General features: G+C 69.3%; 41 protein-coding genes and 3 pseudogenes. 18 read left to right on the forward strand and 26 right to left on the reverse strand.

The window, feature by feature from the left end; genetic code table 11:
• Positions 1–169 precede the first annotated feature (169 nt).
• Positions 170–553 carry a hypothetical protein gene (locus ACH4MY_RS36920; RefSeq protein ID WP_398009053.1) on the forward strand — a complete coding sequence of 128 codons (384 nt, stop codon included), beginning with the start codon at positions 170–172 and terminating at the stop codon, positions 551–553.
• Between the two features lie 289 nt (positions 554–842).
• Here ACH4MY_RS36920 and ACH4MY_RS36925 read toward each other — a convergent pair whose 3' ends face one another.
• A complete protein-coding gene (locus ACH4MY_RS36925; RefSeq protein WP_398009055.1) occupies positions 843–1115 on the reverse strand; it encodes a DUF6296 family protein in 273 nt (90 codons plus the stop codon).
• 204 nt (positions 1116–1319) lie between these two features.
• On the opposite strand from ACH4MY_RS36925, the gene ACH4MY_RS36930 reads away from it, so the two are divergent.
• Positions 1320–1898 carry an HPP family protein gene (locus ACH4MY_RS36930; protein ID WP_398009057.1) on the forward strand — a complete coding sequence of 193 codons (579 nt, stop codon included), beginning with the start codon at positions 1320–1322 and terminating at the stop codon, positions 1896–1898.
• A gap of 308 nt (positions 1899–2206) precedes the next feature.
• Here the strand turns inward: ACH4MY_RS36930 and ACH4MY_RS36935 are convergent, their stop codons facing one another.
• Positions 2207–3127, reverse strand: a complete 921-nt coding sequence (locus ACH4MY_RS36935; RefSeq protein WP_398009059.1) for an MBL fold metallo-hydrolase — start codon at positions 3125–3127, stop codon at positions 2207–2209.
• Positions 3128–3208: 81 nt separating this feature from the next.
• Between ACH4MY_RS36935 and ACH4MY_RS36940 the strand changes: the two genes are divergently transcribed.
• The 3 genes from ACH4MY_RS36940 to ACH4MY_RS36950 all read left to right on the forward strand — a co-directional run bounded on the left by ACH4MY_RS36940 (position 3209) and on the right by ACH4MY_RS36950 (position 6191).
• Positions 3209–4060, forward strand: coding sequence for a LysR substrate-binding domain-containing protein (locus ACH4MY_RS36940; protein WP_398009062.1), 852 nt, complete (start codon positions 3209–3211; stop codon positions 4058–4060).
• Positions 4061–4169: 109 nt separating this feature from the next.
• Complete coding sequence (locus tag ACH4MY_RS36945) at positions 4170–4829, forward strand: DUF6357 family protein (protein ID WP_398009064.1); 660 nt, start codon at positions 4170–4172, stop codon at positions 4827–4829.
• Positions 4830–4928: 99 nt separating this feature from the next.
• Positions 4929–6191: a DUF6357 family protein gene (locus tag ACH4MY_RS36950; protein WP_398009065.1), complete on the forward strand. Its 1263-nt coding sequence runs from the start codon at positions 4929–4931 to the stop codon at positions 6189–6191.
• Between the two features lie 119 nt (positions 6192–6310).
• Here the strand turns inward: ACH4MY_RS36950 and ACH4MY_RS36955 are convergent, their stop codons facing one another.
• A complete protein-coding gene (locus ACH4MY_RS36955) occupies positions 6311–7966 on the reverse strand; it encodes a multicopper oxidase family protein (protein ID WP_398009067.1) in 1656 nt (551 codons plus the stop codon).
• A gap of 452 nt (positions 7967–8418) precedes the next feature.
• On the opposite strand from ACH4MY_RS36955, the gene ACH4MY_RS36960 reads away from it, so the two are divergent.
• The 3 genes from ACH4MY_RS36960 (at position 8419) to ACH4MY_RS36970 (ending at position 12742) form a co-directional block, all read left to right on the forward strand.
• Positions 8419–9945 (forward strand): Re/Si-specific NAD(P)(+) transhydrogenase subunit alpha, encoded by a 1527-nt coding sequence (locus tag ACH4MY_RS36960; protein ID WP_398009069.1) that lies wholly within the window; start codon positions 8419–8421, stop codon positions 9943–9945.
• A gap of 1 nt (position 9946) precedes the next feature.
• Positions 9947–11365, forward strand: coding sequence for a Re/Si-specific NAD(P)(+) transhydrogenase subunit beta (gene pntB / locus ACH4MY_RS36965; RefSeq protein ID WP_398009071.1), 1419 nt, complete (start codon positions 9947–9949; stop codon positions 11363–11365).
• A gap of 675 nt (positions 11366–12040) precedes the next feature.
• Complete coding sequence (locus ACH4MY_RS36970; RefSeq protein WP_398009073.1) at positions 12041–12742, forward strand: LacI family DNA-binding transcriptional regulator; 702 nt, start codon at positions 12041–12043, stop codon at positions 12740–12742.
• 212 nt (positions 12743–12954) lie between these two features.
• Here ACH4MY_RS36970 and ACH4MY_RS36975 read toward each other — a convergent pair whose 3' ends face one another.
• From ACH4MY_RS36975 to ACH4MY_RS37010, 8 genes are all read right to left on the reverse strand, one after another.
• Entirely contained in the window at positions 12955–14496 is a 1542-nt protein-coding gene (locus ACH4MY_RS36975) for a M4 family metallopeptidase (protein ID WP_398009129.1), read from the reverse strand.
• A 327-nt stretch (positions 14497–14823) separates the two neighbouring features.
• Positions 14824–16086 carry an ABC transporter permease gene (locus tag ACH4MY_RS36980; protein ID WP_398009075.1) on the reverse strand — a complete coding sequence of 421 codons (1263 nt, stop codon included), beginning with the start codon at positions 16084–16086 and terminating at the stop codon, positions 14824–14826.
• Entirely contained in the window at positions 16080–16793 is a 714-nt protein-coding gene (locus ACH4MY_RS36985) for an ABC transporter ATP-binding protein (RefSeq protein WP_398009077.1), read from the reverse strand. The genes ACH4MY_RS36980 and ACH4MY_RS36985 overlap by 7 nt, the downstream gene beginning before the upstream one ends.
• 121 nt (positions 16794–16914) lie before the next feature.
• Complete coding sequence (locus ACH4MY_RS36990) at positions 16915–18168, reverse strand: peptidoglycan-binding protein (RefSeq protein WP_398009079.1); 1254 nt, start codon at positions 18166–18168, stop codon at positions 16915–16917.
• Positions 18169–18328: 160 nt separating this feature from the next.
• Positions 18329–19270 (reverse strand): hypothetical protein, encoded by a 942-nt coding sequence (locus ACH4MY_RS36995; RefSeq protein ID WP_398009081.1) that lies wholly within the window; start codon positions 19268–19270, stop codon positions 18329–18331.
• Between the two features lie 77 nt (positions 19271–19347).
• On the reverse strand, positions 19348–19626 hold the full coding sequence (locus ACH4MY_RS37000) for a hypothetical protein (RefSeq protein WP_398009083.1): 279 nt from the start codon (positions 19624–19626) through the stop codon (positions 19348–19350).
• 175 nt (positions 19627–19801) lie between these two features.
• On the reverse strand, positions 19802–20446 hold the full coding sequence (locus tag ACH4MY_RS37005) for a CDGSH iron-sulfur domain-containing protein (RefSeq protein WP_398009086.1): 645 nt from the start codon (positions 20444–20446) through the stop codon (positions 19802–19804).
• 259 nt (positions 20447–20705) lie between these two features.
• A complete protein-coding gene (locus ACH4MY_RS37010; protein ID WP_398009089.1) occupies positions 20706–21890 on the reverse strand; it encodes a zinc-dependent alcohol dehydrogenase in 1185 nt (394 codons plus the stop codon).
• Between the two features lie 517 nt (positions 21891–22407).
• Between ACH4MY_RS37010 and ACH4MY_RS37015 the strand changes: the two genes are divergently transcribed.
• The 5 genes from ACH4MY_RS37015 (at position 22408) to ACH4MY_RS37035 (ending at position 26456) form a co-directional block, all read left to right on the forward strand.
• Positions 22408–22722 carry a BatC protein gene (locus ACH4MY_RS37015; protein ID WP_398009091.1) on the forward strand — a complete coding sequence of 105 codons (315 nt, stop codon included), beginning with the start codon at positions 22408–22410 and terminating at the stop codon, positions 22720–22722.
• Positions 22719–23924: a cupin domain-containing protein gene (locus ACH4MY_RS37020; protein WP_398009093.1), complete on the forward strand. Its 1206-nt coding sequence runs from the start codon at positions 22719–22721 to the stop codon at positions 23922–23924. The genes ACH4MY_RS37015 and ACH4MY_RS37020 overlap by 4 nt, the downstream gene beginning before the upstream one ends.
• 10 nt (positions 23925–23934) lie before the next feature.
• Positions 23935–24831, forward strand: coding sequence for a sucrase ferredoxin (locus tag ACH4MY_RS37025; RefSeq protein ID WP_398009095.1), 897 nt, complete (start codon positions 23935–23937; stop codon positions 24829–24831).
• Positions 24832–25203: 372 nt separating this feature from the next.
• Positions 25204–25761: a hypothetical protein gene (locus ACH4MY_RS37030; protein ID WP_398009096.1), complete on the forward strand. Its 558-nt coding sequence runs from the start codon at positions 25204–25206 to the stop codon at positions 25759–25761.
• Complete coding sequence (locus tag ACH4MY_RS37035; RefSeq protein ID WP_398009098.1) at positions 25758–26456, forward strand: Sua5/YciO/YrdC/YwlC family protein; 699 nt, start codon at positions 25758–25760, stop codon at positions 26454–26456. The genes ACH4MY_RS37030 and ACH4MY_RS37035 overlap by 4 nt, the downstream gene beginning before the upstream one ends.
• Before the next feature lie 512 nt (positions 26457–26968).
• On the opposite strand, the gene ACH4MY_RS37040 is transcribed toward ACH4MY_RS37035, so the two are convergent.
• Positions 26969–27142 carry a hypothetical protein gene (locus ACH4MY_RS37040; protein WP_398009100.1) on the reverse strand — a complete coding sequence of 58 codons (174 nt, stop codon included), beginning with the start codon at positions 27140–27142 and terminating at the stop codon, positions 26969–26971.
• Between the two features lie 79 nt (positions 27143–27221).
• Positions 27222–27530, reverse strand: coding sequence for a hypothetical protein (locus ACH4MY_RS37045; RefSeq protein ID WP_398009102.1), 309 nt, complete (start codon positions 27528–27530; stop codon positions 27222–27224).
• A 661-nt stretch (positions 27531–28191) separates the two neighbouring features.
• Between ACH4MY_RS37045 and ACH4MY_RS37050 the strand changes: the two genes are divergently transcribed.
• Positions 28192–28989: an SGNH/GDSL hydrolase family protein gene (locus ACH4MY_RS37050; RefSeq protein WP_398009104.1), complete on the forward strand. Its 798-nt coding sequence runs from the start codon at positions 28192–28194 to the stop codon at positions 28987–28989.
• Between the two features lie 105 nt (positions 28990–29094).
• Here the strand turns inward: ACH4MY_RS37050 and ACH4MY_RS37055 are convergent.
• The 3 genes and pseudogenes from ACH4MY_RS37055 to ACH4MY_RS37065 form a co-directional block, all read right to left on the reverse strand.
• Positions 29095–29213, reverse strand: a pseudogene (locus ACH4MY_RS37055).
• 113 nt (positions 29214–29326) lie between these two features.
• Positions 29327–29761 (reverse strand): annotated as a pseudogene (locus ACH4MY_RS37060) (fasciclin domain-containing protein); the annotation flags it as partial.
• A 26-nt stretch (positions 29762–29787) separates the two neighbouring features.
• Positions 29788–30171: a DUF6479 family protein gene (locus ACH4MY_RS37065; RefSeq protein WP_398009106.1), complete on the reverse strand. Its 384-nt coding sequence runs from the start codon at positions 30169–30171 to the stop codon at positions 29788–29790.
• A gap of 299 nt (positions 30172–30470) precedes the next feature.
• Between ACH4MY_RS37065 and ACH4MY_RS37070 the strand changes: the two genes are divergently transcribed.
• Entirely contained in the window at positions 30471–31091 is a 621-nt protein-coding gene (locus ACH4MY_RS37070) for a DUF4383 domain-containing protein (RefSeq protein WP_398009109.1), read from the forward strand.
• A 34-nt stretch (positions 31092–31125) separates the two neighbouring features.
• Positions 31126–32043 carry an SDR family oxidoreductase gene (locus tag ACH4MY_RS37075; protein ID WP_398009111.1) on the forward strand — a complete coding sequence of 306 codons (918 nt, stop codon included), beginning with the start codon at positions 31126–31128 and terminating at the stop codon, positions 32041–32043.
• 418 nt (positions 32044–32461) lie between these two features.
• Here ACH4MY_RS37075 and ACH4MY_RS37080 read toward each other — a convergent pair whose 3' ends face one another.
• Positions 32462–33472, reverse strand: a complete 1011-nt coding sequence (locus ACH4MY_RS37080; protein WP_398009113.1) for a MerR family transcriptional regulator — start codon at positions 33470–33472, stop codon at positions 32462–32464.
• 1290 nt (positions 33473–34762) lie between these two features.
• Here ACH4MY_RS37080 and ACH4MY_RS37085 point away from each other — a divergent pair.
• The gene (locus tag ACH4MY_RS37085) at positions 34763–35635 is read left to right on the forward strand and encodes a MurR/RpiR family transcriptional regulator (protein WP_398009115.1); all 873 of its coding nucleotides are present in this window, start codon (positions 34763–34765) and stop codon (positions 35633–35635) included.
• 30 nt (positions 35636–35665) lie between these two features.
• Here the strand turns inward: ACH4MY_RS37085 and ACH4MY_RS37090 are convergent, their stop codons facing one another.
• The 6 genes from ACH4MY_RS37090 to ACH4MY_RS37115 form a co-directional block, all read right to left on the reverse strand.
• Entirely contained in the window at positions 35666–35851 is a 186-nt protein-coding gene (locus tag ACH4MY_RS37090; protein ID WP_398009117.1) for a hypothetical protein, read from the reverse strand.
• An 88-nt stretch (positions 35852–35939) separates the two neighbouring features.
• The gene (locus ACH4MY_RS37095) at positions 35940–36812 is read right to left on the reverse strand and encodes a cyanophycinase (RefSeq protein ID WP_398009119.1); all 873 of its coding nucleotides are present in this window, start codon (positions 36810–36812) and stop codon (positions 35940–35942) included.
• Between the two features lie 261 nt (positions 36813–37073).
• The gene (locus ACH4MY_RS37100) at positions 37074–38288 is read right to left on the reverse strand and encodes a M20 family metallopeptidase (RefSeq protein ID WP_398009121.1); all 1215 of its coding nucleotides are present in this window, start codon (positions 38286–38288) and stop codon (positions 37074–37076) included.
• A complete protein-coding gene (locus ACH4MY_RS37105; protein WP_398009130.1) occupies positions 38285–39037 on the reverse strand; it encodes an amino acid ABC transporter ATP-binding protein in 753 nt (250 codons plus the stop codon). Before ACH4MY_RS37105 ends, ACH4MY_RS37100 begins: the two co-directional genes overlap by 4 nt.
• An 8-nt stretch (positions 39038–39045) precedes the next feature.
• Positions 39046–40008 carry an amino acid ABC transporter permease gene (locus ACH4MY_RS37110; protein WP_398009124.1) on the reverse strand — a complete coding sequence of 321 codons (963 nt, stop codon included), beginning with the start codon at positions 40006–40008 and terminating at the stop codon, positions 39046–39048.
• A gap of 2 nt (positions 40009–40010) precedes the next feature.
• A complete protein-coding gene (locus ACH4MY_RS37115; RefSeq protein WP_398009125.1) occupies positions 40011–40955 on the reverse strand; it encodes an ABC transporter substrate-binding protein in 945 nt (314 codons plus the stop codon).
• 331 nt (positions 40956–41286) lie between these two features.
• Between ACH4MY_RS37115 and ACH4MY_RS37120 the strand changes: the two genes are divergently transcribed.
• Entirely contained in the window at positions 41287–42711 is a 1425-nt protein-coding gene (locus ACH4MY_RS37120; RefSeq protein ID WP_398009126.1) for a hypothetical protein, read from the forward strand.
• A gap of 91 nt (positions 42712–42802) precedes the next feature.
• Here the strand turns inward: ACH4MY_RS37120 and ACH4MY_RS37125 are convergent, their stop codons facing one another.
• From ACH4MY_RS37125 to ACH4MY_RS37135, 3 genes and pseudogenes are all read right to left on the reverse strand, one after another.
• On the reverse strand, positions 42803–44197 hold the full coding sequence (locus tag ACH4MY_RS37125) for an aspartate ammonia-lyase (protein WP_398009127.1): 1395 nt from the start codon (positions 44195–44197) through the stop codon (positions 42803–42805).
• Between the two features lie 19 nt (positions 44198–44216).
• Positions 44217–44906: a response regulator gene (locus tag ACH4MY_RS37130; protein ID WP_398009128.1), complete on the reverse strand. Its 690-nt coding sequence runs from the start codon at positions 44904–44906 to the stop codon at positions 44217–44219.
• Positions 44903–45156 (reverse strand): annotated as a pseudogene (locus ACH4MY_RS37135) (hypothetical protein); the annotation flags it as partial. The pseudogene ACH4MY_RS37135 and the gene ACH4MY_RS37130, both read right to left, overlap by 4 nt.

Genomic DNA, 45156 nt, shown 5'->3' on the forward strand with positions numbered 1-45156 from the left:
ACGATCAACGCCCCGTGCCACTCAAACTTCGATGACACAAACCTAATGATCATCAACCTTCGATGGCAATGATCAAGGTTCGATGGCAGGGGACACGAGTGACAGTTCCGCGAGTCGTGGCGTGTGCCAGTACCAGTACCAGTAAATCGAACATACGTATGATTCGAACGTGGCTGACACCCCTCTCTTCCCTGATGACCTGACCGCGATCCAGCAGCGCCTCCACCAGGCCCGCGCCGAGTACACGGCCCTGTGCCGTGCCCTCCCCTGGTCTGTGGAGCCGCTGCCCGGCTGGCCCGGCGCGGTACACCCGCACACCGGAAAGGTCGCGGGCGGCCGCGACGCGTCCCCCGGGTATACGCCGGAGCAGGAGGCCGAGGAGAAGCGCCTGTGGGACCTCGTCCGGGAGCTGTCGGTGGCCGTGGCTACACACCCGCACTGGGCCACCTTGGAGAAGGGCGCGGGGTTGGTGAAGGCCCGCACGGAGCTGAAGCTGCACCCGAAGGCCCAGCCGGACGCCGCCGGCGTCGCGGGCGGCGAGGGGCCTGAGTAGGGACTTCGCCATGGGGATCGCCGACAGCCGCTCGGTCGGAGAAGCATCGGACGATGCTGAGGTGTCTGCTGAAGTGGCTGCTGGAGTTCCAGGACGCCGAGGAGAACCGGCGCCGGGAGGTCGCGCGCGGGCGAGTCCCGGCATCGACCAGCACGCCGACCGGCCCGCGCGGCCGGTGGAGGGCGGCTTCCCCAGGTTGTTCGAATCTTCGTCCAGGGATTCCGAGCGGCCGGCCCCATACCTCGTCGCGGAGACCGCGGGCCGGCAGCTCTGCCGGGTCCCGTACCGGTCAAGCAGTGGAGGTGGAGGGGCCGGCGGGATCGTTCGGATCGGCGTCGGTGAGACGGCGGGCCAGGACATGCTGGGGCGGATCCTGGTGCCCGCCTGAGGCGAGGATGCGCACCTCGCCCAGGTCGCTGATCTCCGCCCGGATGATGCCGGTGGGGTCGGCGTAGACGGGATGGCCGCCGGGCCCCTTGGAAGAGGTGCGCTCGACGATCACGACGTCCTGGGCCGAACCCTTGTCATCGGAGAACACCAGCTCGTATCGGAGTGGGCTCATTGCGCCCATTTTACGCCGGAAGCCCGACTGCGCCCCCGGCCGACCACCCGAGAACCCGCTGGTTAGAGTGGTGCGAGGCCGCGCCGCCGCACCAGGGCCGGGCGCGAGACCGGGCAGGCTGTCGACCACGGCCTCCCGGGCGACCGACCGCCCCGCTCCGTCTCGTCCGGCCCACGGCCGCCTGCCCCGGAAACCCCGCATCACATGAGTACCGACATCGCTGCACATCCCGACCCCACCCCGGCTGTGACCGGCTCCGCCGCCGTCCCCCGCAGCCGGCGCCCGCGCCTGGCCCGCGTGGCCGGCCGCGCCCCGGCGCGACCGACGCCCGCTGCCGCCGCCCACAACGTCAGCTCGGCCACAGCGGCCCTCCTCGCGCTCGTCGCGATCGGCGCCGCCCTCCACGAGCCAGTGCTCATACCCCCGCTCGCCGCCAGCGCCGCACTGGTCCACTGCGCCCCCGCACTGCCGTTGGCCCAGCCGCGAAGCGTGGTCGTCGGCCACCTCCTCGGCGCCGCCGCCGGATATGCGGTGGCCCTCGCGGCGCACGGCAGCGCATGGGCCGCCGCCCTCGCCGCCGGTGTCACCCTCGCCCTGACGACACTGGCCCGGACCCCGCACTCGCCTGCCTGCGCCACCGCCGTCGTCATCGTCCTCCAGCAGCCCGCGCCGGGCAGGTTCGTCCCTCTGTTGTTCGGGTCCACGGTGCTGCTCGTACTGACCGCGTACGCCGCGTCCCGCGTCCGCCGCGCGGCACCGAGGTACCCCGCCTACTGGTGGTGAGCCGCTCCGGCCCAGCGCATCGCCGGAGTGCGCCCCGCGTGGACGCCGTACGCCCTCCTCCCGTGGGCGTGGGTTCCGGCTGGTCGGGCCTTCGGCGTACCGATGCGATCCCCGGGCGGTACGCCGACCCGGCCTGCCCTGCACCTTCCTCCGGCAGTACGACCCCGATACCGCCCGCTGCACCAGCCTCGACCCCCTGGGTCTCTCCCCCGCCCCCGACCCGGTGACCTACGTCGCCAACACCTGGGCTTCCGCCACCCCTTGGGGATCGCCCCCACGCGCTGCGGCTTCGACTCCTACGACGCGCCTCAGCCTGTCGGGGCCTGGTCCGCGACGGTGGGGTGTTCGGTGCACAGGCATCCGACGCCCGTGTCGATCCACTCCTGTCCGGCCCAGTCGGGGTGCCGTTCGATCAGCAGGGCCCGGACCTCGGCCACGATCTCGCTCTCGCCCATCGCGGAGTCGCGACGACGCCAGGTCTCGTCGCGCAGCTCGCACAGGTAGTCGCGGATGTCGGCGAGGATCTCCGGGCCGCCGACAGCGCCATGGCCGGGGACCACCATGCGGTGCCCGTCGGCCGACAGGCCTTCCATCACCGCCAGCCAGCCGGTGCCGGAGACGTCGGTGTCGTGCGGCGGGAACCAGGGGAAGATCGCGAACTGCCCGCTCTCGGCCAGGTCGCCGGTGAACAGCACGCCGGCGTCGGACACCTCGATCACCTGGTCACCCTTGGTGTGGCCCCGGCCGGTGGGCCGCAGCCGTACGGTGCGGCCGCCGAGGTCCAGGTCGTACGCACCGTCGTGGACCACATCGGGGACGGGGACGCGGACGCGGGTGTCGAGGCGGTCGGCGACCGGCGCGCCGAGGCCGCGAAACATCTCCAGGTAGCCCGCTCCCTTCACCGCCAGGTCCTCCGCCTGGGCACGGTTGGCGAGGTAGGTGGCGTGGCCTTCGAAGACGTGCGCGCCGAAGGCGTGCTCGGGGTGGAAGTGCGTGGTGGTCAGGTACAGGCGGCGCCCCTCGGCGACCTCGGAGGCCAGGGCGAGGACCTGTTCGGCGTTGCCGGTGCCCATGCCGGTGTCGACGACGAGGACGGCCTCGGTGCCGCCGACGATGCCGATGTTGGGGACCAGCGGGATGCCGCGGTCCGGGATCACCAGCAGGTCGGGGGCGATCTCCTGGGCGCCGGCCACGTGGACGGCGGGGTCGGGAAGCAGTACGTCGTTCATGCTGCGATTCCACCGCCGCGGTACCCCGGCCGTCCAAGACCGATTCGCTCGCGCCCGATGCCGTGCGGGTATCGTCGCAGCATGGAGCTGCGGACGTTGCGCTATTTCGTCGCGGTCGCCGAAGAACTCCACTTCGGCCGGGCCGCCGCCCGACTGCACATGAGCCAGCCCCCGCTCAGCCGGGCGATCAAGCAACTGGAGACCGACCTCGGCGCCACCTTGCTTCGCCGCTCGGCCCGGGGTGTCGCCCTCACCCCCGCCGGAACCGTACTGCTCGACGAAGCCCGCACCCTGCTCGACCACACCACCCGGATCCGCGCACGCATCGCCGCCGAAGCCGGCTCCACCGCCATCACCGTGGGTCTCCTCGGCGACGGCACCGACCTCGACGCCCTCCACCTGGCCAACGCCTACCGCACACGACACCCGCACATCCAGGTCCACATCCGCGAAACCGACCTCACCGACCCCACCTGCGGACTGCGCACCGGGCAGGTCGACATCGCCCTCACCCGCGCCCCCTTCGACGAGACCGGCCTGACCGTACGCCAGTTGCGCACCGACCCGGTCGGCGCGGTGCTGCGCACCGACGACCCCCTCGCCTCCCGCGCGCACGTGGAGCTGGCCGACCTGGCCGACCGGCGCTGGTTCCACTTCCCGGACTGCACCGACCCGTTGTGGGGGGCGTACTGGACTGGCGGTGAGGCTCGCGAGGGACCTGCCGTGAGGGCCGTCCAGGAGTGCCGGCAGGCCGTGCTCTGGAACGGCACGGTCGGCATCACCCCTCTCGGACACGACATGCCCGAGGGGCTGACCGTGGTACCGCTGACCGACATGGCGCCCAGCCGCGTGGTGGTGGCGTGGAACGAGGGCGACACGAACCCTCTCATCCCCTCGTTCGTCCGCATCGCGACAGCCACCCACCGCCGCTGACGTCAGGGGTCCACGTTGCTCTGGCCGCTGGTCCGGGAGGAGCCGCAGGTTGGGGCGAATCCGGTGCGACTACGCTGGTGGCGCCGTCACACGTGAACGAAGGACGCCTATGGCCCGCGCCTACAACCCCGGACCGAAACGGTTTGTGTTCGCTGCCAGCGACGGCAACGACCACCAGATCTCCGTGGGCGACCCTCAGGAAGCCTATGTGGCGTTCTCCGCGTTCTTCCGGGGCCGGGACTCCGACACGTACACCATCAGTGATGAACCGGCGGGGCAGAGCCTGGTACTCATGCCGGGGCAGGGCGTGATCTCCCGGATCACGCACGCGGACGCGGACCAGCCTCGGTCGGAACATCTCCTGGTCGACAGGGGCAATCGCTACCTTCCGAGCGCGATGCTGTTCTTCGAGAACGGATACGCCGGCCTCGACCACTTCGGCCAGTGGTTCTCCGACCTCGCCGACCTCGACGCGTCACCGGAGACCCGCGGTGCCGCCCGCGCCGCCACGTTCACGACGGAAACGGCGGCGATCGAAGAGGTCGGCCGCATCTGGGGAGATGCGGGCTTCGTGGACCCCAGTGACCAGTACTACGTCTTCTTCGACTCTCGCGATGTCGACGACGACCGCGCCGAACGAGCCGAACTGCTCAAGCTGATCGCATTCCTCGGTCTGGAACGAGTCGACGCTCCGGCCGAGGCCGCCGGGGGCGAGGTCTGGGTGCGCACCGACGCACGCCTCGACGCCGAGTGTGCGCGGTGGTCGTGAGCGGACGGTACGGGGTGGGGCTGCGGCATTGCCGTGATGCGTGCCGTGGACCCGAAGCCACCATGCCCAACCGGTGCCGTTCGAGGGAGGCCTGAGTCCATGAGAGACATCGTCTTCACGCGCGGGAGCGGCTGGATCCCGAACGTGATCCGCGAGGACGGCGAGCTGAAGCTGATGCTCGGCGCCGGGGCCGACGCCAACCATGAGCCTCGCACGTTCACCTTCTCGATCACCGAGGCCCATCTCGCGGTGATCCGGGAGGACCTGGCCAGGCACCTGCTGCTGTGGAGCGCGATCCTTCCGCTGTGCGACGCCACCGGAACCCGGGGCCGACTCGACGAGAACGCCGCTGTCGCACTCCTGGACCCGGTCCTCCTCTCCTCGCCCGCGGACGTCGACGGGCTCTTCCGACGCGTCCGGTGGGACAGGAGCCGGCTCATCGCCCATGGGGCCGACATCGATCTGCTGGAGCGCGGTCAGGTCTGCGCGGCGATGCGCGCGGCCACAGAGCAGCCGGACGAGAAACGTGCTCAGAAGTACCACGCGAACCGCCGCCGCGCCGAGCGCGGAGTAGTCCTCGGTCCGCTCGACGCCGCGCTACTGAAGTACACGGGCCGGTATCTGCACGGCGCGACGGTTCCCAGGCGGATGCCCGATGCCGTCGACCCCGCGCTGCTGCCCGAGGTCATGCGTGTGATCGCCACCGCGGAGCAGGCCTGCGCGGGGATGCGGATCGGCCTCGATCCGCGGCGGGGACACCGTGCCACGGACAAGCACGCCTGGGAGCGCATGGCGACGACGGTCGACGCGGCCGTGCGCCGCGCACACCCCGAACTCGTCGACGACGCGGTGCGCACGGTGGGCGTCCTGATGTGTTCGGAGGCTGCGGCCCGCTCCAGGAGCACACCCGACGAGGACGACGAGGAGGCTGCCGACGACCGCGCCGGCCTCGGTGGGCGTGGGGGGAAAACGGCTCTGTCGTTCACCGACGACAAGGGCGTCGAGCAGAAGTGGCGACGGGACGGTTCTCGTACCGCCACCGCGGAGTTCTGGGAGTTCGTCGCGGATCGCTCTGCCGCGGACAACGAAGTGTTCACCATCGAGGACGAGGAGATGGGCGAGGGGATCCAGCTCCACTTCTACGCGGACTCCCTCGCCCGGGTCACGACGGTGCGGGAGGGGGACGACAGGTCGGATCCGGAGTACCGGGTCGAGTACAGCCTGGTCGACGGGATCGGCGGGTACCGGAACGTGGTGAGTGCCTTCGTCCGCGGCGGCTGCGCCGCACTCGAACAGCATGGTCCCTGGATGTCGGATGTCGCCGAGTTCGAGCGCGCGCGTCGACGACGCGGCGCCCGGTAGCCCCGGCGGGTAGCCCCGCACGCGCAGTCGGAAGAACCTGCGCTATCTGTCTGAGCAGAGACTTCCCCCCGCTCCTCCCGCCGGAAGAATCTCTTTGTGCCTCGTTCCCGGGTTCTGGCTCAACTCCTGTGGCGCGAAGACGGTGCGAAACGGCCCGCGTCGGGGTCCTGGTCCTGGACGTAGTCGACGGTCTGCATCATGCCGAGGTCTTCGTGGTGGAGTTGGTGGCAGTGGGCGAGCGTGCGGCCGGTGAAGTGCTCGTACTTGACGAGGAAGGTGACGGACTGGCCGGGTGCGCCGCCGGGCAGGCCCACGGTGTCGTGCCATACGGGCGGGTCCAGCCGTTCGCCGTTCCTGTGGGTGAGGAGGAACTGGTTGGTGTGGAGGTGGAACGGATGGTTGAACGCCGGCACGGACTCGTCGGTGCGCACCGTCCAGCGTTCGACGGTGCCGAGGCGCAGGGTGTGGTTGGTGTAGTCGGGATCGAACAGGCCGTAGGACACGTCGCGGGTGCGATCGCCGTCACGGTCGGCAGGCGGGGTGGCGTTGGTGCCCAGCATGCGGAACGCGTTGGGGAAGGTGCCGGTGAAGACGTTGGGGTCGGCGTGGAAGACGACCTCCCGGTCGGCCTCAGGGTTGATGATGTCGTTCTCGTCGAGGAGGGGCCTGCCCGCCGGAAGGCGCGTGGGCAGCTCCATCGGCGGCTCAACCTGCGGGCCTGTCACCTCGATCGTCATCAGCGGTCCGGGGACCGCCTCTGCCCGGAGTTCGTACCTGCCGGGCAGCACACCCCGGATCAGGACGTCGGCACGGTTGCCCATGGCCAGGTCCACCAGCTCCCGTGCGACCGGTGCGCCGAAGGTGACACCGTCCTGCGCGATCTGGTGCACCGTCATGCCGCCGCCGTCCCCCGTGACTCTGAGCCGCAGGCCGGTGAAGGCGGTCGCGGCGACCAGCCGCCACCGCTGGACCTCACCCGGACGCAGGGTGATGGTGGGGTTCACCGTGCCGTTGACGGTGAAGGTGGACGGAACGCCCTTCACCCAGTTGCCCGAGGTGAACGCGGGGACCTTGCCGTCCTTGATCTTGAGTTCGTTGATGCAGATGACGACGTCGGCAGCCGCTTTGATCTCCGGGACCTCGTCGATGTCGCCCTCGACGACGATCACACCGGTCATGCCGCCGACGAGCTGCTCGGTGGTGGCTCCGTGCAGGTGCGGGTGGTACCAGTAGGTGCCGGCGGGGTGGTCGGCCGGTACGTGGATGGTCGTCGTGTACTGCGGTTCCGCGCCGCCGGCCGCGGCCTCCTCGGCGGTGCGCGGCGCGAACTCCCGTAGGACGTTGTCGGCCTGCCCCGACGGGGAGACGTGCATCCCATGGGTGTGCAGGTTGAAGCTGTTGGCGTGGTGCGGCGTGTTGTGGCCGCCCTGATGGGGCGGGTTCGGCGGCAGACCGTTGACCTGGGTCAGCCTTAGCGTGTCCCCACCGCGCAGGCGCAGGGTCGGCCCCGGGATCGCTCCGTTGTAGGCGCGCGTGGTGACAGGGCCGTAGCCGGGGATGGAGATGTCTGTGAAGCGGACGTCGAGGGTCTGGTCGAGAACCGGCGAGGTCGGGCCCGGCCCGGGCCGCGAGACCGCCAGGGCCGGCTGCGGAAACGGCGCGGGCGACGTTGACGCGCGGCTCCCGGCCAGAAGCCGGCCCGGCGGCGCCGCGAGGCCGACGACGGAGATGGCCTTGAGTACCGATCGACGGCTGATTTTGCCGCTTTTTCCCATGAGTCGGCAATCTAGATCAACTCGACCCGGGTGCCCCGGACGGCACACCGCGCGACACCCCCGGCTGCCGTAACCGAGCGCGTACCAGGCCCTCGCCCGGCAGATGACGGTCCGCGACGTCGTGGAATGGTGCATCAATCGCTGGAAACCGTGGCGCGGCATCGCCCCCCGGTTTCGGCAGGACAGCCAAAGCCTACGAAGAGGCCGTCATCTTGCCTCACTCCTGATGTGGGCGGCATGTGACCGCATAACCTGGCGCCGGACTCGTCGCCCTCCGGTGGCGATTCTCTTCCGCCGTCCGTGCCAGTCACGACGGGCCATATGGCATTCATCACGGCCGGCACGCTTCCCATCGGGGTCGCAGCGGACCGATTCTGAGGGACGACAAGACTCGATCAAGGGTCGAGAACAATGACGGCCGTGCCGGCCCGAGCAGGGAAGGGAGAACACTCGTGATTGTCGGAGTCCTCAAGGAAGCGCGGGCAGGTGAGAACCGCGTCTCGGCCACGCCTGCCACGCTCGAGCCGATCCGCAAACTGGGATACGACGTGGTCGTCGACTCCGGCGCGGGTGTCGCCGCGGGCTTCCCCGACAGCGCCTACGAGGCCGCCGGGGCGCGCATCGGCGACGCGACGGCCGCGGACGTGGTGCTCGGGGTCAACGCCCCGAGTCCCGCACAGTTGGACGGTGTACGGGAAGAGGCGACGGTGATCGCGCTGTTCGCCCCGGCGTTCGACCCCGCGATGGTCGAGGAGCTGGGCCGCCGGCCGTTCACGGCGCTGTCGATGGACGCCGTACCGCGCATCAGCCGGGCGCAGTCGATGGACGTGCTGTCGTCGATGGCGAACATCGCCGGCTACCGGGCCGTGGTCGAAGCGGCGCACGCGTTCGGGCGGTTCTTCACCGGTCAGGTGACGGCGGCGGGCAAGGTGCCGCCGGCGAAGGTGCTCGTCGCGGGCGCCGGCGTCGCGGGTCTGGCCGCGATCGGCGCGGCGGGATCGCTCGGCGCGATCGTACGGGCGACCGACCCACGGCCCGAGGTCGCCGACCAGGTCCGGTCGCTGGGCGGCGAGTACCTGTCGATCGAGTCCCCGGAGACCGAGGTCTCCAAGACGGGCTACGCCAAGGAGATGGGTGACGACTACAAGGCGCGCGAGGTCGAGCTCTACGGCGCGCAGTGCCGTGAGGTCGACATCGTCATCACCACCGCGCTGATCCCCGGGCGTCCGGCGCCGACGCTGATCACCGCGGAGATGGTGGCGAGCATGAAGCCGGGCTCGGTGATCGTCGACATGGCGGCCGCCAACGGCGGCAACGTCGTGGGCACCGTCAAGGGCGAGAAGGTCCTGACGGAGAACGGCGTGACGATCATCGGCTACACCGATCTGGCGGGCCGGCTGCCGGCGCAGGCCTCGCAGCTGTACGGCACGAACCTGGTCAACCTGCTGAAGCTGATGACGCCGGACAAGGACGCCCGGCTCGTCCTCGACTGGGACGACCCGGTACAGCGCTCGATCACCGTCGTACGCGAGGGGGAGTCGGCCTGGCCGCCCCCGCCGGTGCAGGTCTCGGCGGCCCCGGCCCCCGCGCCCGCGGCGGCCGAGACGAAGCCGGCGCCGAAGAAGGCGCCGATGACGGCGACTCGGAGGTTCGGCGGCGTGGCCCTCGGCGCGCTGGCGCTGTTCCTCGCCGCCGGGTTCGCGCCGGCGGCGCTGCTGCCCCATGTGACGGTCTTCGTGCTCGCGATCGTGATCGGCTACTACGTGATCGGCCATGTGCACCACGCGCTGCACACTCCGCTGATGTCGGTGACGAACGCGATCTCCGGGATCATCGTCGTCGGCGCGCTTCTGCAGATCGGGCATGCGAGCACGACGGTCACGGTGCTCTCGTCCGTGGCGATCCTCCTGGCCAGTATCAACGTCTTCGGCGGCTTCGCGGTGACGCGTCGCATGCTCGCCATGTTCAACCGGAGCTGACATGTCTGCGACCATCGCCGCTCAGGCGGCCTACCTCGTTGCCGCGCTGCTGTTCATCCTCGCGCTGGCAGGACTCTCCAAGCACGAGTCGGCACGGCTCGGCAACGCCTTCGGCATGCTCGGCATGGGCGTCGCACTCGTCGCGACGATCGTGCTCGCGATCGACGGCGACATCAGCACCGCCGGCCTCGGGCTGATGGCCGTGGCCATGCTGATCGGCGCGCTGATCGGCCTGCGGCGCGCCCGCGGCGTCGAGATGACCGGCATGCCCGAACTGATCGCGCTGCTCCACTCCTTCGTCGGCCTCGCGGCCGTGCTGGTCAGCTGGAACGGCTTCCTGAACGTCGAGCACGACCTCAGCGGCCACGAGGCCGAGGCCCTGGACGCGCTCGGCACCCTGGGCATCCACCACGCCGAGGTGTTCATCGGCCTGTTCATCGGCGCGGTGACCTTCACCGGCTCCATCGTGGCGTACCTGAAGCTCTCGGCGAAGATCAGCTCCAAGCCGCTCGTGCTGCCGGGCAAGAACGTGCTGAACCTCGGTTCGCTGGGCCTGTTCGTCGCCCTGACGGTGTGGTTCGTGATCACGCCGGAGCTGTGGCTGCTCATCGTCGTGACGGTCCTGGCGCTCGCCCTTGGCTGGCACCTGGTGGCCTCGATCGGCGGCGGCGACATGCCGGTCGTGGTCTCGATGCTCAACAGCTACTCCGGCTGGGCCGCGGCGGCCTCCGGCTTCCTCCTCGGCAACGACCTGCTGATCATCACCGGCGCGCTGGTCGGCTCTTCCGGTGCCTACCTGTCGTACATCATGTGCAAGGCGATGAACCGCTCGTTCATCTCCGTGATCGCCGGCGGCTTCGGCATCGAGGCGCCCTCGGCCTCGGACGTCGACTACGGCGAGCACCAGGAGATCACCGCCCAGGCCGCCGCCGAACTCCTCGGCGCGGCCCGCTCGGTGGTCATCACGCCCGGCTACGGCATGGCCGTGGCACAGGCGCAGTACCCGGTCGCGGAGCTCACCTCGAAGCTGCGGGCGAAGGGTGTCGACGTACGGTTCGGCATCCATCCGGTCGCCGGCCGGCTGCCCGGCCACATGAACGTGCTGCTCGCCGAGGCCAAGGTGCCGTACGACATCGTGCTGGAGATGGACGAGGTCAACGACGACTTCGCCGGGACCGACGTCGTCCTCGTGATCGGCGCCAACGACACGGTCAACCCGGCCGGCGCCGAGGACCCCAGCAGCCCGCTCGCCGGCATGCCGGTCCTCACCGTCTGGGAGGCCGGGAAGGTCATCGTGTTCAAGCGCTCCATGGCCTCGGGGTACGCCGGGGTGCAGAACCCGCTGTTCTTCCGGGAGAACACCGCCATGCTCTTCGGCGACGCCAAGCAACGGGTCGAGGACATCGTCACGGCCCTCTGAGACACGAGAAGGGCGGCGGTTCAACGGATTCGACGGCATCCTGTGTGCGCAGCGCCAGGCAGTCCCATAAGGGGCCTTGGGTTGGCGCATGGTGCTCCATGTGCACGTGGGGGGGTCCGGTGAGGTCGCCTCCGGCGTGCGCTGCACCGCCGCAACGACCGGCCCCGGTCCTGACGGGGCCCGGTCCGGACCGGGCCCGCCAGGCGGCCGTCCCGCATCGGCCTCGTCCTGGCGGGATCCGGCCTGGCGGACCACGTCCGGCCCCCGCTGCGACGGGCCACGGTCCTGCTGGGGTTCACGGCGATCACGGCACTCGGGCTGTTCCTCTCCCGCCACTGCCTCGGCCTGGACGGCATGGAGCGGGTCGCCGCGTTCCCCCTCATGCTCTGGGCCCTGGCCGCCGGCGTCCTCGGCCTCCTCCGACGACCCGAGCAGCCCCGTGTCAGTGCGCCCCGGCTGCGGCCCGCGTGACAATGCGAGGCGGACCTCTCCCAGGAACGGGCCCAGCCTGGACCGGACGGCGCAGAGCGCACCCTGCCGGATCGCGGTTCCGGTCGTCTACAATCCATCGCCCGCGTACCAAGACCGGCGGTTCCGCCCGTACAGTTCCTGGACATTACACATGCTGCGCGTGAGCGATTCCCGCGCCCGGACGAGGGGCTCTCCACCGCCGCTGTGGCAACGATCAACGACGTGGCCCGAGCCGCCGGGGTGTCGGCCGCGACCGTCTCCCGGGTCTTCAACGGCGGGCGGGTCACCGCCGAGCTCGCCGAGCGCGTCCTGCGGTCCGCCGCCGAACTGCGCTTCGCCCCCAACCGGGTGGCCCGGGCCCTGCGGATGCAACGGTCCAGCGTGATCAGCCTCATCATCCCGGACATCGAGAACCCGTACTTCACCGCACTCGCGCGCGGTGTCGAGGACGCCGTACAGGGGAAGAACCATTCGGTCGTCCTCTGCAACAGCGATGAAGACCTCGACAAGGAGCGGCGCTACCTCGTGCGTGATCTCATACGGTACGGCGATTGCGGGCCGGAGGGTGGCCGGGACGCGATGAACGACCTGCTGGCGATGGATGAGCCGCCGGACGCGGTGTTCGTGACGAACGACCTCATGGCGGCCGGCGTCCTCAAGGCACTGCGAGCCGCGGACAAGCAGCCGCCGCGGACCGGAGTGCTGTCCTTCGGCGACGTGCCCTGGGCGTCCCTTGTCGAACCGTCGCTGTCCACGGTCGAGCCGCCGTCGTACGACCTGGGCCGGACGGCCGTCGGTCTGCTGCTGGAACGTATCGCCGGGAAGGACAGGCCCCATCAGACCGTGGTGCTGCAGACGGCCCTCCAGGTCCGTTCGAGTTCCACGGGACCCTCACCCCGTCGGTGAGGGGACCCGCGGCAGTCGGAGCGCCGGTGAAGGTGTGCCGGCGCTCCCACCGCGGCCTGGCCGTTCGGTGCGCTAGAAGGTGGTTTCGCCGGGCAGTCCGAAGAGATCCGTCGCGGGTCGACCGGTCGAACCGTCGATGCCGGTGAGCGGGTGTGGCTCACCGGCGTTCGGGCGGGTCGCCCTGCCTCGTACGGGCAGGGCGACCCCCTGCGTCACTTGACGTTGATCGCGGTCCAGGCCTTGGCGACCGCGGTGTACTCGGCGCTGCCCGCGCCGTAGAGGTCGGTGGCCGCGGAGAGCGTGGCCGTGCGGGCACCGGCGTAGTTGGTGGAAGAGGTCATGTAGGTGGAGAGGGCCTTGTACCAGATCTTGTAGGCCTTGGTGCGGCCGATGCCCGTGAGGGTGGAGCCGTCGCTGGTCGGGGAGTTGTAGGAGACGCCGTTGATCGTCTTGGCGCCGCTGCCCTCGGACAGCAGGAAGAAGAAGTGGTTGGCCGGGCCCGAGGAGTAGTGGACGTCGAGGCGGCCGACGCTGCTGGACCAGTAGTCGGCGGAGTTGCCGTCGCGGCTCGGCTTGTCCATGTAGCGGAGCGGGGTGCCGTTGCCGCGGATGTCGATCTTCTCGCCGATCAGGTAGTCGCCGACATCCGTGGCGTTGCCCGCGTAGAACTCGACCGAGGTGCCGAAGATGTCGGAGGTGGCCTCGTTCAGGCCGCCCGACTCCTTGCTGTAGCGCAGGCCCGCGGTGGAGGCGGTCAGGCCGTGGGACATCTCGTGGCCGGCGACGTCGAGGGAGGTCAGCGGCTTGGTGTTGCCCGTGCCGTCTCCGTACGTCATGCAGAAGCAGGAGTCGTCCCAGAAGGCGTTGACGTACGCGTTGCCGTAGTGGACGCGGGAGTAGGCGGCGACGCCGTCACCCCGGATGCCGTTGCGGCCGAGCTCGTTCTTGTAGAAGTCCCAGGTCACGGCCGCGCCGTAGTGGGCGTCCGCGGCGGCGGTCGCACGGTTCGTCGCCAGGCCGTTGCCCCAGGTGTCCGTGCTGTTGGTGAAGAGAGACCCGGTGCCGTTGGTGCCACCGTTCAGGTCGTACGTCTTGTGCCCACCGCGCGTGGCGTCGGTGAGGGTGAACGAGGGGGACGTGCCGAGGGTGACCTGGCCGCTGTACTGCGTGTTGCCGGTGCCCGTCTCGATCGCCTCGTAGGAGTACAGCTCCTTGCCCGAGGTCGCGTCGGTGATGACCTGGCGCCGGCTCGGGGTGCCGTCGGCCTGGACGCCCGTGACGGTCGTCTCCCAGGCGAGGACCGGCTTGCCGGTGGCCGCCCAGATCACCTTGCGGGAGGAGGCGGGGGCGGCGGAGCGCGCGTCGGAGGCCGCGGCGGCGGCCTTGCCCGCGGTCTTGGCGGTGACCGCGGCGGTCGTGCTCGCCACGGATATACGGGCGTTGGTCGCCTTGGTGGTGGCGCGCGAGCCGTTCTTCTTCTGGTGCACGACGAGGTCGCCGCCGAGGACGGGAAGCCCCTCGTAGGTGCGCTCGTAGCGCGTGTGCACGGCGCCGTCGGCGTCCTTGACGACGTCCCGGACGACGAGCTTCTCCTGGCCGCCGAGGCCGATGGCCCTGGCCGTGTCGGCGGCTCCGGCCTGGGCCTCCTGGACGGCGGCGGCGCGCTGGGAACCGGAGAGCACGAGCGCGGTGGCGCCGGCCTCACGCTGGGCATCGGCGCTGGCGGAGCCGGTCTGGACTCCGACGACGACCATGGCGGCCGATGCGATCAGGGCGGTGGCGGTGGCGGTACGGCGGTGCGAGGACTGCTGGCGAGTCACGCGGGCTCCTTCGCTGAAAAGCGTGGGGATCGTGGGGGGTGTGGTGCGGGTGCGAGCGTGCCAGCGAACGAGCCTGTTTGACAGGTATGCAACAAGGATTTGACCATCTGTTGTCCGAAGGACAGAGAAGTGTGTCCGCTATGCGGCCAGTTGGTGGTTCCTTCGGGCCATCGGACACGGGCGGCGGGAAGCCCGCACCGGATCGGGAGGGTGGGACTGACGTGAGGGGGCTCGTCCCGCCGCTGACCGTACGAGGGTGGGTCAGCCGCGCAGGGCTTCGGCCGGTTGCACTGAGGAGGCGCGGCGGGCGGGGTAGATTCCGGCCACGACTCCGGTCGCCAGACCGATGAGCGGGGCGGTGGCCAGGATCACCGGGTGCATGACCGGCGTCCAGTCCCTGATCAGTGCCACCGCCAGGACGGCCAGCGTGCCGATGGCCGTACCGATGAGTCCGCCGAACGCGCCCAGCGTGCCCGACTCGGCGAGGAACTGGGCGGTGACGTGCCGCCTCTGTGCGCCGAGTGCGCGGCGCAGGCCGATCTCCCCGGTGCGTTCAAGGACCGCCACCAGGGTGGTGTTGGCGATCCCGACCGCTCCGATGACCAGGCACACGGCGGCGAGCAGCAGGAAGAGCTGTTCGAGGTCGGAGGTCACCGAGGACCGCAGGCTCTTCGGGTCGGGAGGTGGAACGGCCTTGAAGTACTCCGGGTGGTCGGGGCGCAGCGCCGTCGCGGCTTCCCCGGCCACCTGACGGGCCGCGCCGAGGTCGGTGGCGACGAGCATCCTGGCGCCCTGGGCGGGCCGCCCCCAGAGCTCCACCGCGGTGGTTTCCGGCACGAGGACGGAGAGCAGCAGGTCCGGCTGGCGCTGGACGTCCTCGACGATGCCGGCGACGGTGAACGGCTGTCCCCCGATGAAGATCGCCGGTCTGGTCTCCAGGGTGGTGATCCCCAGCCGTGCGGCGATGCCCGAGCCGATCACGGTGACACGCTGGCGCGTCTCGGTGTGGAAGTCGTCGTACAGCCTGCCCTGGGAGAGCCGGGGCCCGGCCGCGAGGAGGGCACCGGGGGCGGCGGCCACGACGTTGAGGGGTTCCCCCGCGGCGTCGCCCACCGGGGCGGCGGCGACGGTGAGTTCGGCGGCGCTCTGCCGGGGCTGCACCGTCCACAGGACCCCGGCGTGCCGCACCCCGTTGAGCCGTTCCACGCGATCCGAGGCGTCGTCCGGGAACGCCGCGTCGGCGAACTCGTCCTGCTCGCGGGCGATGTCCTCGACCGTCACCTCGGTCGCGGACAGCACGTTGAAGCGGGAGTCGATCTGCGAGGAGGCCATGGCGGTGAGGCCGAGTACGGCGACGAAGGCACCGACACCCAGGACGGTGCCCAGCATGGTGAGCGCGGAGCGGGTGGGGCGCTGCAGCATGCCGGCCAGCGCTTCGGCCAGCAGGTCCCGTGGCACGAATGCGGAGCGCCCGATGGGCGGTGGGGGCGCGGCCTGCGCCGCCACTCGGTTCCGGGTCAGCATGCGCGTGCCCGCTCGCTCTCGCTCAGGATGCCGTCCCGGATGGTGACGGTCCGCCGGCCGCGGGCGGCCACGGCCGGGTCGTGCGTGATGAGGACGATGGTGATCCCCTCGGCGTTGAGGGCTTCGAGAAGCTGGAGCACCGCCTCGGCGTTGCCGGTGTCGAGGTTTCCCGTAGGCTCGTCGCACAGGAGCAGCGAGGGACGGGCGACCAGGGCGCGCGCGATGGCGACCCGCTGGCGTTCGCCGCCGGACATCCGGGTGGGAAAGGCGTCGGTCCGGTGGCCGAGGCCGACCCGAGCGAGCGCCTCGCGGGCTCTCTTGGGGCGCTCGTGGCGCGGGACTCCGCTGTAGACCATGGCGAGTTCGACGTTCTCGCGGGCGCTGCGGTGCGGCAGCAGGTGGAAGGCCTGGAAGACGAACCCGATGCGACGACCGCGCACTGTGGTGCGCTCGGTGTCCCTGAGCCGGCCGGTGTCGATGCCGTCGAGGAGAAAGCTGCCCGTCGTGCGGGTGTCCAGGAGTCCGGCGATGTTCAGGAACGTGGACTTGCCCGATCCGGAGGGGCCGACGACGGTGATGAACTCGCCCCTGTGGACCGAAAGGTCGCTGGGGCGCAACGCCTGCATGGGCGGGGGCCCCGGATAGGTGAGGCCGACCTGCCGGAATTCGATGACGGGCGGTTCGGACGGGGTCGGGGACGCGGTCATCCGGCCGCCTCCTGTGCGGAGGCATCCGCCGGGACGCCGGTCACCACCCGGTCTCCCTCGCCGAGGGCCCCACTGTCCAGGGGGACGACCACGATATTCCCGTCGCCGGCGGTGCCGGGCTTCACCCGGAACCGGCGCTGCGTGTCGTCGTCCTCGAGAGCACGGTGACCGCGGTGGAGCCGTCGGCGCCGGCCGACACCGCCGTGACGGGTACGACCAGGACCTTGCCACCGGTCGTTGCGGCCTGGACGGTCAGGCGGACGTTCTGCCCGGTCCATTCGGCCTCCAGCGGCCTGCCCGGCGCCAGAGTCATCAGATAGCCGTCCGCGTCGGTCTGCCCACCGGCGGCCTGTCCCTCCGGTGCGTCGCCATCGGGACGCGGCGTCGTACGGGTGGTGGCGATGGACCGTACGGACGCCGTGGCGCCCGCGCCGTTGACCTCGGACAGGATCTCCGCCCTCTGGCCCGCCCTGATCAGGCCCTTCTGGTGGTCGGGCACGTAACCGTGCACCACCAGGGGACCCGCGGCGACGGTCATCACGGTTCCCTGCACCTTCGCTCCGAGCCGTACGGGAAGGTCCTGCACCCGCGCCGGGAAGCTCTCCAGGAAAGCGACCTCGCCGGAGGGGAGCATGGGACCCGAGGCCGCCCGAGCGGCGACGAGTCCCTCGCGTGCGGTGGCCAGGTCCTCGCCGGTACGTGCCACCGCCTTGCGCGGGCCCTCCGGATCGCGGCCGCCGTCTTCCGCCTCCCCGGCCGTACCCCCGGCCGTAGCCGCGTGCGTTCCCGTGGCCGAGCCGGCCGTCTTGCCCGAGTCCGCTCCGGAGCCGTCGGAGCCGGAGCGGGAGCCGCCTGCTTCGGAGCGGGAGCCGGCCTCGGCCGTCTTCAGTGCGTCCTCGGCGTCGTCCAGGGCGCGTTCGGCGGAGGTCACCTGCGCCTCGGCCGAGGTGACGGTGGCCGAGCCCTCGGAGCCGCCGACCTCGACGGGTTCGTACCCGAGCGCGTCGTAGAGCGCGGTGACCGCCGACTTCGTACCCTCGCCGAAACGCCCCCGGTTGTCAGGGGAGGTGGCATGGCCGAGCCGGTGGAGCGCGTCCTGGAGCCGGCCCACGTCACTGCCCTGGGCGCCGGGCTTGAGGTCTCGGTAGAGCGGGACGGCGCCCTGGAGCGCGATCACCGGACGGCCGGAGATCTCGACCAGCAGCCGCCCCGCCCGTACCTGGTCCCCTGCCTTCAGCGGCAGCTTGGAGACCGTGGGACTGCCTCCCTCGGTCGTGCCGCCGGGCGTGATCTCCACGCTCTGGACGGCGACCACCGTGCCGCGGAGGATGACCGAGGAGGCGAGGGCCCGGTACTCGACCGGCGCGGTGATCACGGACGGTGCGGGGGGCCGGGAGTCCGCCGCCGCCTGGGCGGGCGACTTGATCAGCAGGGAGGCGCCGAAGCCCGCCCGGTGAGCGCGACCGCGCCCGCCGCGATCAGGGCGAGCCAGCGCCGCCTGCCCCGTACACCGTCGCCCCCGTTGCCACGGTCCGTCACGGCCACGCCCGTGGAAGGCTGTTCATCGTTCGGCATTCAGTTCGCCCATGCCTTGTTGGCCGACTTGATGCCGCGCCCTGATCCTTCTTGATCTCGGCGAAACCGGCGGCGTTCCGCTCGATGTAGTCGTTCTGGATCTGCGTTTCGAGGCGGAGCAGCACGGTGGCGAGCTTCGCGTCCTGCTTGCATGTCACATCGGCCTTGGCCACGGCCTTCTCCTGCGAGGACGCGGAGTTCCCCTGAAGGGTGTACTTCTCGCCGGGCTGCGGGAAGGCCGTGTGCCGATAGCCGGCCTTCTTCATGCAGGACACCCAGGCATCCTGCGCCTTGATGAATTCCGGCAGCTTCTGGGCCTGCTCGAAGCTGGAGAAGTCGATGCTGAGCAGTCCGATCCTGCCCTTCTTGGGGTTCTGCACCTTCTCGAGTCCCAGTTTGCGCTCGGCCTCCTTCCTGCAGCCGCCCTCGGGGATGTCCTTGCCCCGGTAGCTGCCCGAGCCCGCCTGGCCGCCCTTGGGGCCCTTGGCGCCGAAGACCATGTAGGCCTCGGGCGGAAGCTCGGCCCTGCCGGACGGCGCGCCTCGGGCGTGGTCGTCGTCTGCCAACGGGATCATGTGGTGGCCGTGCTCGGCGGCGACCTTCTCGCTGACCACGCCGTAGCGACGGCTCACGACCTCGACGGGCTCGGCCTTCGTGACCGGCCAGTCGAACCCGAACCGCTTCATGCAGTCGGAGGCCAGCGTGGAGTGGGCGGTGTCCACCAGCGCCTGCTGCTCGGGGGTGAAGAAGTAGGCGGACACCGGAAGGACGATGTCGGCCTCCGTGACGACCTCCCGGGCCGCGGAAGCGCCGGCGTCGGCGCCTTCCGGGGCGTCTTCCGCGCACCCGGTGAGCAGCAGCGCGCCGACCCCGGCGGCGAGGACAAGACGTGAGTAACGCAAGGGATCCCCTGGATGGAGTGGATGTGCTGTGGTGGGGCGGAATTGGCCTCCGCCCCACCACGGTCATGGGCCGGGGATCACGAGTCGTAGACGACGCCCGAGCAGTTGTTGCCGAAGAGGTGCGAGTCCATTGCGTCGTTGGCGTTCTGGCCGCTGCTCAGGGTGATGTAGGCCAGGTTGGTCACCGAGCCGTAATTCGCGATCTTGAAGCAAGGACCCATGTGGTAGGGGCTTCGGTACACCGAGATCCTGGTGTCCACGTCCCAGTTGTCGATGGAGCTGACGTTGTAGAGGTGGTTGTCACCCGCGTAGAGCGGAATGCCGGCAGAGCCAGCGAACCCATGCGATCCCCCCACACCTCGACGCGGCGACGACCCGGCCCCTCGCCGGCCTGTCGCACAGCCGTGCATCACCCCATCGGCACGTGATCAATTAGCAGACGCATGCGACTGTCCGGAGTGCGGTCTCAGCAGGCGGAATCCGGCCATGGCTGATCCGACGAGGCGTCGTGGGCCGCGTTGGGCGACTCGTTCAGCGCCGACTCCGACTGCCGTACGGGAACCACCGCCCGCGCGCGACGACGGCGACCTCACCCGGACTCGGCCTCGCCCACGCGACCTTCGCAGCGGCAACGTCGATACCGCCGAGGAGAGGAGACCCGACCAGCGCCTGCCGAACAGAGCGCCGAGGAACATCAAGGCACCTGCGGTCGTGAGTGCCAGGACGAGCAGGGTGGGAGTGGACACGGCGACCCTCCCACCGGATCGGGTGTGGGGCGGGGGGGCACGGTGCTCGGCCTCTTCGTCCGGCGTGGATCCCCTCGCCGGGGCGGCCGGTCCGCGGTCCGTCGGGGGCCGATCCTCCTCGCGGGCTTCGTCCACTCCCGCGAATCGCCGGTAGTGGAGTTCGTACATGAGGTAGAGGGCGCGCTGGAGGTCCTCGCCCCACAGTCGCCGCAGGGCAGCTGCCCGACCTCAGGGCGCTGGTCACGGCGCGGGACAGCTCGCCCCGCCGCTGCACGAGTCGGGGCCGGCCGGCTCGCTCGCGGCGGCGGCTGGTGTCGCACCAGGGGTGCGTGCGACTGCGCCGACAAGTACAGACTGCGACTGCGACGGAGAAGCGGTCGGAACGGGCGACCGTCCCGTCATCCAGAACGACCTCGACAAGGCCCTCCACGAGGACAGGCGCCTGTGGGTCCTGCGGGACGTCTGTGAGGGGCCTGACCTGCTCGTGGGCAAGGGCCCGCGGCGAGCAGCCGCGTGTCCGCCTGGGGCTCCTGGGGCCGGTAGACGCTCGGGAGGGCGACCAGGCTGCCTGGGAGCGGGCCCGAGGCCAGAGCCGTGCTGGACATCGCCTCCTGACCGAACGCAGCCGACGACCCGGCGAACCCTCCGGCCGTGGCGAGGCGCATCCCCCTGCGGGGATGCGCCTCGTGTCAGGGCGAGAAGAGGACCTTGACGGCCCCGTCCTGCTTCTTCTGGAACATGGCGTACGCGTCCGGAGCCTGTTCGAGCGGCAGGTGGTGGGTGGCGAAGTCGTCGACGCCGAGCGGGTCCTCGTCCGTGAGCAGGGGGAGGATGTCGTCGACCCAGCGCCGGACGTTGGCCTGGCCCATGCGCAGCTGCAGTTGCTTGTCGAACATGGTCAGCAGGGGCAGCGGATCGGCCACGCCGCCGTACACCCCGGACACCGAGACCGTGCCGCCGCGGCGGACCAGGTCGATGGCGGTGTGGAGGGCTGCGAGCCGGTCGACTCCGGCGCGCTTCATCATGGCCGCGGCGAGCGCGTCCGGCAGGAGGGTGGTCAGGCCCTGAGCCGCCGCAGCGACACGGCTGCCGTGGGCCTCCAGGCCCACGGCGTCGATGACGGCGTCCGGACCGCGCCCCCCGGTGAGGGACCGGACGGCGTCGGAAAGGTCGTCGCCGCATTCCTTCAGGTCGAAGGCGTGGACGCCGCGTCGGCGTGCCCTTTCCAGTCGCTCAGGGACCAGGTCGATGCCGATGACCGTGCCGGCTCCGCGGTGAGCGGCGATGCGGCAGCTCATGTCGCCGATGGGCCCGAGTCCGAGGACCGCGACACTGCCTCCCGGTGGGACGGACGCGTACGCGACCGCCTGCCAGGCCGTGGGCAGGACATCGGACAGGTAGACGAACCGATCGTCGGGCGGGCCGTCCGGGACCGGGATCGGCAGGGAGTTCCCGAACGGAACGCGCAGGTACTGGGCCTGCCCGCCCGGGACCTGGCCGTAGAGCTTCGTGTACCCGAAGAGTGAGGCGCCGGTGCCGTGCTCCCGTACCTGCGTCGTCTCGCACTGGGACTGCAACCCCTGGTCGCACATGAAGCACGACCCGCACGAGACGTTGAAGGGGATCACCACACGATCCCCCGGCTTCAGAGCGGTGACCTCCGGCCCCACGTATTCGACGACGCCCATGGGCTCGTGCCCCAGGATGTCACCGGGATCGAGGAACGCCCCGAGAACTTCGTAGAGGTGCAGGTCGGAGCCGCACAAACCGGTCGTCGTGATCCTGACGATCACGTCATCGCCGTCGCGGATCACGGGATCGGGCACGGTGTCCACGCGGACGTCCCTCTTGCCCTGCCAGGTGAGTGCCCTCATGACTCCTCCTCGTAGACCGGGTCGAGTGGCTGCTCTCGGCCGCATCCCCCTTGCCGTCGCTGTGGTCCCTGTCGGTCGGATGTCACCTCCGGTCGCGCGATTCTCGGCCGTGTGCCGCTGTCCAGGCGTGTGCCGCTGTCCAGCCGTGCTGCTCGCGCCCCGGCGGTATCACTCCTCGCGCACCCCCCGGATGTCATCGAGAACGCGTGCCTTCGACTGGTCCATAGCGCGCGCCTGCCCCCTGATCGACGACGAAAACGGACATTCGACAGGATTCGCGCATGTAGCAGGGGGCTGACGGGAGGTACTGGCTCAGTTCCCGCGCGGCGCGTGCCCAGCCCTTCGGGGCGGGTCGGGCACCGTCGGCCACCTCCCTCACCCCTCGCCCGGGTGCCCTCGGCCGGGGGAAACCTGTCAACGATCGCTCCGGTTGCCGCTCCTTCCCCCGTAGGTGAGCTTGGAAAGGGGCCCGAACGTGACCGGCCCCCAGTGATCGCCCTTGTCCTCAGGAGGAACCATGGCGCACCCCGAGCAGGACCCGAACCAGCAAGAAGGTCCGATGGACGGCGGTGCCGCCGGCACGCCCGACGTCCACGACGGCGGGGCGGACGGAGGTGCCGACGGAGGCGCGGACAGCGGTGCCGATGGCGGGGCGGACAGCGGTGCGGACGGAGGAGCGGACGGAGGAGCCGACGGCGGGGCGGACAGCGGTGCCGATGGTGGAGCCGACAGCGGAGCGGAAGGCCCGGCCGACGGCGGCGCGGCCGGCACACCCGGCGTACACGACGGCGGCGCCGACGGCGGTGCCGAAGAGGGCGGCGGCAGCGTTTGAGCGCCGTCCCCACGACGCTTCGGGACACGGCCGCAGATTTTCAGGGCCGTGTCCTGGAGGAACGTCTGATCAGCCTCAGCCGGGAGGAGTTCGCCCTGGAGGTCTGGGGGCGTACCCCGCTGCTCACCCGCCGAGTCAGTGACTTCTCCGACCTGTTCTCCGCATCCGCGGTGGACGAGCTGCTCTCCCGACGCGGGCTGCGCACACCGTTCCTCCGTGTCGCCAAGGACGGCTCCACCGCCCCCGAGTCCTCGTTCACCTCACCAGGAGGAGTCGGCGCCTCGGTCGCGGACCAGCTGGACGACACCGCCTTGTGGCGGAGCTTCGCCGACGGCAGCACCCTGGTCCTGCAGGCACTGCAGCGCACCTGGGAGCCGGTCACGGACTTCGCGACGCGGCTCGGCACGGAACTGGGACACCCCGTACAGGCCAACGCCTACGTCACCCCGCCGCAGAACCGCGGCTTCGACGACCACTACGACGTGCACGACGTCTTCGTCCTGCAGGTCACCGGCACCAAGCGCTGGATCGTCCACGAGCCCGTGCACCCGGACCCGCTGCGCGACCAGCCCTGGACCGCTCACCGCGCCGCGGTCGCCGACGCCGCGCGGAGAGAGGCGTACATCGACGCCGTGCTCGAACCCGGCGACGTCCTCTATCTGCCGCGGGGCTGGCTGCACGCCGCCGAAGCGCTGGGCGCGGTGTCGATCCACCTGACGCTCGGCGTCCACACCTGGACGCGGCACGCGCTGGCCGAACAACTCGCGGAAGCCGCCCTCGCGTTGCTGCGGGAGGATGTGGAGATGCGCGGGTCCCTCCCCCTGGGCGTGGACGGACCGGGCGACGAACTCGCCTTCGTACGCAGACGTCTCGCGGCCGCCCTCACCGAGGCCGACCCCGCTCCCCTGTTCCACCGCACCCGCCGCGGCCAGGCACGCCCCGCGCCCATGGGGCCGCTGGCACAACTCGCGGCCCTCCACAGCCTCGCGCCCGCCACAGCGGTACGGCTTCGCGAGGCGTTGGACGCACGGCTGGTGGGCCGGCGCCTCGCCACCCGCGTCGGGTGGCTCGACCTCGCGGAGGCAGACCTCCCATCGGCGCTCCAGGTCCTCGACGGCGGCACCCGCCCTGCCGGCGACCTCGGCCTTCCCTTCGTCGAACGACTTCTGCGCGCAGGCGTACTCGTGCCCGCCGAGCAATGAGACAGCCCTGATGACGACTCCGGCACGGTTCCTCTGCGCCGACGCCGCACGCCTCCGCGGCGACCCGATCGCGGGCACAGCGCCGTACGGCTCGGTGTGGATCCTCGTCGAGTACCGGGCCGGCTGGCCGCCCAACGGCTTCGACGGCCTCGATCTCGAACCCGAGGTCAAGGCGAGGGTGAGCTCCGCCGCACGCGCGATGCGTGCCCGCGTACTGCTGATCAGGCGCCACGGCCGCGGTCGGCCGGACGAACAGCGGCGGTGGGCCGTCCTGCGCTACGAGAAGGACGGCGCCCACCGTCAGGAATGGGGAACCTGGGACGACGACAGGGAGCTCGCGGCCATCGTCACCGCCCTGGACGCGCCCGGAGAACGGGGCCACCCACCCGTCGTCCTCGTCTGTGCCCACGGCCTGCACGACACCTGCTGTGCCGTCCGCGGCCGTCCGGTGGCACGTGCACTGAGTGATGGCTGGCCACAGCTGGTATGGGAGTGCACGCACGTGGGAGGCGACCGGTTCGCCGCGAACGTCGCCGTCGCACCCGACGGCGTCTACTACGGCAACCTCGACGCCTCTTCGGCGGTCACGGTGGTCGAGGAGCACCTGGCGAACCGCATCCACGCGGACCATCTGCGCGGATACACCGACCTCGTCCCTCCCCAGCAGGCCGCTCTGTCCGCCGTGCTCCACCACGCGGGTCCGTCGGGTCGGCACGACTACGTCATCGAGGAGACGGTTCGGGACGACAACCGCTGGCGGGTCCGCGTCACCGGCCGCCTCGCCGGTCTGTCGACCTTCGAGGTCGAGATCCGCGCCTACCGAGCACCCGCGCACCAGCTGACCTGTCGCGGCCTGTCCCCCAGCTCAGCGGTGTACTACGAGGTCACGTCGCTTCGCGTCGGCTGAGGACCAGGCCGCTTTCGGGCCCCCTCTTCGAAGTCCGGCGCCAGCCGGCCCCGTGCCGCCGCTTCCCGACCCTCGGCGCCGTCGGCCGGGGACGACGACCGGGTACCGGCCACCATCCGACGAGGACACGCCGTACTCGGCGACGTACCCCTCCCCGTCCGAGTGAAGGTCGAACGTCGGGCGGACGGCCTGACCCACAGCCGCCGATGATGCAACCGTCACAGCCCGGCAGCCCCACGGAAGGCAGGCGTCCGCAAGAAGCGTCCCCCGCTCCTTCGCGGTCGGCTGCCGGACAACGCCGTCGGCGTGTGCAGCCGAGCAGATGCGGGGCCGACGGCGCCCGTGCGCCCGTATCTGGCATGAGGAAGAGGAGTGGCACACGTGGACGTGGTGCGGGAATCGGCAGGTGCGGGCCGGGTGGTGCTGTGGGAGGAGTCCGCGCGGGACGGCGCGCAGGCCAAGACGTTGATGACCCCCGGATTCCGGGTGACGCTGGCTCGCGAGATGGGACGGATGTTCGGCACGGACGGCCCTCGCCATGTGGTGTTCGCCGCCGGGTTCCCCGCGGTATGCGGGGAGGAGTTCGAAGCCGGCGTTCCGCTCACCGTGACCACGCCCATCGTCGGGACCGGAGTGGGCTCCATCTCCACCGGCACGCCCTTCGTCCACCCCGCGCTCTTCCAGCCGTTCGACCCCGAGGAGGTGCTGGACATCCCGCCCCGAGTGGTCCTCACCCACCTGGCCAGTGCCAGGGTCGTCACCGCGGTGGCCACCCGCCTCGGCCACGCCCTGGACGCCGACCGGAACCGCGCGGCGATGACGTGGGTCAAGGAACGCGCCTACCGCACCGGCCGGGCCGTGATCGACGACACCGCGTTCGCCGACTACCTCGACGGCCTCACCCATCCCACCGACGGAGGAACCCGTTGAACAGTGACGCCACCACCGCCGCGACACGTGCCCCGGTGGACCTCGAAGGCGCCCGGAGGGCCGTGCGCGAGGGCGCGGCCGTGGTGCTGCCGAGCCCGGCGCCGCTGACCCATGTCGTCACCGCCACCGAGCCGGAGACCGTCAACCGGTCCAAGGGCAGGGCCGCCGACCAGCCGGTCGCCCTGTGGGCCCACCATCCCGAAACCCTCCAGGCCGTCACCGCCCACACCCCGCTCGACACCGCGGGCACCGCCCTGGCCGGCCGGCTCCTGGCCGAGGAACACCTCACCCTGCTGCTGCCACTGAACTTGGCGGCCGGCCTGCCCACTTGGCTCGCGCCCGCCTCCAAGGACGGCTGGGTCCTGCTCTTCGGCGCCCGCTGGCAGCCCCTGGCACCGCTCCTGGACGACCACCCGGTCCTGTACGTGAGCAGCGCCAACCACACCGGCCACCCACCCGCGGCCACCGCCGCCGAAGCACTGACGATGTTCTCCCCTGACGTGCCCGTTCTGCGACTGCCGCACTCTGTCGACGACCCGTTGGGCGACTCATCCCGGCGAGCGACGACCACCGTGGCCCTGGCCCCCGACGGCCACCTCACGCTGCACCGCCACGGAGCCCAGAACCAGCCCTACCCGCACCCCGACGAGTACCTTGCCTCCCTTCACGCCCGGTACGCGGCATCGCCTGTCTGAGCTGAGCTCCGCACGGGACTGTCGTCCGGTGGTTCCCCTCGACGGCCTCGGTCGTGCGGTCTCCCTGGGTCCGGTGCTCGACCCTTCCGAGATCGGTCTCGTCGGCAGCACATCGGCCAAGGCTTCTGCCGCACCGGCCGCATCCCCCTCAGCCCACCAGTGGGCGATGTTGCTCCGCATAGCAAGGCTTTCGGGATGGTCTTCGCCCAGCACCCGAATCATGGATCGCCGCCGTCGGCCCACACCTTGGTCACTCTCGGATAGGCGTCAGCCAGCTCGGTCATGGCCTGCTCGGCGTCGGCGGAGCCATCGACGGAGATCGCGGCGACCAGGGCATTCAGGACCCGCCTCGGGTCGCCCTCCGGCCTGTTAGACAGGTCGGAGGGCGGCCCGGGGACGGGCAGCTCCAGGGGGCCACACCATTGGCGCGATGGAATCCTCTACCCGTCGCAGCGCGGCCCATGGCCGCAGGCGGTCGGATGCAGGAAATCGCGCGCTGCCGCGGCTTTCTGTCAGGAGCGCCGCCTGAAGCTCCGGCCGGCGCCGATGCCCGCCACCTGCAGAGCCAGGGCAGTCAGCCCGAGCAGCATCACGTTCACCGAGGAGAACGTGTCGTTGGTGCTGATGTCCGCCGCGTTGATCAGGAAGGCGATGAAGAACAGCACCGCCGCAACTATGCCAAGCATGCTCAGGCTCCTCTCGAAGGGTGCTGTCCGTATGCCCCCGCATCAGCCTTGTAAGCCGAGACGACCGCTCGCCGGCGCGTCAGAGGTCACTGTCGATGCCGGTGACGGCGGGCGGCGCGAGCGGGGCGTCTGCTTCCGCGATTCCCGCCTCCCGCAGCGCGGCCGAAACGAGCCTCGTCGCGTCCAGCTTCGCCTCGTAACGGTCGGCGGCCTCGACCTCCAGCCGGATGGCGAACGTGCCGTCCTCGTTGAGCGTCAGCAGGTTCACGCCTTCGCTCTCGCTCACGTCTGTGTGCTGGGGGGCCAGGTTCCGTTCGAGGGCGGCGCGCTCCGAGTCGGTGATGTCCGAGGTGAACGTGCCGGGAACGGTGATGACGAAGGTGGTCATGGGGGCTCCTCACGTGGGACGGAGGGTGAGTGTCGTTCTGCTTCCCTCATCCTCCTTGATGACTCGACTCCGAAAGGCTTCTGACATGGCATCGGGCCGCAGTGACGAGTGGGTGCGTCACGTTCCCGATCTCAGGCGCTCATGTGGCGGGTACTCGCCACGGCGCGGCGTGATACGTGTGGGCTGGGCCCAAGGCTGTGCGAGCAGGCCGTCGCGAACCTGGCGCAGCTGCCGGGCTGCCCACAAGTCCATCGGGCGTTCAGTCTTCGTCGACATGTCCGCCCGTGTACCCCGATTCACGCTGCCCATCGACCGCGGCTGGGAGCTTTTCGGCCGCTCATGAGGCCCGTTCGCGGTGCTGCCTACGGCGCGGTGCGCACGACTCGGTCGGCGTTGCTGCTCGCGAGGACGTTATCTGGCCCCAACGGGCCGGCCGGCCGTAGTCGCCGCGGCAGTCCGGTGGGCCCAGGTGCCGGTGGCCGGCATGTTCGAGCCGGTGAATCACACCGAGGCCGCGTGCCCGTCCCCCGGCGTGAAGTCCGTACGGGCCCCGAGGTCCTGCGATGCACCTCCCCAGCTATTCATCGAAATGACTACACACTTTCTTGAGTATTATGCGCCGGATACGGCACGCTGGTGCCACGTGAGAGACGGACGGCGCATGAGCAACGGTCAGTACGTGCGATACGTCGCGCTGGGCGACAGCCAAACTGAGGGGGTCGGTGACGGCAACGACATCACCGGACTCCGTGGCTTCGCGGACCGCCTCGCCGAAAGGATCGCCGCGGCGAACCCCGAGGTCCGGTACGCCAACCTGGCCGTCCGGGGCCGGCTCGCCGGACAGGTCCGCGCGGAGCAGCTCGGCCCCGCACTCGCTCTCCGCCCCGACGTCGCCACTGTGATCGCCAGGGTGAACGACCTGCTGCGACCCCGGTTCGACCCGGACGAGACCGCCGCCCATGTGGAGGCGATGTTCGCCGCGCTCACCGAAGCCGGTGCACACGTCGCGACCGTCACGTTCCCCGACATCACCCGTATCGCGCCCATCGCCCGCCCCGTCGCACCCCGGATCGCCGCCCTCAACGACCGCATACGGCTCGCAGCGGCCCGGCACGGCGTCGCTCTCGCCGAGACCTCTCCGCACGCCGCCGCCACCGATCCGCGTCTCTGGGCCGCGGACCGACTGCATGCGAGCCCGCTGGGACACGACCGGATCTCCGCCGCCCTCGCGCACGCGCTCGCCCTGCCGGGCAGCGACGACTCCTGGACCCGGGAGCTGGCGCCCGACCAGGCCCCGACCGCCGGCGCGGTACGCGCGGCAGCCGCCGAACTACGCTGGGCCGCCGGGTTCCTCGGCCCTTGGCTGCTCCGCCGGCTGCGCGGCCGTTCCTCCGGCGACGACCGCGCCGCCCGACGCCCGGAGCTACTGCCCGTGGGGATGCCGCCGGTCAGCCCCTGAACAACAAGAGTGCCGCGCGGACCTATCGCGACGATCACGGTCAAGCGGAGTGAGTGTTCCCTTCCGGCTTGGTAGCTCGCCGCACTGCCCGACCCAGCACGGTTGCGGTGCCGACGGGATTCGAACCCGCGAGACAGACAGGGGCAAGGCCGCCCCGTCTCCGTCAGTCGCCGCGGAGGGGCCCTCCCCCACGGCGATCGCATTGGACCGCTCTGCCACGGCACGCAACCTGCAGGACCACGCGCAGTCCTACTCCGCCTCAGGGTAGCCACGTCGTTCGTCATGGACGAGTCCTTATCTGTGCGGTGGCCTCTGCGGGTTGATCGGTGACCGGGGATCAACCGGAAGGGCGGGCGATCAACTGCGAGGCCAGCAGCAGGGCGTCCTCGTCGCGCGGGTGGACGGCGGCGTGCTCGGCGACGAGGTCGGCGAAGGCCAGGAACGGGAGTGGTCGGCGCTCGCCCGAGCCACACCGCCTCCTCGACGACCGCGTCCGCGAAGGCACCCGTGCCACCGGCTCGCCCACCACGTGATAGGTGAGGATCTTGGTGAGCGTGGCCTTGTCGGCGAGTACCTTGTTGAGGTCGGCCTTGAGAATCTTGGCGAAGGCCTCGTTGGTCGGGCCTGCCTGCTTCACCGCGGTGACCAGCGTCGAAAGGGCCGGGTTGTTCGCCGCCGCGGTCGCCACCGGGTCTTGTGCCATGCCGTCGAAGGAGCCGGGACCTTGCGTGGTGCGCGGTGATCGGCGAACCAGGTGGCAGGTGCATCCATAGCGGCGCGGGAGCCGACTGATTCCGCTCAGTCGCCGTGACCAGTTCCGCCACTGCCGAAGCCGCCGCTGGAGATCCCGCGCCATTTGCGCTTCTCTTCGCTCGGCGGATCGGTGTCGGCCTCGCCGGAGCTCTTCAGGTTGTACGGCATGAGGCGGTGCTCGCCGTCGGTGTGCGGCATCTCTGCGGGCTTGCGGTACTCGGAGACCTCGCCCGGCAGCCGGCCCGTGTCGGGACGGTGCGGCTGCGATTCGGGGTCCGGGGGCGGTAGCTCCTTGTTCTTGACCCTGATGCCGAACATGAAGGCGCCGATGAGAACGGCGACCACGATCAGACCTCCGAGAACCTGGGCGAGTCCGGACTGCCAGACACCAGCCGCCAGCACCGAGGTGTCGAGGATGTACGTCTGCATGAAGCTGTCCCATCCGTGTAGATAGACCTGTCTCGGACACCGTGAGGAGTTGCCAGACGGCACCGCGCTCGGCACCGACACCCCCTGTTCCGTTCTCGGGCCATGGCCGGATGCGGACGGCGGTGGCGAGCTAACGAGGGGAGCGATTGCGTGCGCATCTCGCCCCGGCCTCCCCGGCCGTTCACGAGGCCGACCGAAGGCGAGGTCCTGGCCTCGGCTCGTGCATCCAGATCCCTCTGCAATCAGAAGTGGTGGTGAGGCGTGCACCAAGCCACCGTGACGACTCCGGGAGGAAGGCCGTGAAACTCCAGAACGAGTTTCCCGTGGATCACCACCTGGCCACGGTGTACAGAGCGGGCGCCGCCCTGTGCGGTTGCATCCTGCTCGTCTTCGGTGGGCTGGGGTTCGCGAGCGCCCTGAGCTGGTTCGACACCTCGGGCGACCGCATCGCAGGCATGACGAGCAACACCTCACTCAGCGTGATCTCGGTCGTGGTGGGTCTCAGCCTTCTGGCAGGCGCGGCGGTGGGGGGCAACTTCGCCTCATCCTTGAACATGCTGGTGGGTGGACTCTTCCTTGCCAGCGGCTTCTACCACCTGTTCGTGCTCGACCGCGCTGCCAACCTCCTCGGTTTCGGCATGACCAACGTGGTGTTCAGCTTCGTCATGGGACTGCTCATCATCACGTTCGGCATGTACGGACGGGTGTCCAGCAAGCTGTCGCACGACAACCCGTACTGGCGCATGCGCCATCCGCGGGAGGCGGCCCAGGAAGCACGCGTCCGCCACGGTGACGCGTGTGGCCCGACGCCTCCGGCCACAGCGTCTTCGCTGGTGCCCGGTGAGGGCGCAGCGCTCTACTCGGCGACAACGACCAAGGCTGACGGCGGGCGACCGGAGCTTCCCTCGTCACCGACGTAGGGCAACTTCACGCCTGTTCTCAAGGGAGGCTGTCATGACGGGCTCATGGAAACTTGATGGACGTGCCGCCGTGGTGACGGGGGCGGCCCGCGGTCTCGGCGCCGACCTGGCGCGGCGGCTCTCCGATCGCGGGATGTCCGTTGCTCTCCTCGGAAGAGAGGCATCGACCTTGGAGTCGGTGGCCGAGACGCTGCACACGCCGACCCACGTGGTCGAAGTCGACGTGACCGACGATGTCGCGATGGGTTTCGCCGCCGAGAACGTGCAGCGGCATCTGGGCGCTCCGTCGGTCGTCATCGCAAACGCCGGGGTCGCTGCAGGGGGCCCCTTCGAGACGTCCGATCCTCAGACCTGGCGCCGCGTCGTCGAAGTCAACCTCGTCGGAAGCGCGATCACCGCACGTTCCTTCCTGCCCGGCCTGCGCGCCACCCGCGGATACTTCCTCCAAGTGGCCTCGACGGCAGCCTTCGGGTCCGCCCCGATGATGAGCGCCTACTGTGCGTCCAAGGCCGGCGCGGAAGCCTTCGCGCGGTCGCTTCGCGCCGAAGTGGCGCACGTGGGCGTCGGCGTCGGCGTCGCCTACCTCCACTGGACCGATACCGACATGGTCCGCGATGTCGAACACCACGCGGTGCTCCGGGAACTACGTGGGCACATGCCCGCGCCCGCCCGCCGCGTCTATCCGGTCGCCCGGGTCTCTGCCTGGATCGCCAGCGGGGTCGACCGTCGTTCGGCGGCCGTCTACGCCCCGCCATGGCTCCGACTCGCCCAGTTGGGACGACCGTTCTTCCCGTTGGCCGTCGATCTGCTCTCCCGGCGAGAGCTACCGCGCCTCATGGCTGAACACAGCTTCGAGCAAACCGGCCTGCTCGGCAGAGGTGGCCGCGTCGAGGAAGCATCACTCGGCTGGTACGCCGCCGACGGTCGGGGGGACGTGAGGAAGGAGGGCTGAGCTCCTGCTTCAGAGAACGGTACGGGTGCCCTTCAAAGCCTTACGGCGCGCGGGCGCGTCTGCGCGGCGTTCGGCGTCGAGGCTGAGGTTCTGGACTCCGACGAGGGCGCGGACGAGTCGGCCGAGTGCGGGGCCGGGCCGGGTCGGGTGAGGTCCGCGCCCTGACGGGCCGCCACCGCGTCAGCGCACGTGCCGTAACGGCCGTCACGTAGGTCCTGGGACAGGTGCCCTACAGAAGTTGACTCAAATGCTATGCGGCACGATCTCCAGAGGGCCTTCAGAAGGGGACAGCCGCGCTTTTGCGGCACTTTCCCCGATCGCGGCAGGACGATGGCACCGCACCCCGCGCCCCACCCCAGGGAATCGCCCCCTACCGCCGGCCACACCCACACGTCGAAGGCACTGCCCATCCTGCGCATCACCCGTAGACGAGGGATACAGCATCAAGTGCCTCGCGTAGTCCGGCGGGACGGATGAGCCCTCGCGCAGGCGGTATGCCGGACCAGCCTGGACCCACCAGCAACACTGTGGGGGTAGTCCGCGCGCCCCTCACGCCAAACGCGGTCCCCGCGATCCGCGTGGCAAGAGTCTGGCTCGCGGTGGCTCTGCTCTGTGCCCAGAGGGCTACAGCAGGGGGGCCTATCCGTCGCACAGCCGCCTCCAGCGCGTCTCCTGGAACCGCAGCACCCAACATGCTTACAGGCACTCTTCGCTCAGCAAGTCCAGCAGCGAGGGCTTCAAGGGGAAGTGCGTGTTGTTCCGCAGGAACGCAGGCGAGCACGGTCGGCGACTTGGTACTCACCGTCGGCGGTCCCGTTACGCCTGCTCGTCTCAGGGCGGAGGAGACATACCAAGAAAGCAGGTGCTCGACCTCAACATACCGATCGTCGGAGGCTTCCCACTTGCGGCCCACGGCGTTCAACGCGGGGGCCATCAAATCCTCCCACGCAGTCACCAGCCCGTGCTCAGCCAAGAACTGCTGAAGTAGGCCTTCCATGGCCGGGCCGTCAAGACGCACGGCGGCGCGGGCGAGGCCTCGGCATTCTTGCCGGACCTCCCCCAGAGGCAGACCGCTTCCTGCTCCCACCCGACGAGACTTGCGAGGCCGCTCCCCGATCGGCAGCTCAAACCGTGCCCTCGGTACGGAGTCATGCTCAGGAGCCCGATCGAGGACATCCGGACCTTCCGCTCCAGCACGACCATGCAGGGCTGCATGCGCGGCCTCGGCCGGTGCGACTCCTTCAGCGGTGAGCCGACACATCTCCTCGAGCATGGAGACGTCGGCGGCGCTCCACCGTCGGTGCCGACCGTCCGTCCGGATGGCGGGGCCGATCCCATAGCGCCGATCCCAGGAACGCACCGTGGTCGGCGACACACCGAGCCGCCGAGCTACGGCGCCCGTCGTCATGCCATGCGGCGTGTCAGACATGTCAATACCACCCGAAGCACAGACAACGAGAGTCACCGGCGGCCGCGCTAGAGGTGGTCAGGGCGTCCGGTCGGCACTGGAAGGAAGACCTGAGCCACCGGTGAAGTGACGATGCCACGAGAGCAGCCGGCACGGAGGCGGAGCTCATGTCGGAAGGTCACCGCCTTTCCTTGCTCGTCGGCCATCTCTCGGGACCTCGAGTCGTCCCCTCGGAGGACACCGGGGAGAGCAGGCCCCTCGCCCCAGGGGACGCGGGATCGTTCCGGTTCTCGCTCCTCTCCCTGCGCAGAAGACAAGGTGGGCCAGTGCCATGCGATTGCCCTGAAGGCCACGCACCAGCTTGATGGCCACAGTGACCTTGGCTGCCGTATCAGTGCCGGCCCAGCGGCTTGCTGACAGCGGACACTGATTCTTCCGCGCCAGGGGAGGCAGTGGATGCAGGTCTCCTCTTGAGCGAAGCAATCAAAGTCCCATCGTTGTCGGCAGAGGTGACTGCCTGCGCCCACGCACTGACCCGAACCTCGGGCGCCGCGAGACGGCTCCTCTTCCTCGCGTGCGCGGAGAGACACCTCCTGCGCCGGCTGCCCAGCCACTCATAGTGGCTGCGGGCAGTGCTGGATTCGCGAGCCGCAGGGGAATTCAGTCGCAGAGTTGAACGTGTTCATCAGCTCTGGCAAGGTGCCCCACCGCCCGGCCGCTACTACAGGCTGGCCAAGGCGGGCTGAGGGTGGGAGGTCGTGGTGGCGGGCGGAATCCCTTGCCGACGGGGGATGGCGGGCCCTCCCCAGAAAGGTGGCGTCGCCCCGCAGAGCGGATCCACCGACCCGAATCGATGGACTGTCCACGTCACGCCCAGCCGCGGCACCGCCACCGGTGGACCGCATCGCATGACGAGACGCTGACGCCACTCCTGTCTCATCGCTCGTTCAACCGCGTTGTTCGAGTTGGCCGGCGCGAGCTTGTGCCGGGACGGGCCAGTGAGGTCACTGGCCGAGCTGTCGCTGATGGGCGCCGGCGCTCTCGGCTGCCCGAACCAACCGCCGTCAGCCTCCCAGCGTGGCATGGCAGCGCTCACCCAGCACCTCCAGCAGGAAGCCAGGACCGTCGCCGAAGAGGGCATGTGGATCCCACAGCGCGCAGAGACGGCGCGTAGCCATTTCACGGGGCACGTAACAGGCGATACATTTACTGCCCAGAAGAGGGCCCCTGGCGGCCGTCTCGCACGGACCTGTAGGCCGCGACAAGGCGGGCTATTGCTCTCCGCCACCCGCCTGCGCAGGAAGGAAGTCGATGAGCCCCACGCTGGCTGATGAGATTCGCAACCGACTGGGAGAGCTGAGCCCTGCTGAACGGAAGGTAGCGCGGGTACTGTTGGCGGGATACCCAGCTGCTGTCTTCGAGACGGTGGCTACGATCGCTGAGCGGGCCTCGGTATCTGCTCCCACGGTGCTGCGCTGCGCTTCCCGCCTGGGCTACAAGGGATTTCCCGACCTGCAGGCCGCAGCACGGTCCGAGCTCGACGCCCGCACCGCATCGCCCATCACCTTGTACGAAAACGCCGACCCGGGGCAGCGAGGCGCAGCCCACGCGAGGTCTGCCCATCCCGGGCTCGCCGAGCGCGCGGCGCTGATGCAGCAGGCGGTCTCCCAGACGTTTCAGGAGGTGGCGCCACGCGAGTTCGAGGACGCTGTGAGCCTCCTGAGCGACCCTCGCCGCCGTGTTCATGTCGCCGGAGGCAGATTCACGCATCTCCTGGCTCAGTACTTGGGGCTCCATCTGACGCAATTCAGAGATCAGGTGACTGCGCTACCCGACCGGGACGTGGAGCGCACCTCGTTTCTCGCACAGCTCGCTCGTCGCGATGTGACGGTGTTGTTCGACTACCGGCGCTATGAGACGGACAAGACCGTGATCGCGGAGATGGCTCGGGAGCGGGGCGGGAAAGTCATCGTCTTCACGGATCCGTGGCTCTCCCCTGCCGCGGCGCATGCCGATGTCGTACTGACCACCCAGGTGACGTCCGATTCGCCCTATGACAGCCTGACTCCCGCGCTGGCTCTTATCGAGGCGCTGGTGGCTGCCGTGCTGGACCGAATCGGGAGCCACGGGCACGACCGAATGAAGCTGGCGGAGAAGGTGGCTCGCCGGACTGATCTGTTGTGAGAGGAGCGGGGCTGCTTCGCCGTCTCAGACTCAGATGAGGTGCAGCCGGCGGACTGTCTCCTCACCCCGTTTCATGTGGTGGTGTGCGAGGGTGGCACCCGTCTCGAAGCCGGCCGAGGGGTAGGCGGCGAGCAGAGTGAAGGCGACCTTGCGTTCTGCTGGGCTGAGTGCGCCGAGACCGAGGCGGATAGCGTCGGCGAGCAGGCCGGAGGGCATGGGGAGGTTCCTCACCGGGCTTGTGCCGGGATGTGTCACGGTGCGTACGTGGCGGGGCAGCTGTACGTGGGCTACCCCGCCACGGGGGTCATCGGGGTGTGATGTTGATTCCCAGGTTGACCAGCGTGTGAGGCGTGGTGCCGTCAGTCGACCAGGCTCTGAAGGCTCCTGTCTTGGTGAAGGTGACGGTGAAGCGAGGGTCGCTTTCGAAGGTGGAGGCAGTCGCGGTGTTCTGCGCGCGGGTGGCGGCGAGGGCGCGCGCAGTGGTGCGGAAGGAGTACGGCGTGCCATCGGGGTTGGCGGCGGAGTAGAAGATGTCGTTGTTGGGTGGGACCGGGGTGGTTCGGAGCGGGATCAGCCGCTGCTTGTCCGCGGCAGGGCGGGCCGACCAGGTGCGGGGCGTGTAGCGGTCCTGCTGTGTGAGGTAGCTGTAGCGGGCGTTGCGTATGCTCCAGCCAGCCGCGGTGGTGGTGCTGCGGGAGCCGCGCAGGTCGAGGACGGCGACGCCGTTGGGGCCGAGGACCGTCATGCGTTCCTGCCGGCCGCCGGGGTTGTCGACGATGAGGGCGGTGTTCTCCTCGAGCGCGTAGACACGGTCGTGGCCGGTGTCGGCTGCCAGGCGGAAGGCGCGGCCTTCTCGTCCGTAGGCCCCGGTGTGCGTGTCGATGAGTCCGGAGCGAAGGAAGCCGAAGCCGCCCTGGGGTACGTATCCGAGCTTGGTGGGGTCTTCGAAGTATCCCGGTGCGCTGCCGCCACGCAGGCCTTCGTAGGATTCGCCGCCGCTGACCATGTCGGGCCCGGAGGCTATCTGTGCGCCGGCGGAGGAGCCGGAGACGACCGCTCCTCGGGCGAGCTTGGCTCGGATGGCGGCGAGGACCTTGGAGTCGGTGCGGCCGTCGCCCCGCAGCAGAGTGGTGATGTAGCGGTACTGGTCCCCGCCGCCGAAGAAGAAGCCGGTCATGGAGTTGACTTGAGCGAGCCGCCGTGGTGGTCCGACTCGGCCTGGGCCGCTGGGGCGGCTGTGAGGAGTGTGAGGACGACGCCGCACGTGAGGAGAGTGCGGCGTGCGGGGCCTGAGGGTACGCGCATAGGTGCCTCCGTGGAGGGGATTCTGTGGATGAGCGGTTTCCTGTGGCCTGGCCCGGAGATGTCGGGCGCCGGCAGAGGTGGAGAACGGCGAGGCGCGGGGGGGCACCTCGCCGTTCAGCTTTGGGTGTGTGCTTCAGCTGTGCTTCGCGTCGCCGAGGGAGGCGATCAGCGCGGCAAGGACAGCGACGCGGTGGGGAATGCTGGAGATGTCGAGCCACTCTTGTGGCGAGTGGTCGGCACCGCCGATCGGTCCCAGTCCGTCCAGGATGGGGACTCCCGCACCAGCTATGAGGTTGGCATCCCCCACTCCGCCTGTGGCTGCCGCGCCGAGTTCCGTGCCGACAGCGCGCGCGGCCTGCTGAGCCTTGTCGAGCATGCGGCGCGAGGCCGGTGTGTCCTCCATGGGCGGGCACAGGTCGAGCTGTTCGACGACAACGGTGGTGCCAGGCACCGCGGGGTGGTCTGCGGCTTCCTGAATCGCTCGCCTGACGCGCTCGACGTCCGCGGTGGTGGCGGCGCGCACTTCGATGCGAAGCTCGGCCTGCGGACAGACGATGTTGGCGCGTGTGCCGGCTCTCACCACGCCTACGTTGACGGTTACATCGTCCCAGTGGCCGTTGAGAGCCTGGAGAGTGACGGTCAGGTGCGCGGCGGCCAAGGCCGCATTGGCGCCCCGTTCCGGTTCGATTCCGGCGTGGGCGGCCTTGCCGGTGACGGTGAGGCGGAAGTCCGCGACGCCCTTGCGCGCGATGACGAGGTCACCGTTCTCCCGTGCGCATTCGAGCCCGAGCCCGTAGTGCATGCCTGCGGCAGTGTGCTCGATGAGGGCGCGGCTGGCCGGTGAGCCGATTTCCTCGTCGGGCGTGGCCAGGAACACCAGCTCGCTGTAGGTGTCGATTCCGTGTTCGCCCAGAATCTCCAGGGCGGTGAGGCCTGCCAGCAGGCCGCCCTTGTCGTCGCTGACACCGGGGCCGAGGGCGATGGATCCGTCGATGTGGAAGGGGCGTGCTGCGGCGGTCCCGTCCTCGAAGACGGTGTCCATGTGACCTGCCAGAAGGATCCTTCGGCCGCCTTCGGCCTCCGGCAGTCTCCCTTGTCTGCGGCCGATGAGAGCGTCGCCGGACTGCTGTCCGGCCTGTGGGGGGAAACTGATGCGCTCGATGTCGAATCCGATGGAGGCGAGTCGGTGTTCGACCCAGTCGGCGACCTTGTTGACGCCGCAAGGGCTGTAGGAACCGGAATCGATGGAGACGAGCGTCTCGAGGTCGTCGAGGTACCGGGTGCGATGGGCGCGGGCCAGGCCGAGGAGTTCCGTGGCCAGCTCTTGCTGGCGGGCAGGGGCGCTCACAGCACCTTGGACAGAAAGGCGCGGGTGCGTTCCTGTTCCGGGTCGACGAGGACGTGGCGCGGGTCGCCGGATTCGACGACGACTCCTTCGTCCATGAAGACGGCGGTGTCGCCGACTTCTCGGGCGAACCCGATCTCGTGAGTGACGACGACCATGGTCATGCCGTCGGCTGCGAGCTGTCGCATCACGTCGAGGACGTCGCCGACGAGTTCCGGGTCCAGTGCGGAGGTCGGCTCGTCGAAGAGCATGAGCTTGGGCTTCATGGCGAGTGCGCGGGCGATGGCCACGCGCTGCTGCTGTCCGCCGGAGAGCTGGCTGGGGTAGTGGTCGGCCCTGTCCGCCAGGCCGACCTGGTCAAGGAGGCTCAGGGCGTGCGCTCTGGCTTCGTTCTTGGCGATGGCTCCGACCTTGACGGGGGCCTCCATGACGTTGTCCAAGGCCGTCATGTGGGGGAAGAGGTTGAAGCGCTGGAAAACCATGCCTATGTCGCGTCGGCGCTCGGCGACTTCACGTTCCCTGAGCTCGTGGAGTTTGTTGCCGTTCTGGCGGTATCCGACCAGCTCGCCGTCGACGGTGAGCTTGCCACCGTCGACCTTCTCCAGGTGGTTGATGCAGCGGAGGAAGGTGGACTTGCCCGATCCGGAGGGGCCGAGAAGGCAGCAGACCTGTCCGCGTTCGACCGTGAGGTCGATTCCTTTGAGGACCTCGAGCTTGCCGAAGTGCTTGCGGACGCCTTCGGCACGCACCATGGGAGTGCTCATCGGCCCTGCTCCTTGTTCTTCCTGCCGAGCCACTCCCTTGTTCCGCCGAGCATGCGCCGAAGCGGGGAGACGTGGCCGGCTCGTGCGGTACCGCGGCCGTAGCGCCGCTCGAGCCACGCCTGGGGGATGCTCAGGAGCGTGACGAGGGCGAGGTACCAGAGGCTGGCGACGACCAGCATGGGGATGACCTGGTAGTTCTGGGCGTATACGTCCTGGATGTTGGACATCAGGTCGTGCGCGGAGATCACCGAGACCAGGGCGGTCATCTTGAGCATGTTGATGCTCTCGTTGCCCATCGGGGGGATGATGACGCGCATGGCCTGAGGGAGGACGATCCTGCGCATGGTGAGTGCGGGGCGCATGCCGAGCGAGTGGGCGGCTTCGGCCTGGCCGGGGTCGACGGACTGGATGCCGGCGCGGACGATTTCCGAGGCGTACGCCGCCTCGTTGAGTCCGAGGGCGAGCAGCGCCGCGATGGCGGGAGTCAGCAGCGAGTTGGTCTCGGCCTGGAAGAACGTGATGTCGGTGAAGGGGACACCGATTTTGACGTACTTGTAGAGGGCGGCCGCGTACCCCCAGAAGATGATCTGAACGAGCAGGGGCGTGCCTCGGAAGACCCAGACGAAGGCTGTGGCGAGGCTGTGGAGCACGGGGCTGGTGGACAGCCTCATGACGGCGATCACGGTGCCGAGTGCCAGGCCGAGGGCCATGGCTGCCGCGGTCAGCCACAAGGTGGTGGCCAGGCCGTCGAAGATGAGGTCGGCGAAGAGGTACTTGCCGACGATCTCCCAGTGCAGGTTGTGGTTCTTGGCGAGGGAGCCGACCAGCCCGACGAGGGCGAGCAGCGATGCGACGGCGGCGATCCAGCGTCCGTAGTTACGGACGGGCACGACTTCGATCTCTTGCGCGGCCGGCTCGCCCTGGAGGGTTGTTGCGGCCGGAGTCTTGATGTCGATCATTTTTAGTCCACCGCCGCGTTCTTGGTGGCCTTCGCGACGGCGATCGAGACGACACCGTACTTGTTGTAGATGTGCACGACATGGCCGTCGTCGATGAGAGCCTGGAGGGCCTTGAGGATCGCGTCGGTCAGCTCTGGCAGCTGCTTGCTGACGGCGATGCCGTTGGGGGACGCGTTGTACCCGCCGGGGGCGGCAGGGTCGTCGGCAAGGTCGAACGCCTTGCCGTTTTCGGCGGTCTTGGCGACCCAGCCGGCGGCAGGCTTGGTCAGGACCTGGGCGACGACCTTCCCGGAGCGCAGGGCAAGCTGGGCGTCCGAGTCCTTGGGGAAGGTCTGGATGTCGATCTGGCCCCTGCCCGCTCTGGAGCAGGCTGCCTGGTGGCTCTTGAGCAGGTCGAGCTGGTTGGTCGCTGCCTGCACGCCCGCCTTCTTGCCGCACAGGTCGTCCAGGCTGACGATCTTGGACGGGTTGCCTTCGGTGACGAGGATGCCGGAGCCGGACTGCGAGTAGTCGACGAAGTCGACGACCTGCTGCCGCTCCTTGTTGTCGGTGATGGCTGACATCGCGGCGTCGAACTTGCCGGCCTGGATGGCGGGCACGATGCCGTCGAACTTCTGCGGGGTGAAGGCGAAGGTCACTCCGAGCTTCGCACCGAGCGCCTGGCCGAGGTCGTAGTCGAGACCGGTCAGTGCCCTCTCCCCCTCCTTCACGAACATCTCGAAGGGCGGGTAGGGCACGTCGGTGGCGACTCTGACCGTGCCCGCCTTCTTGATCTGCTCGGGAAGCATGTCGTGGAGCGCCTGGTCCTTGGTGATCTCCACACCGCCAACGAGGACCTTGTTGGCCGCCTTGGGAGCGGGGTCCTCACCTCCGCAGGCGGACAGGGACATGAGCGCGGTGGTCGCGACGGCGGAAGCGACTGCACGGCGAGCGAGACGCATGTTCATGGGGGTGGAACCTCTCAAGATTCTTCGCTGGCGCGTTCTGGCTGCCAGCCACACCAGCGAAGTTACATATCAATCACTCAACTGGCTAGATGTATCTCGCGTTACGTTCACGTAACGCGAGATCAGGACTCGGCAACGGGGGCTTCCATCCCAATTTGAAGCAGTTACCGCGCGACTCCTCAGTCCAATGACGCGAGATCTGGACTTACATCTTTCCGTTCCAAGCAATGGCTTGTATGTTCCGCTACCAACCCGTGCAGCCGCCTCGGAAGCAGTCGCTACGTCCACTGCCGCCCGAAGAGCGCCACACACACCTCCCCTTGGAGCACAGATGAAGTCACGCCCCTCCCTCAAGACAGCGCCTCTGGCCATCGCGCTGATCGCCGTGGCGGGCGCCGTCACGGTGCAGCCCGCTCACGCCGCGGCGAACCGAGTGCGTCTCGGCAGCGCCGCCGACGTCACCCGGACCTCATGGAACGGCCCTGCCTTCACGATGAACGGAGCCGGCGGGATCGTGGCCGCCTCGATGTCGCGCGCCATCGACGACATCCGCGGCGGGACGGGCAGCATCGACGTCGTGATCCTGGCAGGATCGGCCCCCGCATCGGGTAGCGCGACTCCCGAGTGCGACACCATCATGGGTCTGACCGGCGTGAACTCCTGTACGACATGGACTCTCACCGCCGCCACCGACGGGAACAACAGTCAGGTCAACGCGGACGTGCGTAACGCCGAGTTCGTCTATTTCTCGGGCGGCGACCAGTGCAAGTACGCCGCATGGAAGGGGACCTCCCTGGAGGCCTCCGTCGAGTCGGTTGTCGCCAAGGGCGGCGGCTCCGGCGGGGGAAGCGCCGGCCACCACATCAACAGCTCCATCGTCTACGACGCCTGCAACGGCAGTGTCACCAGCGCCGAAGCTCTGGCCAACCCCTATGACCGCTACATCAGTTTCACCACCGGCATGTTCGAGTGGGCGAACTACGGAGGCGTCATCAACGACTCGCACTTCGTCACCCGCGACCGCATGGGACGCACCATGTCGTTCCTCGCCCGAGCGGTCAAAGACGGTCTCGCTCCGGGTGGCGCGGCCTGGGGCGTCGGCGTGGAAGAGGGTGGGGGCTCCCTGTTCCTCGACCGCAACGGCACGGCCACGCAGTACGGGAAGGACGCCTATGTCGTCCTCGCCGACCACCAGCCCGAGCAGGCCGTGGACCGGAAGCCTCTGACCTACTCCGGATTCAAGATCTGGCGTCTGACTCCGGGCAGCACGTTCGACTTCAAGAACCGCCCCACCTGCGGGTACTACCTGCGAAGCGTGACGAACGGCGTCGCCGACAGCAATCTCTACAACGGCACCCCGGTGACGAACTGTGGCAGCCAGGGCGGCGCCACCCTGGCCGAGACCGAGCCGAACGACACTCGGGACGCCGCCGACGATGCGACCGCCCTGGCGACGCCCGGCTCGATCACCGGCAACATGAAGTCGACAAGCGACCGCGACTACTTCAAGATCAGCCTGACAGCCAACCAGTCCCTCACCACGAACTGTGACGTTCCCGCACAGTACGACGCCGATGCCTACCTCCTGGATTCGGCCGGCAGCACCGTGGTGCGCTCCGTCAACGACGGGGCTGGGACCGATGAGTCGCTCACGTTCACCAGAACGGCTTCGGGAACCGGGGCCTACTACCTCGACCTCGAGGCGTACAGCGGTAGCGGAACCTCCTCCTACACCTGCACGCTGACCAAGAGCTGACACCGAAGGTCGACTGCGCGAGCGTAGACACGACCGATTCCTGGACAAAGGCACTCCGCCCCGTCCGACCAGGGCGGGGTGCCTCTGTCGACTACTGCGGATGCGCCAGGCTCCACGGGTCGAGTCGCGCATCGAGCTCCTCCTCCGTGAGCAGGCCCGTGGCAGCCGCGAGCGCACGTACCGGCGTTCCTGTCTCAAGGCTCCGACGAGCCAGTTCGGAAGCCTGCCGGTACCCGAGGATGGGGTTCAGGGCAGTCGCGAGACCGGCCGACGTCTCGACGAACTCGCGGAGACGGTCCTGGTCGGCCTCGATGCCAAGCACGCATTTCTGCGCCAGAACCCGGCACGCGGCGTCCAGCCGGTTCAGGGAGTTCAGCAGGTGGTGGACGATCAGAGGCTCGAAGGCATTCAGCTGGAGTTGGCCGGCCTGGGCAGCCGCGGAGACAGCCGCGTCAGCACCCACGACGTCGAAGCAGACCTGGTTGACAGCCTCCGGGAGGACGGGATTGACCTTCCCCGGCATGATGCTGGAACCGGCTTGCAGCGCAGGGAGGCGGATCTCCGCCAAGCCCGCCCTCGGGCCGGAGCACAACAGCCTGAGGTCGTTACAGATCTTGGACAACCTCAGGGCAAACTGCTTCAGGGAGCTGGAGAGCTGAATGAAGCCGCCCATGGACTGTGTGCTCTCGATGCGATCGCGTGCTGAGCGGACAGGCGCGGAAGCAATGGCCGCGAGGTGCGCCACGGCCAAATCCGTGAAGCCCGCATCCGCATTGAGACCGGTACCGATGGCGGTACCCCCCAGATTCACCTCGAGCAGTGCGGTTCGAGCACGCATCAGAAGATCCGCGTCGTCACGTACCGTCAAAGCGAAAGCGTCGAACTCCTGCCCGAGGGTCATCGGTACCGCATCCTGGAGTTGCGTCCGCCCGAGCTTGACGATCTTGGCGAACGCGCCCCCTCGCTCAGTGAAGGCGTTCGCCAGAACGCTCATTCCATCGAGAAGGTGCCCGGCCGCGTCATACATCGCGATCTTCACGGCCGTCGGATAGGCGTCATTCGTACTCTGCGAGCGGTTCACGTCGTCATTGGGATGAAGGTGCTCGTACTCACCTCGCGTGCGACCGAGCAGTTCGAGCGCCCGGTTGGCAATGACTTCGTTGGCGTTCATGTTGGCCGAGGTGCCGGCGCCCCCCTGGAACACATCGACGACGAAGTGCTCATGGTGGCGCCCCGCGCGAATCTCCCGGCACGCCGCGACTATGGCGTCAGCACGCTCCGGCGGGAGGGTGCCCAGCTCTCGGTGCGCCAGAGCCGCGGCCTCCTTCACCGCGGCGAGCGCGACGATGAGCTCGGGATGCGAGGAGATCGCCCGGCCGGTCAGAGGGAAGTTCTCGAGCGCCCTGAGCGTGTGTATGCCGTAGAACGCCTCGACTGGTACGCCTCGATCGCCGATGAGGTCATGCTCTTCACGCAAGAAGCCCATTTTGCACCTTCTGTCGGGTTCACTCTGCCTGGGCCTCTCGACCCCTCCGAAAGTATCGTCCATTACACATCACCATCACAAGCACTCTCCTGGATCTTCCGTTACATGCGAGCCCGGCCGCGGGCAACGCGGCTCGTTTCTGCGGCACGCCCGGGAGACGGCGGTACTCCCCGTTCGCTCGTGCGATCTCGGCATTCGTATCGCCGCGCGCGAGGAGGGCGAGGACGTCGCTCTCCCGGGGAGTGAGGGGGGCGATACGGGCTCGCGCAGTGACGACCTGGGGCTGGTTGGTGTGGTGGTAGCGGTCGATCAGGCGACGGGCGGCGGTGGGGCTGAGCATGGCGGATCCTGCGGCTACGAGGTGGACGGCGCGCAGAATCTCCATCGGGTCGGTGTCTTTGAGGAGGAAGCCATCGGCGCCGGCGGCCAGCGCGTTGTAGATGTACTCGTCGAGGTCGAAGGTGGTGAGCGTGATGATTTTCGGGGGGTGGGGCAGGGCAAGCAGGTGAGGAATCGCGGTGATGCCGTCCATGCGGGGCATGCGAACGTCGATGAGGGCGACGTCGATTTCACGAGCGATGGCCTGCTCGATGGCATCCAGTCCGTCGGAGGCTTCGGCCACAACTTCGATGTTCTCGTCGCCGTTGAGAAGGTCGGTCAGACCGAGCCGGACCAGGGCGTCGTCGTCGGCGATCATGGCACGGATCATGAGAGGGGGCCGTTCTGCTCGATGCTGGGGTGCGGAATGCGGGCGGCCAGTCGCCAGGCGCCGCCTCCGTAGGGTCCGGCGTTCAGGTGGCCGCCGAGTGCTTCGACGCGCTCCCGCAGGCCCACCAAGCCATACCTGGATGGCACTGACTGCTCAGAGGCTGTTGTCTTTCCGAGTGTGATGACGGCGTTTTCACTGGTCAGGGGTAGTGGTGGCGTCCGTGTGGGAGTGATGGATCGTTGTTTCGTCG

Origin of the sequence: Streptomyces sp. NPDC017246, assembly GCF_044331325.1 — a bacterium.
Classification (GTDB): domain Bacteria; phylum Actinomycetota; class Actinomycetes; order Streptomycetales; family Streptomycetaceae; genus Streptomyces.

Excerpts from the sequence above, each read along its gene's own strand:
- ACH4MY_RS36925 (WP_398009055.1), bottom strand. The coding sequence starts at position 1,115 with ATGAGCCCACTCCGATACGAGCTGGTGTTCTCCGATGACAAGGGTTCG.
- ACH4MY_RS36930 (WP_398009057.1), top strand. The coding sequence starts at position 1,320 with ATGAGTACCGACATCGCTGCACATCCCGACCCCACCCCGGCTGTGACC.
- ACH4MY_RS36935 (WP_398009059.1), bottom strand. The coding sequence starts at position 3,127 with ATGAACGACGTACTGCTTCCCGACCCCGCCGTCCACGTGGCCGGCGCC.
- ACH4MY_RS36940 (WP_398009062.1), top strand. The coding sequence starts at position 3,209 with ATGGAGCTGCGGACGTTGCGCTATTTCGTCGCGGTCGCCGAAGAACTC.
- ACH4MY_RS36945 (WP_398009064.1), top strand. The coding sequence starts at position 4,170 with ATGGCCCGCGCCTACAACCCCGGACCGAAACGGTTTGTGTTCGCTGCC.
- ACH4MY_RS36950 (WP_398009065.1), top strand. The coding sequence starts at position 4,929 with ATGAGAGACATCGTCTTCACGCGCGGGAGCGGCTGGATCCCGAACGTG.
- ACH4MY_RS36955 (WP_398009067.1), bottom strand. The coding sequence starts at position 7,966 with ATGGGAAAAAGCGGCAAAATCAGCCGTCGATCGGTACTCAAGGCCATC.
- pntB (WP_398009071.1), top strand. The coding sequence starts at position 9,947 with ATGTCTGCGACCATCGCCGCTCAGGCGGCCTACCTCGTTGCCGCGCTG.
- ACH4MY_RS36975 (WP_398009129.1), bottom strand. The coding sequence starts at position 14,496 with ATGGTCGTCGTCGGAGTCCAGACCGGCTCCGCCAGCGCCGATGCCCAG.
- ACH4MY_RS36980 (WP_398009075.1), bottom strand. The coding sequence starts at position 16,086 with ATGCTGACCCGGAACCGAGTGGCGGCGCAGGCCGCGCCCCCACCGCCC.
- ACH4MY_RS36985 (WP_398009077.1), bottom strand. The coding sequence starts at position 16,793 with ATGACCGCGTCCCCGACCCCGTCCGAACCGCCCGTCATCGAATTCCGG.
- ACH4MY_RS37010 (WP_398009089.1), bottom strand. The coding sequence starts at position 21,890 with ATGAGGGCACTCACCTGGCAGGGCAAGAGGGACGTCCGCGTGGACACC.
- ACH4MY_RS37015 (WP_398009091.1), top strand. The coding sequence starts at position 22,408 with ATGGCGCACCCCGAGCAGGACCCGAACCAGCAAGAAGGTCCGATGGAC.
- ACH4MY_RS37025 (WP_398009095.1), top strand. The coding sequence starts at position 23,935 with ATGACGACTCCGGCACGGTTCCTCTGCGCCGACGCCGCACGCCTCCGC.
- ACH4MY_RS37040 (WP_398009100.1), bottom strand. The coding sequence starts at position 27,142 with ATGCTTGGCATAGTTGCGGCGGTGCTGTTCTTCATCGCCTTCCTGATC.
- ACH4MY_RS37045 (WP_398009102.1), bottom strand. The coding sequence starts at position 27,530 with ATGACCACCTTCGTCATCACCGTTCCCGGCACGTTCACCTCGGACATC.
- ACH4MY_RS37050 (WP_398009104.1), top strand. The coding sequence starts at position 28,192 with ATGAGCAACGGTCAGTACGTGCGATACGTCGCGCTGGGCGACAGCCAA.
- ACH4MY_RS37065 (WP_398009106.1), bottom strand. The coding sequence starts at position 30,171 with ATGCAGACGTACATCCTCGACACCTCGGTGCTGGCGGCTGGTGTCTGG.
- ACH4MY_RS37075 (WP_398009111.1), top strand. The coding sequence starts at position 31,126 with ATGACGGGCTCATGGAAACTTGATGGACGTGCCGCCGTGGTGACGGGG.
- ACH4MY_RS37080 (WP_398009113.1), bottom strand. The coding sequence starts at position 33,472 with ATGTCTGACACGCCGCATGGCATGACGACGGGCGCCGTAGCTCGGCGG.
- ACH4MY_RS37085 (WP_398009115.1), top strand. The coding sequence starts at position 34,763 with ATGAGCCCCACGCTGGCTGATGAGATTCGCAACCGACTGGGAGAGCTG.
- ACH4MY_RS37090 (WP_398009117.1), bottom strand. The coding sequence starts at position 35,851 with ATGCCCTCCGGCCTGCTCGCCGACGCTATCCGCCTCGGTCTCGGCGCA.
- ACH4MY_RS37095 (WP_398009119.1), bottom strand. The coding sequence starts at position 36,812 with ATGACCGGCTTCTTCTTCGGCGGCGGGGACCAGTACCGCTACATCACC.
- ACH4MY_RS37105 (WP_398009130.1), bottom strand. The coding sequence starts at position 39,037 with ATGGTGCGTGCCGAAGGCGTCCGCAAGCACTTCGGCAAGCTCGAGGTC.
- ACH4MY_RS37110 (WP_398009124.1), bottom strand. The coding sequence starts at position 40,008 with ATGATCGACATCAAGACTCCGGCCGCAACAACCCTCCAGGGCGAGCCG.
- ACH4MY_RS37115 (WP_398009125.1), bottom strand. The coding sequence starts at position 40,955 with ATGAACATGCGTCTCGCTCGCCGTGCAGTCGCTTCCGCCGTCGCGACC.
- ACH4MY_RS37120 (WP_398009126.1), top strand. The coding sequence starts at position 41,287 with ATGAAGTCACGCCCCTCCCTCAAGACAGCGCCTCTGGCCATCGCGCTG.
- ACH4MY_RS37125 (WP_398009127.1), bottom strand. The coding sequence starts at position 44,197 with ATGGGCTTCTTGCGTGAAGAGCATGACCTCATCGGCGATCGAGGCGTA.
- ACH4MY_RS37130 (WP_398009128.1), bottom strand. The coding sequence starts at position 44,906 with ATGATCCGTGCCATGATCGCCGACGACGACGCCCTGGTCCGGCTCGGT.